The 57,671-nt window shown below is 49.6% G+C and carries 54 protein-coding genes, 6 tRNA genes and 1 pseudogene (1 of these 61 running past the window's edge); 49 read left to right on the top strand and 12 right to left on the bottom strand.

Features of this window, described 5'->3' with window-relative positions; translation table 11 throughout:
• The 6 genes from PGL02S_RS10110 to PGL02S_RS10085 form a co-directional block, all read left to right on the top strand.
• Window positions 1–352, top strand: partial view of an MFS transporter gene (locus tag PGL02S_RS10110; RefSeq protein ID WP_006212392.1) — the final stretch only. 977 nt of this gene lie to the left of the window's left edge; the window shows 352 of its 1,329 coding nt (coding positions 978–1,329); its start codon lies beyond the left edge, outside the window; its stop codon occupies window positions 350–352.
• 232 nt (window positions 353–584) lie between these two features.
• Window positions 585–1,697, top strand: a complete 1,113-nt coding sequence (locus tag PGL02S_RS10105) for a LolA family protein (RefSeq protein WP_036642606.1) — start codon at window positions 585–587, stop codon at window positions 1,695–1,697.
• 270 nt (window positions 1,698–1,967) lie between these two features.
• Window positions 1,968–3,155, top strand: coding sequence for an alanine racemase (alr, locus tag PGL02S_RS10100; protein WP_036642604.1), 1,188 nt, complete (start codon window positions 1,968–1,970; stop codon window positions 3,153–3,155).
• Window positions 3,156–3,381: 226 nt separating this feature from the next.
• Entirely contained in the window at window positions 3,382–3,663 is a 282-nt protein-coding gene (locus tag PGL02S_RS10095) for a CopG family ribbon-helix-helix protein (protein ID WP_028406492.1), read from the top strand.
• Between the two features lie 3 nt (window positions 3,664–3,666).
• Window positions 3,667–4,017 carry a type II toxin-antitoxin system PemK/MazF family toxin gene (locus PGL02S_RS10090; protein ID WP_006212388.1) on the top strand — a complete coding sequence of 117 codons (351 nt, stop codon included), beginning with the start codon at window positions 3,667–3,669 and terminating at the stop codon, window positions 4,015–4,017.
• A 481-nt stretch (window positions 4,018–4,498) separates the two neighbouring features.
• On the top strand, window positions 4,499–6,691 hold the full coding sequence (locus tag PGL02S_RS10085) for a Tex family protein (RefSeq protein WP_051449282.1): 2,193 nt from the start codon (window positions 4,499–4,501) through the stop codon (window positions 6,689–6,691).
• Window positions 6,692–6,880: 189 nt separating this feature from the next.
• Here PGL02S_RS10085 and PGL02S_RS10080 read toward each other — a convergent pair whose 3' ends face one another.
• Window positions 6,881–7,321 carry a GNAT family N-acetyltransferase gene (locus PGL02S_RS10080; protein WP_036642598.1) on the bottom strand — a complete coding sequence of 147 codons (441 nt, stop codon included), beginning with the start codon at window positions 7,319–7,321 and terminating at the stop codon, window positions 6,881–6,883.
• A gap of 46 nt (window positions 7,322–7,367) precedes the next feature.
• A complete protein-coding gene (locus PGL02S_RS10075; RefSeq protein WP_036642596.1) occupies window positions 7,368–7,928 on the bottom strand; it encodes a CGNR zinc finger domain-containing protein in 561 nt (186 codons plus the stop codon).
• A gap of 146 nt (window positions 7,929–8,074) precedes the next feature.
• Between PGL02S_RS10075 and PGL02S_RS10070 the strand changes: the two genes are divergently transcribed.
• On the top strand, window positions 8,075–8,545 hold the full coding sequence (locus PGL02S_RS10070; RefSeq protein WP_036642594.1) for a DinB family protein: 471 nt from the start codon (window positions 8,075–8,077) through the stop codon (window positions 8,543–8,545).
• A gap of 107 nt (window positions 8,546–8,652) precedes the next feature.
• Here the strand turns inward: PGL02S_RS10070 and cmpA are convergent, their stop codons facing one another.
• Both cmpA and PGL02S_RS10060 read right to left on the bottom strand, forming a co-directional pair.
• A complete protein-coding gene (gene cmpA, locus PGL02S_RS10065) occupies window positions 8,653–8,784 on the bottom strand; it encodes a cortex morphogenetic protein CmpA (RefSeq protein ID WP_006212382.1) in 132 nt (43 codons plus the stop codon).
• 83 nt (window positions 8,785–8,867) lie between these two features.
• Complete coding sequence (locus PGL02S_RS10060) at window positions 8,868–9,215, bottom strand: hypothetical protein (RefSeq protein WP_006212381.1); 348 nt, start codon at window positions 9,213–9,215, stop codon at window positions 8,868–8,870.
• A 115-nt stretch (window positions 9,216–9,330) separates the two neighbouring features.
• Between PGL02S_RS10060 and PGL02S_RS10055 the strand changes: the two genes are divergently transcribed.
• The 13 genes from PGL02S_RS10055 to PGL02S_RS09995 all read left to right on the top strand — a co-directional run bounded on the left by PGL02S_RS10055 (window position 9,331) and on the right by PGL02S_RS09995 (window position 19,013).
• Window positions 9,331–9,816: a SprT family protein gene (locus PGL02S_RS10055; protein ID WP_173937159.1), complete on the top strand. Its 486-nt coding sequence runs from the start codon at window positions 9,331–9,333 to the stop codon at window positions 9,814–9,816.
• A 26-nt stretch (window positions 9,817–9,842) separates the two neighbouring features.
• Window positions 9,843–9,918, top strand: a tRNA-Asn gene (locus PGL02S_RS10050).
• Between the two features lie 3 nt (window positions 9,919–9,921).
• Window positions 9,922–10,010, top strand: a tRNA-Ser gene (locus PGL02S_RS10045).
• A 365-nt stretch (window positions 10,011–10,375) separates the two neighbouring features.
• On the top strand, window positions 10,376–11,071 hold the full coding sequence (locus tag PGL02S_RS10040) for a Type 1 glutamine amidotransferase-like domain-containing protein (RefSeq protein ID WP_036642590.1): 696 nt from the start codon (window positions 10,376–10,378) through the stop codon (window positions 11,069–11,071).
• Window positions 11,072–11,186: 115 nt separating this feature from the next.
• A tRNA-Glu gene (locus PGL02S_RS10035) sits at window positions 11,187–11,261 on the top strand.
• 149 nt (window positions 11,262–11,410) lie between these two features.
• Window positions 11,411–11,486: transfer RNA gene (locus PGL02S_RS10030), tRNA-Lys, on the top strand.
• Between the two features lie 39 nt (window positions 11,487–11,525).
• Window positions 11,526–11,608 (top strand) — tRNA-Leu (locus tag PGL02S_RS10025).
• 190 nt (window positions 11,609–11,798) lie between these two features.
• A complete protein-coding gene (locus tag PGL02S_RS10020; protein WP_006212378.1) occupies window positions 11,799–12,269 on the top strand; it encodes a KGG domain-containing protein in 471 nt (156 codons plus the stop codon).
• 284 nt (window positions 12,270–12,553) lie between these two features.
• On the top strand, window positions 12,554–14,209 hold the full coding sequence (locus tag PGL02S_RS10015; protein WP_244892303.1) for an AraC family transcriptional regulator: 1,656 nt from the start codon (window positions 12,554–12,556) through the stop codon (window positions 14,207–14,209).
• A 117-nt stretch (window positions 14,210–14,326) separates the two neighbouring features.
• Complete coding sequence (locus tag PGL02S_RS10010; protein WP_036642586.1) at window positions 14,327–15,346, top strand: ABC transporter substrate-binding protein; 1,020 nt, start codon at window positions 14,327–14,329, stop codon at window positions 15,344–15,346.
• 38 nt (window positions 15,347–15,384) lie between these two features.
• Window positions 15,385–16,392, top strand: coding sequence for a FecCD family ABC transporter permease (locus tag PGL02S_RS10005; RefSeq protein ID WP_036642584.1), 1,008 nt, complete (start codon window positions 15,385–15,387; stop codon window positions 16,390–16,392).
• Window positions 16,385–17,404 carry a FecCD family ABC transporter permease gene (locus PGL02S_RS10000; protein WP_006212374.1) on the top strand — a complete coding sequence of 340 codons (1,020 nt, stop codon included), beginning with the start codon at window positions 16,385–16,387 and terminating at the stop codon, window positions 17,402–17,404. The genes PGL02S_RS10005 and PGL02S_RS10000 overlap by 8 nt, the downstream gene beginning before the upstream one ends.
• Window positions 17,405–17,426: 22 nt before the next feature.
• Complete coding sequence (locus PGL02S_RS09995) at window positions 17,427–19,013, top strand: alpha/beta hydrolase (protein WP_036642582.1); 1,587 nt, start codon at window positions 17,427–17,429, stop codon at window positions 19,011–19,013.
• Between the two features lie 94 nt (window positions 19,014–19,107).
• On the opposite strand, the gene PGL02S_RS09990 is transcribed toward PGL02S_RS09995, so the two are convergent.
• Window positions 19,108–19,752, bottom strand: coding sequence for a hypothetical protein (locus tag PGL02S_RS09990; protein ID WP_006212372.1), 645 nt, complete (start codon window positions 19,750–19,752; stop codon window positions 19,108–19,110).
• A gap of 177 nt (window positions 19,753–19,929) precedes the next feature.
• Between PGL02S_RS09990 and PGL02S_RS09985 the strand changes: the two genes are divergently transcribed.
• From PGL02S_RS09985 to PGL02S_RS09960, 6 genes are all read left to right on the top strand, one after another.
• On the top strand, window positions 19,930–20,292 hold the full coding sequence (locus tag PGL02S_RS09985; RefSeq protein ID WP_006212371.1) for a helix-turn-helix domain-containing protein: 363 nt from the start codon (window positions 19,930–19,932) through the stop codon (window positions 20,290–20,292).
• A 102-nt stretch (window positions 20,293–20,394) separates the two neighbouring features.
• A tRNA-Leu gene (locus tag PGL02S_RS09980) sits at window positions 20,395–20,477 on the top strand.
• A 184-nt stretch (window positions 20,478–20,661) separates the two neighbouring features.
• Window positions 20,662–21,081 carry an organic hydroperoxide resistance protein gene (locus tag PGL02S_RS09975; RefSeq protein WP_006212370.1) on the top strand — a complete coding sequence of 140 codons (420 nt, stop codon included), beginning with the start codon at window positions 20,662–20,664 and terminating at the stop codon, window positions 21,079–21,081.
• 145 nt (window positions 21,082–21,226) lie between these two features.
• The gene (locus PGL02S_RS09970; protein ID WP_006212369.1) at window positions 21,227–21,469 is read left to right on the top strand and encodes a zinc ribbon domain-containing protein; all 243 of its coding nucleotides are present in this window, start codon (window positions 21,227–21,229) and stop codon (window positions 21,467–21,469) included.
• Window positions 21,470–21,557: 88 nt separating this feature from the next.
• Window positions 21,558–21,833: a hypothetical protein gene (locus PGL02S_RS09965; protein ID WP_006212368.1), complete on the top strand. Its 276-nt coding sequence runs from the start codon at window positions 21,558–21,560 to the stop codon at window positions 21,831–21,833.
• A 199-nt stretch (window positions 21,834–22,032) separates the two neighbouring features.
• The gene (locus PGL02S_RS09960; RefSeq protein ID WP_006212367.1) at window positions 22,033–22,458 is read left to right on the top strand and encodes a thiol-disulfide oxidoreductase DCC family protein; all 426 of its coding nucleotides are present in this window, start codon (window positions 22,033–22,035) and stop codon (window positions 22,456–22,458) included.
• Window positions 22,459–22,472: 14 nt separating this feature from the next.
• Here PGL02S_RS09960 and PGL02S_RS09955 read toward each other — a convergent pair whose 3' ends face one another.
• The 3 genes from PGL02S_RS09955 to PGL02S_RS09945 all read right to left on the bottom strand — a co-directional run bounded on the left by PGL02S_RS09955 (window position 22,473) and on the right by PGL02S_RS09945 (window position 25,329).
• Window positions 22,473–22,949: a FixH family protein gene (locus tag PGL02S_RS09955; protein WP_036642580.1), complete on the bottom strand. Its 477-nt coding sequence runs from the start codon at window positions 22,947–22,949 to the stop codon at window positions 22,473–22,475.
• A gap of 37 nt (window positions 22,950–22,986) precedes the next feature.
• Window positions 22,987–24,405 (bottom strand): PepSY-associated TM helix domain-containing protein, encoded by a 1,419-nt coding sequence (locus tag PGL02S_RS09950; RefSeq protein ID WP_036642576.1) that lies wholly within the window; start codon window positions 24,403–24,405, stop codon window positions 22,987–22,989.
• A gap of 81 nt (window positions 24,406–24,486) precedes the next feature.
• Entirely contained in the window at window positions 24,487–25,329 is an 843-nt protein-coding gene (locus PGL02S_RS09945) for a thermonuclease family protein (protein WP_152826704.1), read from the bottom strand.
• 320 nt (window positions 25,330–25,649) lie between these two features.
• On the opposite strand from PGL02S_RS09945, the gene PGL02S_RS09940 reads away from it, so the two are divergent.
• The 10 genes from PGL02S_RS09940 (at window position 25,650) to PGL02S_RS09895 (ending at window position 36,521) form a co-directional block, all read left to right on the top strand.
• A complete protein-coding gene (locus PGL02S_RS09940; protein ID WP_036642573.1) occupies window positions 25,650–26,801 on the top strand; it encodes a P-loop NTPase family protein in 1,152 nt (383 codons plus the stop codon).
• Between the two features lie 5 nt (window positions 26,802–26,806).
• Entirely contained in the window at window positions 26,807–28,057 is a 1,251-nt protein-coding gene (locus tag PGL02S_RS09935) for a CpaF family protein (RefSeq protein WP_036642571.1), read from the top strand.
• 53 nt (window positions 28,058–28,110) lie between these two features.
• Window positions 28,111–28,911, top strand: a complete 801-nt coding sequence (locus PGL02S_RS09930; RefSeq protein WP_172964031.1) for a type II secretion system F family protein — start codon at window positions 28,111–28,113, stop codon at window positions 28,909–28,911.
• A gap of 15 nt (window positions 28,912–28,926) precedes the next feature.
• Window positions 28,927–29,799, top strand: a complete 873-nt coding sequence (locus tag PGL02S_RS09925; protein ID WP_036642568.1) for a type II secretion system F family protein — start codon at window positions 28,927–28,929, stop codon at window positions 29,797–29,799.
• Between the two features lie 19 nt (window positions 29,800–29,818).
• On the top strand, window positions 29,819–30,010 hold the full coding sequence (locus tag PGL02S_RS09920; RefSeq protein ID WP_036642627.1) for a Flp1 family type IVb pilin: 192 nt from the start codon (window positions 29,819–29,821) through the stop codon (window positions 30,008–30,010).
• 1 nt (window position 30,011) lies between these two features.
• On the top strand, window positions 30,012–30,677 hold the full coding sequence (locus PGL02S_RS09915) for a TadE family protein (RefSeq protein ID WP_173937135.1): 666 nt from the start codon (window positions 30,012–30,014) through the stop codon (window positions 30,675–30,677).
• Between the two features lie 2 nt (window positions 30,678–30,679).
• Complete coding sequence (locus PGL02S_RS09910) at window positions 30,680–32,911, top strand: TadE/TadG family type IV pilus assembly protein (RefSeq protein ID WP_036642565.1); 2,232 nt, start codon at window positions 30,680–30,682, stop codon at window positions 32,909–32,911.
• Between the two features lie 82 nt (window positions 32,912–32,993).
• Window positions 32,994–33,920 (top strand): TadE/TadG family type IV pilus assembly protein, encoded by a 927-nt coding sequence (locus PGL02S_RS09905; RefSeq protein ID WP_081742823.1) that lies wholly within the window; start codon window positions 32,994–32,996, stop codon window positions 33,918–33,920.
• 210 nt (window positions 33,921–34,130) lie between these two features.
• Entirely contained in the window at window positions 34,131–34,643 is a 513-nt protein-coding gene (locus PGL02S_RS09900) for an A24 family peptidase (RefSeq protein ID WP_036642560.1), read from the top strand.
• A 12-nt stretch (window positions 34,644–34,655) separates the two neighbouring features.
• Window positions 34,656–36,521: a DUF6382 domain-containing protein gene (locus PGL02S_RS09895; RefSeq protein WP_127502859.1), complete on the top strand. Its 1,866-nt coding sequence runs from the start codon at window positions 34,656–34,658 to the stop codon at window positions 36,519–36,521.
• 391 nt (window positions 36,522–36,912) lie between these two features.
• On the opposite strand, the pseudogene PGL02S_RS09890 reads toward PGL02S_RS09895, so the two are convergent.
• Both PGL02S_RS09890 and PGL02S_RS09885 read right to left on the bottom strand, forming a co-directional pair.
• Window positions 36,913–37,129, bottom strand: a pseudogene (locus PGL02S_RS09890) (DUF3006 domain-containing protein).
• The gene (locus PGL02S_RS09885; RefSeq protein WP_036643165.1) at window positions 37,126–38,007 is read right to left on the bottom strand and encodes a ComEC/Rec2 family competence protein; all 882 of its coding nucleotides are present in this window, start codon (window positions 38,005–38,007) and stop codon (window positions 37,126–37,128) included. Before PGL02S_RS09885 ends, PGL02S_RS09890 begins: the two are co-directional and overlap by 4 nt.
• 633 nt (window positions 38,008–38,640) lie before the next feature.
• Between PGL02S_RS09885 and PGL02S_RS09880 the strand changes: the two genes are divergently transcribed.
• Together PGL02S_RS09880 and PGL02S_RS28730 are read left to right on the top strand one after the other, a co-directional pair.
• Window positions 38,641–39,093, top strand: a complete 453-nt coding sequence (locus PGL02S_RS09880) for a hypothetical protein (RefSeq protein WP_063455956.1) — start codon at window positions 38,641–38,643, stop codon at window positions 39,091–39,093.
• On the top strand, window positions 39,036–39,239 hold the full coding sequence (locus PGL02S_RS28730; RefSeq protein WP_235187454.1) for an FHA domain-containing protein: 204 nt from the start codon (window positions 39,036–39,038) through the stop codon (window positions 39,237–39,239). Before PGL02S_RS09880 ends, PGL02S_RS28730 begins: the two co-directional genes overlap by 58 nt.
• A 102-nt stretch (window positions 39,240–39,341) precedes the next feature.
• On the opposite strand, the gene PGL02S_RS09875 is transcribed toward PGL02S_RS28730, so the two are convergent.
• Window positions 39,342–40,262 carry a copper amine oxidase N-terminal domain-containing protein gene (locus PGL02S_RS09875; protein ID WP_036643121.1) on the bottom strand — a complete coding sequence of 307 codons (921 nt, stop codon included), beginning with the start codon at window positions 40,260–40,262 and terminating at the stop codon, window positions 39,342–39,344.
• A 349-nt stretch (window positions 40,263–40,611) separates the two neighbouring features.
• Here PGL02S_RS09875 and PGL02S_RS09870 point away from each other — a divergent pair, with 349 nt between their 5' ends.
• Complete coding sequence (locus PGL02S_RS09870) at window positions 40,612–41,655, top strand: copper amine oxidase N-terminal domain-containing protein (protein WP_307719596.1); 1,044 nt, start codon at window positions 40,612–40,614, stop codon at window positions 41,653–41,655.
• Between the two features lie 97 nt (window positions 41,656–41,752).
• On the opposite strand, the gene PGL02S_RS09865 is transcribed toward PGL02S_RS09870, so the two are convergent.
• A complete protein-coding gene (locus PGL02S_RS09865) occupies window positions 41,753–42,226 on the bottom strand; it encodes a DUF2621 domain-containing protein (RefSeq protein WP_006212347.1) in 474 nt (157 codons plus the stop codon).
• A gap of 125 nt (window positions 42,227–42,351) precedes the next feature.
• Here PGL02S_RS09865 and PGL02S_RS09860 point away from each other — a divergent pair, with 125 nt between their 5' ends.
• The 10 genes from PGL02S_RS09860 to PGL02S_RS09815 all read left to right on the top strand — a co-directional run.
• Window positions 42,352–43,473, top strand: coding sequence for a deoxyribonuclease IV (locus PGL02S_RS09860; RefSeq protein WP_036642965.1), 1,122 nt, complete (start codon window positions 42,352–42,354; stop codon window positions 43,471–43,473).
• Window positions 43,474–43,610: 137 nt separating this feature from the next.
• Window positions 43,611–44,510, top strand: coding sequence for a formyltetrahydrofolate deformylase (gene purU, locus PGL02S_RS09855; protein WP_036642961.1), 900 nt, complete (start codon window positions 43,611–43,613; stop codon window positions 44,508–44,510).
• A 359-nt stretch (window positions 44,511–44,869) separates the two neighbouring features.
• The gene (locus PGL02S_RS09850) at window positions 44,870–47,269 is read left to right on the top strand and encodes a DUF7408 domain-containing protein (protein WP_051449299.1); all 2,400 of its coding nucleotides are present in this window, start codon (window positions 44,870–44,872) and stop codon (window positions 47,267–47,269) included.
• Window positions 47,266–48,195, top strand: a complete 930-nt coding sequence (locus tag PGL02S_RS09845; RefSeq protein WP_036642956.1) for an ABC transporter ATP-binding protein — start codon at window positions 47,266–47,268, stop codon at window positions 48,193–48,195. Before PGL02S_RS09850 ends, PGL02S_RS09845 begins: the two co-directional genes overlap by 4 nt.
• The gene (locus PGL02S_RS09840; protein ID WP_036642954.1) at window positions 48,192–49,139 is read left to right on the top strand and encodes an ABC transporter permease; all 948 of its coding nucleotides are present in this window, start codon (window positions 48,192–48,194) and stop codon (window positions 49,137–49,139) included. The genes PGL02S_RS09845 and PGL02S_RS09840 overlap by 4 nt, the downstream gene beginning before the upstream one ends.
• A gap of 35 nt (window positions 49,140–49,174) precedes the next feature.
• Window positions 49,175–50,842 carry a phage tail length tape measure protein gene (locus PGL02S_RS09835; RefSeq protein WP_036642951.1) on the top strand — a complete coding sequence of 556 codons (1,668 nt, stop codon included), beginning with the start codon at window positions 49,175–49,177 and terminating at the stop codon, window positions 50,840–50,842.
• Window positions 50,843–50,914: 72 nt separating this feature from the next.
• On the top strand, window positions 50,915–51,904 hold the full coding sequence (locus tag PGL02S_RS09830; RefSeq protein ID WP_006212335.1) for an AAA family ATPase: 990 nt from the start codon (window positions 50,915–50,917) through the stop codon (window positions 51,902–51,904).
• Window positions 51,901–52,851: a DUF58 domain-containing protein gene (locus tag PGL02S_RS09825; RefSeq protein WP_036642948.1), complete on the top strand. Its 951-nt coding sequence runs from the start codon at window positions 51,901–51,903 to the stop codon at window positions 52,849–52,851. Before PGL02S_RS09830 ends, PGL02S_RS09825 begins: the two co-directional genes overlap by 4 nt.
• Before the next feature lie 255 nt (window positions 52,852–53,106).
• On the top strand, window positions 53,107–55,104 hold the full coding sequence (locus tag PGL02S_RS09820; RefSeq protein ID WP_036642945.1) for a vWA domain-containing protein: 1,998 nt from the start codon (window positions 53,107–53,109) through the stop codon (window positions 55,102–55,104).
• A partial coding sequence (locus PGL02S_RS09815) for a VWA domain-containing protein (protein WP_127502857.1) occupies window positions 55,088–57,671 on the top strand: 2,584 nt, incomplete at its 3' end. The genes PGL02S_RS09820 and PGL02S_RS09815, both read left to right, overlap by 17 nt.

Raw genomic sequence — 57,671 nt, 5'->3', positions numbered from 1 at the left:
GGTGTACGGCTTGGCCTGGTTTCCTGGAGGCGTTACGAACGTCATCATTATTTCGGTCATCCAGAAGGCAATTCCCGAGAAGAGACTGGGAACCGTATTGGCGGCAGCCAGCGGAATCAGCGGGATTGCGATGCCGCTGGGAAGTTTGATCGGAGGAACCCTGGGTGTTGTGTTTGCTGGTTCATCTGTGATCGCCGGGTGTGGGGCTGCTGTCCTCGCTGTAGGTATATTCTGGATTTTTGATCCGATGACACGAGGCCTTCCATCTCCAGACCATGTGGATGAGGAATGGTTCGCGCCCTATACGAATGCTGTCCCTGATGAGTCTGTTGCTCTTCACTCAGCTCCTTAAGAGGGGATGCTCTGGATGACTTATGAGAGCAATCAAGATGTTTTAAGAAAATATGCCCTTATGGAATCAACGATCCGCTGAATCCGCCAGGGCTTTTTTTCTTGTCCCAGACAATGAGCCCCTTGCGAGGCCTGCCGTAACGGTGCTTGTCAGGCTAGTCTGCATAATGTGACCAAGTCCCTCATAGACATGTATCAATCAAGTCAAAACAAGTGTTGAAGGGGATGATGACATGCGCCGGATTTCATGGGTGCTGCTCGCGGTAGTATTATGCTTAACAACAATACTGGCGGGATGCGGGAAGAAAAATGCGGACAGCGTTGTGAAGGATCTGGGCAAGGTGGCTGATAAGCTGGAAAGTGCCAAGGGTGCTTACCAGGGAGCGGGCGTTATGACCATACATACCGGTTCGGCGCCGCAGGAGTACCAGGTGGAGGTATGGTATCAGTCACCATCTTACTACCGGATCAGTTTAACGAATGGGCAAAAGGATATTACGCAAATCGTGCTTCGTAATGATGACGGTGTGTTCGTCCTGACGCCAAGCCTGAACAAGAGCTTCCGCTTCAAGAGCGACTGGCCGGATAATCAGGGACAGGTATATCTGTATCAGACGCTGCTGGGCAGCATTCTGAGCGACAATACCCGTCAGTTTGCCGAGGATAAGGATAGCTACGTGTTCGATGTGGCGGCGAACTACCACAGCCATTCCCTGATTCGTCAGAAGATATGGCTCGCCAAGGACAATTACACTCCGAAACAGGTACAAGTATCGGATTCGGAAGCTAATGTCGTGGTTGAGGTTAAATTCAATACCTTTACATTTGACACCAATCTGACGAAGGAATCGTTTGATACCAACAAGAATCTGAGCGCAATGAGTGATGCGAAGGGAACGCTTGCGGAAGTGGACGAGAATGGAGTGCCGGTGGCTTCCGGAGCAGATGGCAATGGGGCCCAGGGAACAGATGGTTTGACGCCAACGGCCTCCGGCGGCGACATGGGATCGTTCGGCATTATTTATCCGGAGTATCTTCCTGCCGGGGTTACCAATAAGGACACCATGGAGGTTGCAGAGAGCAAGGATCATGCGGTCATCCTGAAGTATGACGGCGTGTACCAATACACGATTATGGAATCCAGACCGGTGGATCGTGCGGTTTCCCTCGTACCGGGCGAAGCGATTTACATCGACTTCACAACGGTAGGGCTGCTCACTGGCGATCAGCAAAGAACGCTGACCTGGAATACAGAAGGAGTCGAATACCGAATCACCAGCGCAAATCTTCCTGTGAGTGAAATGGTGAAAGTCGCTGCTTCCATGCAGGGAGAATCGGGTAAATAATACAAAGTAGGCGGATACCAAGCATTGAAGGAGGGCAAAATTCCGACAATGGGGCCATTCGCCTATTTTCCAAATAAAGGAAATCCGTCAGGGGTTCTGCCTGCATTTCTTGCAGATATTCCGATGTTTCACCAAGTTTCGTCACTACAAGGGTACCGCGAGCTTCAGAAATAAGCAGTTTGGCTCAATTGACAGTTGCTCGCGGGAACATTACCATTAATCTAATGTAAACCTAATGCTTTTTTCAAAATGGTAAGAAGGTGACTGGAATTGCAAGCGATATATCGACCTACCCTGGCGGAAATCAACCTGGACCATCTGCGCGCTAACTATAACGTTTTTCGTGAGGCGCTGCCCAAGCACATGGAGTTGCTTGCATGTGTGAAGGCTAACGCGTATGGTCACGGAGCTGTAGAAGTGGCACGCGAACTTCAGCAACTGGGAGCGGCTTACTTAAGCGTAGCTTTCCTTGATGAGGCGCTCGAGCTTCGGCAAGGAGGCATCTCTATTCCGATCCTGGTGCTCGGTTATACACCACCGGAGGCGGTAGAGACCGCTTATGAGTATGATGTAACCATAACCCTGTTCAGTTCGGAAGTGCTCAAAGCGATAAAGGCACTGCCGGTCAAGCCGGAGAAGCCACTTAAGGTACACATCAAGATTGACAGCGGAATGGGTCGTTTGGGCCTGCTTCCTGGTGAAGATGCTCTTACTTTTATAGAAGAAGCATGTTCACTGCCGCAGGTTGTTGTCGAAGGAATGTTTACCCATTTTGCAAGAGCGGATGAACACAACAAAGACTATACATTGGAACAGTACCGCCGTTTTCAGGGCGTAGCGGACGCTCTTCGGGATAAGGGCTACCATATCCCGATCATACATACGGGTAACAGCGCTGCTGCCATCGATACACCCGAATTATCTTATAATATGGTTCGTATTGGCATTAGCCTGTATGGATTGTATCCTTCGGATGAGGTGAATCGGAAGGCAGTGAGCCTCCGCCCTGTCATGACGTTAAAGACCAAGCTTGTCTACGTCAAAAATCTGCCTCCGCATTCCGGTATCAGTTACGGGTCGAAATATGTAACAGAGCAGGAAGAGAGAATTGGAACCCTTCCTATCGGTTACGCCGACGGTTTCTCACGTATGCTGAGCGGTAAAGCGGAAGTGCTGATACGCGGCCGCCGCGCCCCTGTAATCGGAAATATCTGTATGGACCAATGTATGGTATCGCTCAAACCTTTCGCCGAGGAGGCGGAACAAATTAAAGCTGGTGAAGAGGTTGTACTCATCGGCCAGCAATCTGGCGAATGCATCACGGCAGATGAGCTGGCAGCCAAGCTGGGAACGATCCACTACGAGGTCGTCTGCATGATTGCCCACCGGGTACCACGTCAGTATATACGCGACGATATACCCGTTAAGACGTTAAATGCACTCTGGAATCACCTTTAAAGGCCTTTTGTGCCCCAAGTAATTTATTCAGGAAAGAAGGAATACGTACAGACACCCTCGAAATAGGAATATGTCGCTAAAGTCTGTACGAAAGTGTCGATTGTAGTTTATAATGATATGCAGCATACTTGATATACCTTCGGCATATATATTCTTTTGTATAAATTTCCTTGAATAATGTAATACTGGTGCACAGGGCGAGAAGGTTGTGGGGGTGTGATAGAAGGTGGCCAATATGCAGAACACCAAACGAATCATGATCAGTTTGCCGGATCATCTTTTGCAGGAAGTGGACGGGATCGCTCAGCTGGAAAATTCCAACCGCAGTGAGCTTATTAGGCAGGCCATGAAGTTGTACCTGAATGAACGGAAGAAACGTTACATTCGTGAATCCATGCAGCGAGGTTATATGGAAATGGCCAAAATTAACCTGACCATGGCTTCTGAGGCGTTTCACGCGGAGGAAGATGCAGACAACACTCTAGACCGCTTAGTAAGCGGGGTGTAGACAGTGATCGTTAAACGGGGCGACGTATTTTTTGCGGATTTATCACCCGTTGTCGGTTCGGAGCAGGGCGGCGTAAGGCCGGTTCTTGTGATCCAGAACGATATCGGCAACCGGTTTAGTCCGACTGTGATTGTTGCAGCCATTACGGCACAGATTCAAAAAGCCAAGCTGCCGACTCACGTCGAAATCGACGCGGCGTCGCATGGATTTGATCGGGATTCCGTCATTTTGCTAGAGCAGATCCGGACGATTGATAAGCAGCGGCTAACTGACAAAATCACCCATCTTGATGATGAAATGATGAGCAAGGTGGATGATTCCCTGCAAATAAGTCTGGGCTTGATTGATTTTTAATTCAATCCAAGCGTTGCATGTTCCACATAGAACGATGGCCATAAAAACCCTCAAGGACGAACTCCTTGAGGGTTTTTACGTAGATGGCCGCACTGCCATCTGCCTGCGATGCGCATGAGAAGCTGGGAGCACGCTTCTTATTGAAGATTCGTATTTAGGTGTTAGTTGGGATGAGAATGTAGGCCGTGGTGACCGCGACTGCAATAAACAGGAGGCAGGCAACGGACCAGGCAATGGCTTGTTTGTCATTCATCTAAGGTGACCCCCTGATCATCATGAAGGTGTGGATATCCGGCAGCAGCATTTTCTTACTATTAAGAATATAAAGCGAATCTTAAAATGAGATGAAATCGACATTAAAAACAGCTTAAACCCTTATGATGTAAGCTATGAGGTGGAAATGAGCGCTTAAGTTTGGGATAATAGGTAATATAGTTTCATTGAAGAAAGAGGGATATCATTGTCTGAATTAGAAGCTGTTATGGAAGTAAATGAAGAACAGATTCGCAAGGAAGAATTAAAACGGATCGTCAAGCAAATGGCGAAAGAGCTTCAATTGTCCGAGAAACAGGTGCGTACGACCGTTGAGCTTCTGGATGAGGGCAATACCATACCGTTTATTGCACGTTATCGTAAGGAAATGACAGGCGAGCTGGATGAGAATCAATTACGTGACATTGAAGAGCGGACAAACTATTTGCGCAATTTGGAAGTCCGTAAGCGGGAAGTCATTCGCATCATAGAGGAGCAGGGCAAGCTGACGGAAGAGCTGAGGAAGTCGATCACGGCTGCTGTCAAGCTTCAGGAAGTAGAAGATTTATATCGTCCGTATAAGCAGAAGCGCAAGACACGGGCAAGCGTCGCGAAGGAAAAGGGGCTCGAGCCGCTGTCCGAGTGGATTTGGTCGCAGCCGAAGCAAGCCGATGTGATGCTTGAGGCCGTCAAGTATGTTGATGAAGAGAAGGGTGTGGCTTCGGCCGAAGAGGCAGTGCAAGGCGCGATGGATATTTTGGCTGAAAATATAGCCGACGATGCAACCGTTCGTTCCTGGGTGCGCAGATTCAGTATGGACCATGGCATATTGACTTCAGAGGCGAAGGATACCGAGGCGGAATCCGTGTATGAGAACTATTACAACTACCGGGAACTGGCGAAGAAAATGCCGCCACACCGGATTTTGGCCATTAACCGCGGGGAGCGCGAGAACATTCTGAAGGTGGGGCTTGAGGTTCCTTCCGAATCCATTCATGGGTACATCGGCAAACAGGTGCTTAAGGGCCCGTCATCCGTATCGGATATTCTTACCGCGGTGATCGAGGATTCGTACAAGCGACTCATCGCACCATCCATTGAACGGGAGGTTCGGGGCGAGCTTACGGAAAAAGGGGAGAATCAGGCGATCTCTATTTTTGCAGGGAACCTGCGCAGCTTGCTGCTGCAGCCACCGGTGAAGGGACGCTGTGTATTGGGTGTCGATCCGGCCTATCGCACCGGCTGCAAGCTTGCTGTGGTTGATGACACGGGCAAGCTGCTTGAAGTAGCGGTAACGTACCCGACGCCGCCAGCGAACAAGAGGCAGGAGGCTGCTGCGAAATTCAAACAGCTGATTGCGAAATACGGGATCAAGCTCATTGTCATTGGCAACGGGACGGCGTCCCGTGAGACGGAGCAATTTGTAGCAGAAGAGGTTATTGCGGAAATCGCTGACCCTGAGCTTGCTTACCTCATCGTTAATGAAGCCGGAGCAAGTGTGTACTCTGCCTCCAAGCTGGCACAGGAAGAATTCCCGGATCTGGATGTAGCCGAGCGCAGCGCGGCTTCAATTGCGCGCAGGGTACAAGATCCGCTTGCCGAGCTGGTGAAGATCGATCCGAAATCGATCGGCGTGGGTCAATATCAGCATGATGTAACCCAGAAGCATCTGGAGGAAAGCCTGAAAGCTGTCGTGGAGTCTGCGGTTAACCATGTCGGAGTTGACGTGAATACCGCATCGCCATCCCTGCTTTCGTACGTGGCAGGGATCAACGCAACCATTGCCAAGAATATCGTGAAATACCGGGAAGAGAACGGGAAGTTTGTAAGCCGCAAGCAGCTGCAAAAGGTTCCGCGGCTAGGCGCCAAGACGTTTGAGCAGTGCGTGGGCTTTATGCGGATTTCGGAAGGGGAGAACGTTCTGGACCGTACGCCGATTCACCCGGAATCATATGCGGTCGTTGACCGTTTGTTCCAGGAGCTTCAGGTAGGGCTGGACAAGCTCGGAAGCAAGGAGCTGGCTGAGCTGCTGGATGCGCAGCAGCCGGAGAACCTCGCGGTGAAGCTGGAGGTTGGCGTGCCAACGCTGCGTGATATTCTGGACAGCTTGCAGCGTCCGGGACGCGATCCGCGTGAGGAACTGCCGCTGCCAATCTTCCGTCAGGACGTGCTGAAGATCGAAGATCTTCTGCCGGGAATGGAGCTTCAGGGAACGGTGCGCAATGTTATCGACTTTGGTGCTTTTGTTGATATCGGCATCAAGAGCGACGGTCTGGTGCATATTTCCCAGCTGAGTGATGGATTTGTGAAACATCCGATGGATGTTGTCTCCGTCGGAGATAACGTTACGGTATGGGTGCTGAACGTGGATTTGAAGAAAGGCCGTGTCGGTTTGACGATGCGTAAGCCAAAGGACCAGTAACAGGATCCCATATTAGTTCAACACCTGGCCGACAGCAATCCAAGCAATCCCCGGATCGAACGAACCTTACGCAATGGCGTATAGAATGATGAAAGAGCCGTATCTCCCATCGGGAGTTACGGCTCTTATTCGTTCTACTGCTTGTGAAGCTCAGACAGCGGCATACCGCTGCTTTTTATTACCCAGAGCTTACCCATGGGTCAGCTTTAGAAGCAGGACGTTTTTATCGTATGTTTTGAGGCACCAGTGATATTTTTCTAGAATCCGGGGATTGGCATTGGAGGCAGAGGCATCGAATGCATGAAAGCCGAACTTTTCATAGAAATGCTGCAGCTCTTCGAACGGAATGCAATACACCGTCTTCAGATTCTGTCTTTTCGATTCTTCTACCAGGAACGATACGAGCTCGTGTGCAAGGGATTGTCCTCGAAATGCATCCAGTATATAAATGCCGCCCATCTCAGCCTCATGCGCATTCAACATAACCAGTCTGCCAACACCGGCATAGTGGCCTTGAGACATAACGATAGCAATGATTTCATTCTTGAGTTTGCTTGGCATAAATCTGATTTGTTCATACTGCCGGTTAACCCAAGCTAATTCTGCTTCAGTAACCCTCTTTATACTCATGATTTTTACCTCCAACCCATTAAAATATAAGCGCCCTAACCCTAGCCTAGTTCTCGATATCGGCTTGCTGCTTTTTCTTCGCCCGAAACCGTCTCACTTTCATGAGGTTGCCACAGGCCTTGTCATCACAGTATCGCTTGGAGCGGTTGCGCGTATCGTCGTAATACACCCACAGACAATCCGGGTTGGTGCAGATGCGGAATCGAGCCAGCTCGCCTTGTTCCAAGGTTTGCGCAAAAGAACCCGCTATCTCCGCGGATAACGACTGCAAATCCGGATTTACAGGGGTGTAGGTCAGCACGAATTTCTGGTCCCCCTGCATCCCAAGCTGGCGCACGACTGGCCCTGCGGCCATCCAGCGGTTCAATTCCTCCAATTGCTGGCGGGAAGGGGGTTCTCCCTCAACGATGTGCTGCACGCATTTTCGGAGGAAGGAGCGAAGCTGTTTTAACAGATCCAGTTCATCCGTTTTTAATGGCAGGGTCATTTGAAGATGATATTCGTCTATAAAATCGGTGAGCCAATCCTCACGATAAAGCCTGTCCTCTGACCGGCCGCTGCCTCTCCAGTCATGCCATTCACTGTTCAGAAAATCATCCCACAACATGAAACTCATCCTTTCTCATTCCATTATTGTAACAAGTAAAAATTTATGTTGCTAGTTACTTGTAATGGAGGCCGAAGTATGTTAGTTTTTGTGTAACGATCTATTTTATTTAAGGTAGTTACATATTAAAATGGAGGCGATCGAATATGAACATGCGAGAACTGTTGTTACTTTACTGGGATAACGCTATGGAGCAGGAGGACTGGTATCCGCCGATTCTTCCTGCGCTGAAGGATGTGACGGCTGAGCAGGCTCTTTGGAAACCAGAGGGGGAGGGCGCGAATTCCATTTGGGAGAACGTGCAGCATTTGCTGTATTATAAGCAGCGGCTGCTCGCAAGATTGGAAGGGACACCCCTTAGTAACGAAGGAATCGGCAATGACGAGACCTTTCTCATACACGATTCAAGCCAGCAGGCGTGGGAAACAGCTCAGGAGCAGCTGAAGGAAGTTCATACTGCGCTAAGACAGAAAATAGAGCAGATGCCGGAAGAAGAGATCACCGAATCTCCACAGCGGATAGCCAGCTTAATTACGCATGATGCATACCATACGGGACAAATTATTTTTCTGCGGAAGCTGCAAGGCTCCTGGCCGGCTAAGCGCAGCTTTCTGTAAGTTGCAGTAGATCGTGCTCCCCTTCAGCTATCATGATAAAATACACACAAAAATAAGCCGGACAGCAGTCCGGCTTATTGTCATACTTATGGATCGGTTGCAGCGCCCTATCGGGCATTCGAATTCTCTTCGCCCGGTGAATTCCGGTAAAAGTACCAGCACTCGTTCAGCAGCTTGATCTGACGTCTGTCCTTTTTACGGAAAGCACGTATCAATTGATTGCAGAGCCATTGCGGCAAGGGTATCTCCTCCTCTTGCTAATTCCATCTGTATGGATAGCATATGGGGAAAAAGCCCAAAGCGTGCAGGTCTACCTCGATTATTACGCCTCTTCCTCGTACCACTGCTCAAGCTGGGCTTGAAGAGCCCGAATCTCGGTTAGCAGCGAGATGAGTGGATACTCTGTTTCGTTAAGGGAAGCAAAAGCCTGCTCAAGCTCATTTATGTAGTCCAGACCACCTTGAATGCTCAGCGATTCCTGCAGCAGATCAAGATTGTCGCATTCAGCTACAGCAAGAGGCAGCTGAGGTTTGCCTGGAGCGGTGAGTTTATCGATTTCCTTGTTAAGGCGTAAATTCAGAGCACTGAGCTGGTAAGCGTGGTCACCAGGCATTTCGACGAACTGCAGCCCCTCGTGTCCCTTTAATATAACGTAACGCATGTTCGGCATGATTGCAGGTTCTCCCTCCATACTTTCTACTTGACAGTGTAGCCCAGAGAGAAGTTAAAATTCAAGTAGCATTTATAAGGTAAAGGAAGGATCAGATATTGTTATGATGAACGAGATGAGCAATGAAGAACTGCAGGCTTGGGTTGAGAAAATTTCGCTGGAGAGCTTCCGGGTTCCGTTCAGGCATCAGGCGACCTTTAACCCGCGTTTGTCCTCAACGGGCGGCCGGTATTTTATGAAGAGCCATCATATCGAGATCAATCCGCATCAGCTTGCTACGCACGGCAGGGAAGAGGTCGAGAAGATTATTAAGCATGAGCTGTGCCATTACCATTTGCATATTGCAGGGAGGGGGTATCAGCATCGGGATGCCGATTTCAAAAAATTGCTGCAAGCCGTTGGAGGAAGCCGATTCTGCAAATCTTTGCCGAAGGGCAGGGCAACGGGCCGCCAGCCGGAACCTTACCGCTATATGCTGCGCTGCAGCGCCTGCGGGACCGAGTATTTGCGGAAACGGAAGATGAACCCGGCCCGGTACAGGTGCGGAAAGTGCAGCGGACGTCTTATGCTTCTATCGCTTGACTCCCCTAAGAAGTCATGATAAATTATTAGTATTCTATTTAATGTTCCCTGATAGCTCAGTTGGTAGAGCACTCGACTGTTAATCGAGTTGTCACAGGTTCGAGTCCTGTTCGGGGAGCCATATGGAGAGATACCCAAGTGGCTATAAGGGGACCCTCTGCTAAGGGGTTAGACTGCGTAAGTGGTGCGAGGGTTCGAATCCCTCTCTCTCCGTTTAGCGTTATATCGAAGAAAGCTCCCATCACAAAGTGATTGGGGGCTTTTTTTTGCAAAGGGATGAGAACCCTGGATAGGGTTCGTCGGAGCATAAGCAGCGTTAGGCATACGTCGCAGTCTCGACCGAAGGGAGAGTATTCCTCTCTCTCCGTTTAGCGTTACATCGAAGAAAGCTCCTGACTCGCGAAGGCGGTCGGGAGCATTTTTTCTGTCCCAGGAATGAGACCCTAACAAGGGTTCGCCGGAGCATAGGGGGTGTCAGGAATACGTCGCAGTCTCGACCGGAGGGAGAGTATCCCTCCTCTCCGGAACGGAGTATATTTTCAATATGGAATGATGTAAATCGAAAATGGGGGGATCTAATGAGACAAATTATTGCCATGGGCGGGGGCGGCTTCTCCATGGAACCGGACAACCTGCTGCTTGACAGTTACGTACTGGCACAGGTAGCTAACGAGAGGCCAAAAGTATGTTTCGTTCCGACTGCTAGCAGGGATGCGGACAACTATGTTGAGCGTTTCTATCGTGCCTTTCGTACTCTGGCGTGCATCCCCAGCCATTTGTCGCTGTTCCAGCCAAACTTTGCCGATCTCAGGTCATTTGTGCTGGAGCAGGATATTATATATGTCGGCGGGGGCAATACACGCAACATGCTGGTCCTATGGAAGGAATGGGGTCTGGATCAGATTCTTCAGGAAGCTTATGAGCAGGGTGTTTTATTAACGGGGTTAAGCGCTGGCTCCATATGCTGGTTTGAAGAAGGGATTACAGATCCGCTGAATGCACCCTTGTACAAGCTTGAGGGGTTGGGTATCCTGAGGGGAAGCCATTGCCCTCACTATGACGGCGAGAGTAAGAGAAGGCCGTCGTACCATAATCTTGTACTTCATGGTGAGGCGCAATCCGGATATGCTGCCGATGATGGGGCTGCTTTGCATTTTATAGATGAACAGCTGCATAAGATCGTAAGCTCGAGAGTGGACGCTCATGCATACCATGTGCAGCGTGTGGGAAATACCGTCACAGAAACGCAGCTAGCGGCTGGTTTCTTGGGCTGATTATGGGCCGAAAAAACACTGAAAATAAATATTAAAATTTACGAAAAAAAAGCTTGCCAGCATTTTTAAATTTATGCTATACTCAATCTTGTCGTCACGGCGACGTGGTTAAAGTGGCCCGTTGGTCAAGGGGTTAAGACACCTCCCTTTCACGGAGGTAACAGGGGTTCGAATCCCCTACGGGTCACCACTTTCTTATATAACCTCAGGGATGAGAACTCCGTCGATTCGTCGGAGCAAGATCTTCATTAGGACAAGCATCGCAGTCTCGAACGAAGAGAGGTTATTCCCTACAGGTCACCATTTTTCTTATATGGCAGCTGCAAAGATTGTCATCGAGAGCCATTAGCTCAGTTGGTAGAGCACCTGACTTTTAATCAGGGTGTCGAAGGTTCGAGCCCTTCATGGCTCACCATTTTTATTTTAGTAACGAATGGATGTACCCTTATATTATGCGGTAGTGGTGGAATGGCAGACACGCTATCTTGAGGGGGTAGTGGGTGTATACCCGTGGAGGTTCGAGTCCTCTCTACCGCATACAGATGTTGATAAAAAGTCCCGCACTTTGTGCGGGGCTTTTTTTCGTGTATATCAATACTTTGTGCAGGATGACCTTGATGCAAACTTGCGCATTTATGCAAAATTTATGTTTCATCGCCGTTCACAAGGTTAATATGATACCGTGGACGAGCAACAACTTCCAATAACCTATAAGGAGTGATTCAGAATGGCTAAGAACAACAACAATGGAAAGATGAGCCGTGAAGAAGCAGGACGTTTAGGTGGAGAAGCTACTGCGAACAACCATAACAAAGAATTTTATCAAGAGATTGGACGAAAGGGCGGGGAGGCAACCTCTCGTGCTCATGATAGAGATTTCTACCAGGAAATCGGCAGGAAAGGTGGAGAATCTACGTCTAATTCGCATAATCAGGAGTTTTATCAGGAGATCGGCCAGAAGGGCGGAGAAGCTACTTCGGATACCCATGGCAAGGACTTCTATGAGGATATCGGACGCAAAGGCGGAGAGTCAACCTCAAGCTCACATGGACGCGAGTTCTATCAAGAAATCGGCCAGATGGGTGGAGAGTCGAGAAATCAGAACCATACCGAAGATGCCAAGATGAGCCGCGAAGAGGCAGGCCGTAAGGGCGGCGAGGCCCGGGCTCGCAACCGGCAGCGCCTTCGGCGGAATTAACCCTGAATATGCGGGCCTAGGAAGAGGCTCCTCATGGAGGGGAAGGAAAATATCGCATTCTAAAGACCCACCTGTATGTACCTTCATTAGATATATCCCATTTGAAGAAGCAGTCATGACTCCCTGTGGAGGCAAGGCTGCTTTTTTATGTTGGGTCTATACTTGTGACAATTCTGAAAAGAGGATGCTCCCACTGGACATTTGACACGGTGTGTGATAATTATATGATAATGATAACCATTCTCATTAATTAAGGTTGGGATCTAGTATATATGTTAAATCTGATGAGCAATAGCAGTGATAAGAATGATCCGAAAGAATACGGCGGGCTGATGGCCCGTTTATGGAATATCGATATCGTTCATGGACACAGCTTGTCCCTTGACCAACAGCTGACCGTACAGTCGGCCCTGATCGTCCCCCTTAGCGGGGAGGCCTCTTTGCAGCAGGCAGAACAAATCACCCGAATGAATAAGGGGTGTGTTTATTTTTGTGCGGCGGGATCCACGTTTGGTATTACGAGCGACGATCATCGAAGTGTGGAGGAACAAGAGTTGACGGCGGTTGCGATCCTTCATTTTGGTTTTTATGAAGGCGAGTTGGGCTGTGGTCGATTGCATGAGGTGGACGAGGCAGCTTTCACGCCCTATGACGGCATATTCGTTGTCAGCTCCCCTGACCGCTTGAATCTTGTCTGCCGCACGCTGCACAAGGAATTTCACAGCAAGGACCCCCTAAAACAGTGGAGGGTACAGATTGATTTTCAAGAGCTGTTATATACAATGGTCGCTGGATGCGGTCCATACGCCAAGAACGACAAGAGACAAGCGCTGGAGCGGGTGAAGGAGTATATTGAAGAACATTATAATGAAGATTTAACGATCGACGAACTAGCCGGTCTGTCCGAGCTGAGTCCTAAATATTTTGTAGAGGTGTATAAGAAGACGTATGGTCATAGCGCGATGGACTATTTGGCAAATGTACGCTTGAACAAGGCGAAGCAGCTGATGCTGGGTTCGGATTCTTTGCTGCGGGAAGTTGCGCATATGGTGGGATACAAGGATGAGTTTTATTTTAGCCGCAAGTTTAAGAAGGCATTTGGAATCTCTCCCTCGGTATATATGAAGACAAGGAAAAACAAAATGGCCCTGTATGGTTCAACTACCCTACTGGGCTATGTTATGCCGCTGGATTTCACGCCGTATGCAGCTCCGCTTCATCCCAAGTGGTCGCAACACTATTATAATGTTCTCGGTCCGGATATTCCGGTGCATCTCGATGCGTACCGTCAGAATCATAATAAATATGCGAATCTGGAGAAGCTTGCTTCGGCGCGTCCGGAGCTTATTGTTTGTGCACACGGAATAGAAGAATGGGAGAAGGACCAGCTTCGGCTGATCGCCCCTCTCTACGAGATGCCGGGAGAGCATGAGGGATGGCAGAGCAATCTGCTTGGGTTGGCGGAAGTGCTGGACAAGCTGCAGGAGGCGGAGCAGTGGATTGAAGGGTTTCATCGGAAAATATCGTCCTACCGCGAGAAGCTCCCCCCTGGCAGGATGGGACAGCGGACCCTTTTGACCGCACGCCTGCATCAGGATGAGCTGATGAGTTACAGTCATCCGGGCATGAAGGAATTATTATATGATGATTTTAATTTCCAGCCGGCGCTGTCTTTGGATTTCGAGAACGGCAGGGGGCTGACGATGGAGCAGATCAAAGAGAGCTGCGCAGGGCGTATTCTGCTTCTGATTCGTCAGGATTCCGAGACACTGGCCCATTGGAGAAGATTGCAGGCTACGCCGGAATGGATGACGCTCCCAGCAGTGAGAGAGGGATCATTCCATCAATTATCCTCTTATCCTTGGCGCGAGTACTCGCCCATCGCGATGGAGCATATGGCTGAGGAGGCCTTCCGGTTGTTTTCCGGAAAATGTCCATGATGAATCCGGTTATTTGTCCATGGTGAAAAAAGGGCAAATCCTATACCATAATCAATAATGATAATCATTATCAATTATTAAGTGATCATTGATCATGGAAGGGGTAAATGGAGAGAGATGAAGAGAATGAAATGGGTCTTAGGGCTGTTGATGGTATTCACTTTGGTGTTATCCGCTTGTGGAGGGGGCAACGAAGTTAAGGATACGGACGCAGCAAGCACGAACGGTGCGGCAGAAACGAGCAAACCCGCGGAGGAGAGCACTTCGAATGAAGAAGCGAAAACCGCTGAGTCAGATACAAAGGTTGTGAAATACCTCGATCAGGAATACACACTTCCGGCAAAAACGGATCGTATTGTCATCACCGGTGCGGTTGAAGCGATGGAGGACGCCATTGTACTGGATGTAAATCCGGTTGGAGCCATCACCTTCTCAGGCAAATTCCCGCCGATGTTTGAGTCGATTACGAAGGAAGCCACGTCGGTCGGTGAGAAAATGGAGCCGAATTTTGAATCGATTCTGTCTCTGAAGCCTGATGTCATTTTGGGATCGTCCAAAGCCAAACCTGAAGTCATTGAACAATTGAACAAAATTGCGCCTACGATTCCATACTCCCATGTGTCAACCAACTGGGAAAGCAACTTGAAACTGCTTGGCGAGTTAAGCGGTAAGCAGGAGCAGGCTGAGCAGGAAATAGCCAAATATAAAGAAGATTTGGAAGAAGTCAAAACTACCCTTGGAGATAGCCTGAAGGACAAGAAGGTTCTGGCGATTCGTATTCGTGCAGGCGAGATGTACATATACCCTGCCGGCGTATTCTTTAACCCGGTGTTGTATGAGGATTTGGGGATTGCAGTCCCAGCAGAAGTAGCGGCAGCCAAGGCACAGGAATTGATCTCAAAAGAGAAAATTGCGGAGATGAATCCGGATTATGTATTCGTACAGTTCTCACCAGATGAGAACAAGGATACGCCCAATGCACTGGAAGAGCTGCAGAATGATCCAATCATGAAGAACTTGAACGCATTCAAGAACGGCACCGCATTTGTCAATGTGGTCGATCCGCTTGCTCAAGGAGGAACAGCATACAGCAAAATTATGTTCCTGAAAGCTGCAGTCGAGAATCTGACTAAGTAAATAAAAGTTCCAGTATAAACGTATAAGGCGTGTTGTTCATGGGGTTCAAAAAATCACTGCCGGCTGTCATCCTTGTGATGGCCCCGGCAGTCTGTTTATTACTCATAGCGGCCTCCATCCTGTATGGGGCCAAGAATATTACGATGGATACCGTCTGGGATTCCATCTTTGCTTTTGACTCGGAGAGTGTTGATCATCAGATTATTATGAGCTCCCGAATGCCAAGGGTAGTAGGCGCGATGCTCATCGGTGCCTTCCTCGCGGTTTCAGGAGCTTTAATGCAGGGCATGACGCGGAACTATCTGGCTTCACCATCCATTATGGGGGTGTCTGACGGTTCTGTGTTTGCCGTCACGCTGTTTATGGTATTTATCCCGAATGCCAGCTCCAATATGTACATCGTCAGTTCATTGATTGGTTCGGCCATCGGGGCTGCCGTTGTGTTCGGATTGGCGTGGCTCATACCAAATGGGCTCAGTCCGGTTCGGCTGGCTATACTCGGTACCGTGATCGGTACGTTTCTTAGCGGGACTGCAGAGGCGATAGCCGCCTATTTTCAAATCTCGCAAAATATCAGCTTCTGGTACAATGCCCGGCTGCATGCAATGGACCCTGAGCTGATCAAGCTGAGCATTCCTTTTGCTATCGTTGGTCTATGCCTTGCCATCGTATTGTCCAAATCGATCACACTCCTGTCGCTTGGAGATGAGACGGCCAAGGGGCTTGGTGTGAATACATGGCTGATCAAAGCCCTCGCGATGCTGGCGGTTGTTATTCTGACAGGCGTGTCGGTGGCGCTGGCGGGCAAGGTTGCCTTTGTGGGCTTGATTATCCCTCATATAGCCCGGTTCCTGTCAGGTTCCGATTATCGATGGATTGTACCCGTCTCGGGAGTATTAGGCGGCATGTTTCTTGCGTTATGTGATATTCTTGCGCGCTTTGTGAATTTCCCGTTTGAAACGCCGGTCGGTGTCATTACATCATTAATCGGGGTTCCTTTCTTCCTGTATCTGATCAAGACGAGGGGAGGGGCGCAGCGTGCGTAACACATATTATCGATTCCCGCTTGTGGTTGCTGGAGGAATTGCTATTGTCTTGACGGCGATATACTTCAGTTTGACGAACGGAACCTTTGACATGTCGATTAAGGAAGTATTCCAGACGCTGCTCCGGTTGAATCCCAATTCGGACTTCGATCTCGTTGTGTTTGAATTCCGTCTTCCGCGCATTGTACTTGGTGCACTCGTAGGATTTGCGCTGGGCATGGCCGGGGCCGTTATTCAGGGCGTAACGCGTAATGGACTTGCAGACCCGGGCATTCTCGGCATCAATGCCGGCGCAGGCATGGCGGTTGTTCTGTTCATGTTCTTACTGCAGGGCCAGATCACGATGTCAGGCTGGCTTGGGGTTATGATGATGCCCATGTTTGGCGTTGCAGGCGGGTTAGCAGCGACAACGGCCATATTTATGTTTGCCAGAGAAGGCGGGAAGCTGGACCCGCAGCGGCTTATCCTGGTGGGTATTGCGATTGCTTCCGGTTTTGGGGCCATAACGATGTTCTTCTCTCTCAAAATGAACCCGTCGGATTACGAGATGGCCGTAGCTTGGCTTGCCGGCAGCCTTCACAGTGCCAATTGGAAGTTCGTGGTCACTATGCTGCCTTGGCTCATTATTTTGCCGCCTGTTATATGGTTCCGCTCACAGGTGCTCGACTTGTTCCAGCTTAGTGAAGAAAGCGTGAAGAGTGTAGGGGTATCTGTCGAACGTGAGAAAAATATTTTGCTGCTGTGCAGCATCGGCTTGATCAGCGCGAGTGTTGCCGTGTCCGGCAGCATTGGATTTGTCGGTCTGATCGCTCCGCATCTGGCCAGACAGCTGGTGGGACTGCGGCACAGGCATATTATACCTGTCAGCGGCATAGCCGGGATGGCGATTGTTGTCATCGGCGATTTCATCGGCCGAACGATATTTGCTCCGGCCGAACTGGCTGCAGGGATTGTGGTGTCCGTGATCGGAGTGCCTTATTTCATCTATCTATTGATTCGCATGAGAAAATAAAAGAAGCTTTCGGGAGGATTACATGAATCGTTATCAGCAGCTGGTGGTTGAGAACAGGGAACTCAAACTGTATTTGCCCCCTTCTTATCAGGATTCGGAACGCTTTTATCCTGTTGCCTATGTGCAGGATCATGGAGATTTGTTCATGGACTGCTTGAATTATGTGGAGCATTTGTTTTCAACCGGGCAATTGGATGAGGTTATCCTGGTCGGAATATCACCTGTAAACCGCAATGATGAGTATACGCCATGGCCGGCAGATTCTCTGCTGGAGGGGAACCCGCCCTTCGGGGGGCAGGGCAGAGCCTACGTAGACGAAGTGGCTGACGTCATTAAAGTCCACGTTGACGGACAATACCGGACACTCCCTGAGCCTGAACATACGGCGATTATCGGCGGCTCCTTTGGCGGGCTGATCTCGATGTTTGCGGGATATTGGCGTCCCGAGAGTTTTGGAAGAATCGGGATGCTGTCGGCTTCGCTGTGGTATGAAGGGGTTATGGATTTCATCAGGCAGCAGGGGAGCCTGCCAGCCAGCCTGAGGGTATTTATGTCTGTGGGACGTCAAGAGGGTGTATATAAGAAAAATGCACAGAAGAATATGTTCCCTAATAACCTTGAGGCCCATCGGTTTTGGGGTGAAAATGGGATGAGCAAGCAGCGACTGCAGCTGAAGGTAGATCCGGATGGAACCCATGACGCCATCTTTATGGCCAGAAGATTTCCCGATGCACTGCAATGGTTGTTCATGAAGGAGGCCCAAGGGGAGGAGCCGAAGGCGAAGCAAGCTCAGGGTGAGAGCCCAAGTACTCACCATAACAACAGTTTGTTTCACATACCCGGGACGGTGACCTGGTCTATGCAGTCCGACCTTACGGGCCGTGAATACCGTATCTTCATTGCCGAGCCGATGGGGCCTCCGCCCGAGGGCGGGTATCCTGTGTTGTATTCACTGGATGCCAATGCTACCTTCGGATCGCTTGCAGAGGCGATTCGCATTCAGTCTCGTACGCCCCGCGGCATCCCTGCGGCTCTTATTGTGGGCATCGGCTTTGACAGCGACAGTCCTATCGTGAGTAATGAGCGTTTCTATAACTTTACGGAATATGCCGATACCGATGAGCTGCCGGTCCGTCCCAATGGATTTCAATGGCCGGAGACAGGCGGTGTCGAGGCATTCCATGCGTTCATCGAGGATCAGCTGAAGCCAGCAGTAGAACGGCAGTATCCGGTAAACCTTGCGAAGCAGGCGTTATTTGGGCACTCGCTGGGGGGTTATTTTACCTTGCATACACTGTTTACCAGGCCGCAGGCCTTTCAGCGGTACATAGCGGCATGTCCCTCCGTATGGTGGAAGAACTACATGCTGTACAAGCAATGGGAAGAAGGGAAAGCGCGTATACTGCAAACTGGACAGCGCAAAGAGCTGCACATATATGTCGGAGCTCAGGAGAAACCGTCCATGGTTCAAGACGCCAGAGAGCTGTATGCGTTTCTCAAGGGGCAAGAAGACGTGCTGGAGACCGCTCTTACCGAAATTGAGGGGGAAGGGCATGTATCGGTGCTGCCGGCTCTCATAAGCCCTCTACTTCGTTTTGTGAACGCGTAATATACGAAAGATCGCCGAATGATGAATAAGCAGCTTCCCCTTCCGTATTATTCGGATGACGAAGCTGCTTATTTGTGCTGTATTATGTATTCATCTAATCAGGTATCTGGGGATCATCCAGGATGGAGGAATATTTGGGGTATAATCTGCGGATGCAATCGGGACAAATATCATGTGTGAATTCAATCGGGAGACGACTCTCCAAATAGCTCTCGACCGGCTCCCATTCTTCGGCATGGCGCACGTATTTGCATACAGCACAGATCGGAATGTGTCCCGGCAAGGGATAGCTGTGGGCCAGTGCTTGCTCCAGCAGCAGCTCCTTGTGCTTAAACTTCGTAATGTCAGTGAAGGAGAGCATGGCTCCATGGATAAGGTTGTCATCACTCATAAGCAGCGGCATGACCTCGCATAGCACCCAGATATCTTGACCGTTCCCATTCACTGCATATTCAAAGGAATATTCAGGCAGCTTTCCTGCTATAACATCCTTGATGGCAGGGAAGTCCACCACATCAAAAAAATGATCGAATGAGGCCTGTCCCAACTGCTGGGAAGTGATATCAAAAAAGGATGTCCCCTGCCACTTGAACTCAGGGGAAACACCGTATTGTTCGGCCATGGCAATGAGTGGATCGTTCATTTTGTCGATGATGCCGTCGGGGGTAATGATCATCAGTCCCTTGTTCAAGGAGTGAACCGCATTGTTCCAAGATGTGATTATGGTATCGTAGGGCAAAATTACTCGCTCCTCGTACTAAATAGACTCATGAGTAAAAGATACAACGATCTATGAGTACTATGGTATAATTTAGGCAATATATATTGATTATACACTTAATTAAGTCATTGTGCAAGAAAAAATTACGTACATAAGATATTTTCTTTTTAGAGAGAATAGGAAGGCGGTTGTTTAATGCAGTCTATTTACCAACGAATCGAACATCTCATAGAAAGCCGGGGTATGACCAAGAAGGCGTTTTGCGAAACCCTCGGGATCAGCACAGGAAATTTTGGTGACTGGAAGAGGGGGAAAACAACGCCGAGCACAAATAAATTGATTGAGATCGCTGCATTCTTCTCCGTGAGTCTGGATTGGTTGATTATTGGCAAGGGCAGTCCCAATACTCGGGTCAGGGAATCCCGGGGAGAATATGAAGTGGACCCGGAAGCGGCTGATCTTGCCATGTCGGGACTTGCAGAGAATGAGAAGGAGTTCATCCGCGAATATATCGAATTTTCTGCTTACCGCAAGGATAAGAGAAATGACAAGACATAGCTATGCAGGTGCCGAATTTGGAGCTCAATAATTAACTCTTTACTTTTGTATTGCAGAACAGTATAATAGGGAATGTTCGCTACAGAACTTCCCTTATACTATGCGGTAGTGGTGGAATGGCAGACACGCTATCTTGAGGGGGTAGTGGGTGTATACCCGTGGAGGTTCGAGTCCTCTCTACCGCATACTTTAGAAAAAGCTGTGATTGAAGTGGAATCATCCATTTGAATCACAGCTTTTTTGGTGTTTTTTTATGATTGGTAAATATGGTGTTTCCTGAGAACGGCCCTATTTGTCGTTTCAATCTGTGCCATAAGTTTAAAGAGTACATGTAGAGATCATAATAGGGCATGAAGGAGATGAACGAGTATGAAACCATTATACACAGCAGATGTAAAAGTCATTGGAGGACGTGAAGGCTCCGTTGAATCCACGGATGGAGTTCTTCATCACAAATTAAGCATGCCGAAGGAACTGGGTGGACCCGGCGGGGATGGAACCAACCCGGAGCAGCTGTTTGCGGCTGGATACGGGGCTTGTTACGAAAGCGCCTTGGCTAATATAGCCCGTAAAGAAGGCGTGCAGCTTAAGGATGTTGTGATCCACTCCCAGGTGATGATCGGAAAAGACGAAGGTGCCGACGGCTTCAAGCTTGCGGTGAAGCTGAAGATTGAAATGCCGGGTATCGAACGAAGCCAAGCCGAGGACCTCGCCAAAAAAGCGCATGCGTTCTGCCCCTATTCCAAGGCAACCCGAGGCAACATCGACGTGGAGTTAAGCGTAAGCTAACCATAAGAACAAGAACAAGAAATGGGGATGACTCTCTTATATGAGGGTCATCTTTTTTTGTCAGCTCAGCTTGCATATATGAAACTTTTTACATGAAACTCCGTATTTCTCCTTATGATTGAGTATTGAGAAAGGGGCACCTGGGATGCGTATTGAACAAATGATCGAGGAACGGTTTGTGTGCAGTAAATGCGGAGGCAATCACTGCCAGACGAAGGAGGTCTCCATGTCGGGAGCAGGACTAAGCAAGATGTTTGATATTCAGCACAACCATTTCCTGTTTGTTTCCTGCACAAACTGCGGATATGTGGAAGTGTTCAACCCGGATATATTGGAAGGGAAAAAGCGAGGCCAGCTTGGCTCGATCCTGGATGTGTTCTTCGGTTGACATCACCTCTAAAATTCTTTAATATGACTAAGTACCAGAAAGTACAAACCAGTCATAAGGAATTTAAATAAAATAAACGGGTGATGACATGCCATACAGACCGCATATTGCAAGTGTGACCACAGCTGGAAGCAATGACAAAGAAGGGCTATACGAATTCATTATCCACACGGCTGACGGAACGGATATTCGCGTATTCTACAACCGCTTCCCGGAATGGAAACTGACTGCGCTCAGCCGACTTGGGAAAGTACCTTGCCCGGTTTGTCGTAAAGATTTCATATGCAAATGCATGGAGAAATTCTCGAACGAATTCGACCAGCAGATGAAAGACGGCGAGTGGCTGAGTAAAGCTGCTGAGTAGTAAAACCAAAAATAGCGTACTTGATCAAGCGTAGGAGAGGGCTCCTGCGTTTTTTCTTTAAGGAAGAAAGTATAAACTATTCGATTAGCGGCTTGCTAATCTTAACTTGCAAGAATGAGTTTTGCTGTATGCAATCTGTTGTCTGAGAAAGTACGTCGAGAGACGTGTTTTTTTATATAATACGAGGGGGCTGCGAACTATGGAGGATCAACGCATCGTAAATAATGAGGACTATGCCGTTGTGCTGATCGATGGCGTGTGCCATTTGTGCCAAGGGTTGACCCAATTCATTATTCGGAGAGATCCTGCGGGGGCGTTCCGCTTTGCTTCGCTGCAATCGGAGATTGGACAGGAGCTGCTGCGCCAAGGGGGATTTGATGGAGAGTCAACCGAAACGATGATATTGATTGAAAATGGGAAGTATTATACAAGGTCGACAGGTGCTCTTCGCATTGCACGGCGTCTTCGCTTTCCATGGTCGCTGTCGTATGCGCTCATCCTGATTCCGCCTGTCTTACGGAACCTGGTGTACCGCTGGGTAGCAAAGAACCGTTACCGCTGGTTTGGACGCTCCAACGAATGCATGGTTCCGACGCCGGAGATTCGGCGCCGGTTTTTATCCTAGATGAAGTCTTATTTTTAATGCTGATGTTCAGCTGTGCCTTCTTGAAATGTCGGGGTTTCCGCTTGGAGATAGGCAAGCTCTGCCTCGGACAATGCTCCGACCGCGAACGGTTTTTGGGGAATGATGATGGAGCCGTTATTGCCGCAATGAAGTTTAAAGAAATAAAGCCCCTCTTTATCGAAGGTTTTGGTTACTGTATACACACCTTCTCCTACCTCTACCGCATCCGTCATAGGGTCACGCAGGGAGCCGTCATGGCTCCACAGCTCGTAATGGACAAAGTCCGCACCCGGCACTCTTTGGCCGCCCTGGGTAAGGATGATCTCGATGGTCTCCGGTTGACTCACGGATAGTGTGTCGGGGATATTAACCTCGGCGATCAGCGGAATTTCCTTTTCGAACCGATTGGCTGCGTCAGGATTGGCCGAACAAGCACTCAGCAATAGGACCGACAGCAGAATGGACATTATAAAACGGCTTTTTACGATCATGAAACCGCCACCCCTTGTTATGGTTTGAATATGTTGTTCAGGCATTCAGAAATGTCTTGACAGCCGATATTCTCCGAACGATAAACCGATCGATGAGCCAGACGATGATGAGCGATAATCCCACCAGCGGGAACAGAATCCCCAGAGCGATGAAGAGCAGAAGGAATACTCTCCTATGCTTGGCATCCACCTCGGGTGCCTTCGGTGCTCCCAGCCCATGTTCCGGTTTTCTCTTCCACCACAAGTACAGACCGCTTACCGCGATTAGAACGATTCCCACGCATATAAGCAAACTGAAGATCTGGTTTACGATGCCGAATTGGGTTCCTTTATGCAGCGTAATCCCAAGGGCGACGGCTTTGCCGACCGATCCGTAATGATCATAGCGATAATCTGCCAAAACCGCTCCGCTGTACTGGTCGATATGCATCGTGGCCTCATCCTGGGCTTTAGGCGGATAGGCGGACAGCGTATAGACACCATCCGCTTGCTGCGGGATGCTGATCGTATAGCTCGGATGGATGCCCTCGCTTCTCGCGACATACATTACATCTTCGATCGGAAGTGGCATAAAGTCGGAGATGCTGGAGTTCGGCACCTCCAGATTCTCTGCAGCCCAGGGTACTTCTGCCACGTCCTTGGTCTGCACCACATGGGAGGATGGCGCGCTGCCAGACCAGATGGACGGAGGGTAGCCGGCACCGGTATTGGTTGCCACGGTCTGAAAGTTGCTGCCCCACAGGCCTGACCATGGCAATCCGGTCATGATGAGAAATAACATGCCTGCTGCAACCCAGAAGGCGGGTACGGCATGCAGATCCCTGCGGAGAATTTGCTTGCCCTTGCCGAGCCTTGGATACAGGACGCCGGCAAGGCTTCTCTTCTTCTTGGTTTTGCTTTTGTTTTTATTTTTCGGAAGCCATAAATACAGGCCGGTCAGGATGAGCACAATCGCCCAGCAGGCGGCTAGTTCGACGATTCGGTCTCCGATCGTCCCGACCATCAGCTCACCGTGGAATTCCTCGATCTTGTCCATTATGCGGTCTTTGTCTTTCAGCTCGCCAATTTTCTCTCCCGTATAAGGATTCATGAAGACGGTCATGGATTCATTGCCAGAGGTCATGCTGATTTCCGTGGAGCGGGAGTCCGACTCGCCGGGGCGATACTTGGTAATGGTAGCATCAGGGTAGAGCTCTTTAACTTGTCCGACCAGCTTGCTTGGAGTTACCCTTTCAACCTGAGGGGTTACCGTGTAGTAGTCCCGATATAGCGCTTGTTCAATCTGGGGCTTAAATAAGTAAACGGAGCCGGTTATAGCCAGGATGATCAGAAAAGGAGCAAATAGGATGCCGGCATAGAAGTGCCATCTCCAGACGGTTTTGTACAGTGCGGCAGAGCTTGGATTAAGCGGCTGGCTTTCATTGGGCTGGGTTGCTGGTGTTTTCTTTTTCCCCATGACTCGTGGCTCCTTTTCACATACGGCTAAAATGTATATAAGATGAACATGAATGTTCATTTCATATCCTGAAATTCAATTCTAAATGCGAGGCGCCCGGAAGCCGGCCTGGACGGCTTCTTCCTCCGTGCAGAACCACTGCTCCTGCTTCGTGCGATCATAATAGGGAGATTGGGGAGTATGGTAGATTTTTTCGCCTTTGGAGTTGATATTCCCTTTAATGTCGCAGCCTTGCTTGGGCTTCTCGCGGTTCTCAATCGGAGTTTTGGTTGTTGGGGTGCTATTGTTATTATTGTTGTTGTTTTTATTCGCGTCCTGTTCTTCCGGATGGAATCCGTCTTCCTGGGCGTAGTTCTCTACGCTCCATATGCCGAGAGCCTGCTCCCGGCTGATTCGCTGCAAATCGTCGAATTTGTCAACGTACCGGGTGTTGGGCGGATAGATGTAGGCGACACGTGCGAGTCCTTCCTGAAGCAGCGCTTCCTGAACCATGGTTCCATCGGCATAAACGTAGGCGAGCAGCCTGGAGTATTTATCGCGGTTCGGACCGATGTCAAATTCCAGTTCCAGCCGATCGGCTTGTTCCACCAGTTCCTTTGTAAAGGCTTTGGCCTCGGGCCCGAATGGCTGTACGCCCAATTTCGGATGACTGGTTTCGGGCGTATCGATCAGCAGCAGCCGAACGTTTTCCTTTTTTCCTTCAAACATAACGCTGATAGTGTCTCCGTCTATGGCTTTGACCAGCTCTACGGCAACCCTCGGGAGATTGAGGTCATCGGTTGGGTAGGCCGCCGCATTGGAGCTGGCCGTGTCCGTGCCGGACTTGGCTTGGGTTGAAGTCTGCTCGCTGGATGTTGCTGGAGACATTATTGGCTGGCTGCAGCCTGATAATAGAAGCAAGGCAGCTAGTATAGCGGTTAACATTCGTTGTTTCACTTGTTGTCACTCTCCTGGCTTGTATGTATTCGTCCAGATAGTATAGGAGTTTATATAGGTTTTTCTATATAAGTAGTTACTATTTAGAGAACATTAGTTCTAATCCTATATAGTAGTGCATATATCCACGTTTTGACAATAGTGATTAAGGGCTATCTATGTAATAAAAATAAATCTTGCCGTTCTGCAGCAACTGTGATATTCTAATGTCAAATTATAGCAGACAACGGAAGCACCGTTCATTGACCGCGATTACGCGGCATGAACGGTGCTTTTTTGCGTTGTTGCAGAAGAGAGGGATTGGCTTTATGATACCGGCCCGAATTGTGCTGGCAGTGCAGGATTCCCGGTATGTCGAACCGCTGCTGAACTATGCGTATGGCAGTTCCTACGGATCAGCTCTGCAAGTGACGGCATTTACCCGCATGGATTCATTTCTTCATTATATGAGCTCGGGGGAAGTACCGAATCTGGTCGTGGGGGATGCTGAAATGTTGGAGAGCTGGCTCAGCCGAGGGGATGCCCCCGTGCCTTGGCTGCTTCTTAGCGAAGGTGATTCACCACTCTCACGGATGGAAGACGGCAGCAGTACGCCCAAGTATCAGCCCCTGCCTCAGCTGCTGGAGGTCATGATAGCCTGCTGTAAGAGAAACGGCGGCTCTTTAGAGAAACAGAATGCCGAAACGACACCGGTTATCGGCATTGTATCTCCCCTTGGAGGGAGCGGCAAGTCGACGATCGCAATGAATATGGCGAAGCAGCTGGGCGTGTTGGGGCTGAGAGTGTTCTATCTTAACTTGGAGACGGTGAACAGCAGCGCATTGTTTCCTTCTGGCTCGGTAGGCATGGAGGGAAGCTTCTCCAGATTGCTGTACGACATGAAGGCCTCGCAAGAGTTGGCTCCAAGGACAGAGGTGTCGATAACCCCTTACATTGTCAGGCATCATAGCCTGAAGTGTGATTCCTTTGAGCCGAGTTTCAATGTGAAGGAAATGACGGAGATGACCCTGGAGGATACGTCTTTGCTGTTGACCTCTCTAGTTTCTTGTCATCACTACGATGCCATAGTGGTGGATACGGAAGGGTACATGGGGGAACGAATGCAGGCCGTTCTCGAACAAGCCGAGCTGCTGATCTGGGTTCTATTGGATGATCTTATTAGTATGCATAAGTGCTGTGTATGGATGGATCAGCTGGAATTAAAGAACACTGCACTCTTCGGAAGTATGAAGAAGCGCAGTCGATTCATTGTCAATCGGTTTACTGGCCAACTGGTGAACAGTCTCCCCCGCAAGGATATTGGTATTGACGATGTACTGCCTTATATTCCTTCATGGAAGCAGCTCCATCAAGAGGAGCTGCTGTTGTCCTCACCCATATACCAGAGGGAAGTATTGAAGCTCTGTCAGCAGCTGTTGGATAACTCGGGTATTAGGCCAGCTCTTGCAGGCGGAGGGTAGCGAATATGATGGAAGATCAATTCAAGTCCGTCCGTGATCAGGTTCGGTCTGAGCTGGACATGAGCTCCAGCGTGAACAACTCGGAGTTGATGGCCCGCATCGAGGAGATGGTGTGGAGAAGGCGCGAGCTTTTGGAGCTGACGGCCGCAGAGAAGCGCAGGCTGGTGCGGAGAGTGTATGATTCCTTTCGCGGGTTGGATGTGCTTCAGCCCTTAGTAGATAACCCCAGAATAACGGAGATTATGATCAACAGCCATCAGGATATTTTCATTGAGCAGGATGGTGAGGTGAAGAAGCTGCCGCTCCAATTCGAGTCGCAGAGCCGCCTCGAAGATATCATTCAGAGCATTGTCGGTACGGTAAACCGTGTGGTAAACGAGTCAACACCTATTGTAGACGCGAGATTGAAGGATGGCTCGCGGGTTAACATTGTGCTTCCCCCCATAGCACTGAAAGGCCCGACCATGACGATTCGCAAATTTCCGGAATCGCCGATGACGATGCATGATCTGGTCGAAAGGGGGGCGTTATCGGAGGAAGCGGCAGAACTGCTCCGGGTATTGGTCAAGGGCAAGTACAACATTTTTATAGGCGGTGGAACGGGCTCGGGAAAGACAACCTTCCTGAATGCCCTATCGCAGTATATTCCGCCTGATGAAAGGGTCATAACGATTGAGGATTCGGCAGAATTGAAGATCGTAACCGTTCCAAACCTGGTGTCACTTGAGACACGGAATGCCAACACAGAAGGCCGGGGGGAAATCGCCATGCGCGATCTGATCCGTTCGTCGCTGCGGATGCGTCCCAATCGGATCGTGGTGGGTGAGGTTCGTGGAAGCGAGGCGCTGGATATGCTGCAGGCAATGAATACCGGGCATGACGGAAGTCTGTCGACAGGTCATGCCAACAGCACGCAGGATATGATCAGCCGCCTGGAGACGATGGTGCTGAGCGGTGCGGATCTCCCAATCAGTGTGGTCCGTCAGCAAATCAGCTCGGCTATTGATGTATTCGTTCATTTATCGCGGCTAAGAGATCGTTCGCGGCGCGTAACGGAGATTAGCGAAGTGATCGGGATGAACGGCGGGGAAGTGCTCTTGAACCCGCTGTATCGATTCCGTGAGAGGGGGGAAGCGTCCGGCCGGGTTATTGGGGGCCTTGAACCTTGCGGTAACCCACTTCGATGCTCGGACAAGCTTCAAATGGCCGGGATTACGGATTGGCCGCTGAGGAAGATCGTGGGGGTGGCGGAATGAACCGGCCTCACAGCTCAGTCCCGATTTCCGAGAAGGAACAAGGCGAGCAGGCGATGAAACGACGTAAGGCTGGCGGGAAGGCCGAGCGAATTACCGCTCAACGAACGAACACCCTTCCGGATTACAGTGTGTATCACCTCTCGATAAGACAAAGAGCGGCATGTGTCATCCTTGGCGGAGTTCTGTTTTCTTTCATCGGTTATCTGTTTTATCACCATTTGATTTTGTCATTGTTGCTTGGCGCCGGCGGTTTGATGATTCCTAAGTTTTGGCGCCGGTTTATGTTGGATCGCAGACGCAAGACGTTGAATCTCCACTTTAAGCAGGCTCTGTACTCTTTGTCCTCATCGCTGTCGGCTGGCCGTTCCGTAGAGAACGGGTTCAGGGATGCGGTACAGGATTTACTGCTGCTCGATCCCGGAGCTAGCAGTGATCTGATCTTTGAGCTTAAAGTCATTGTGTCCCGATTAGAATACGGTGAACCGATTGAAGTGGCGCTGCAGGATTTTGCCCGGAGAGCAGGGATGGAGGATATTACGAATTTCGCAGATGTTTTCTCAACGTGCAAACGAACAGGCGGCGATCTGGTTGAAGTCGTTCGCAGAACCTCTTCCGTCATCGGAGAAAAGCTGGACATACAGCAGGAGATATCCGTGATGATTGCCCAGAAGCGGTTTGAATCCAAGGCGCTGCTGGCTGCGCCGTTCCTGCTGCTGCTGTTCATGAATATGACGTCTCCCGATTACATGGAGCCTATGTACAGCGGAGCCGGGATTTTGATTTCAACCTTTGCATTGGCTGCTTTAGGAGGCTGTTTCCTGTGGATCAGCAAAATGATGAACATCAAGGTGTAAGGAGGTGAAGCGGGCATGTTGACATGGATATCCGGTGCGCTGATGGTTCTGCTTGTGGGTGGTTGGGTGGTGCTGAATCAAATGTGCGGCGAACGATACCATCGTCTTAGCAAGTTGTCCATGGCGGGACTGAGACTGCAAAGGCTGGCTCCGCCTCTGCTGTTCATGCTGGAGCGGGGGAAGGTTCCGATGCGCATTCCGATTGTCTTCTATCGGATGCAGGGCTCCGTCCAGAAAATATACGGCTTGCGCCACAGTGCAGAATTGACGCTGCTGTTTATGGCCGAGGCACTTGCGTATACATGGCTAATTTGGATCGGTGGATGTATATGGGCATTGTTATCGGGAGAGGTTATGGGGCTTATAGCGGGATTGGGGTTAGGCACATTGCTGCCCGTTGCTTTGGTTAAGGATCTGCATAAAAAAGTGATGCTGCGCGAGCAAGAAATCATTATGGAGCTGCCGGAGCTTCTAAACAAGATTGTGCTGCTTGTTGGGGCAGGAGAAACGGTGCAGCGGGCAGTGATTCACTGTGTAGAACGGAACAAGGATATGAATCATCCCCTGTATGCAGAGCTTAAGAGAATGGTGCTGGAATGGGAGGGAGGCCATCCGTTCCAGCACGCCTTCGAGCAGTTTAACAAACGATGCGGCGTTCAGGAAGTGTCGATATTTACAACTACGGTTCTGCTTAATTTTCGTCGAGGCGGAAATGACTTTGTACTGGCGCTTCGGGATCTGTCGCGTGTGCTGTGGGAGAAGCGCAAGGCCATCGGAAGAACAAGGGGGGAGCAGGCCTCCTCGAAGCTGGTGCTGCCGATGGTCGTAATTTTTATGATTGTAATTGTTTTGCTTGGAGCACCTGCATTTATGATGATGAACATGTAGAAGGGATCGGTGTATGAATATGATGCTAACCGTGATGAAGAATGGAATGAAGGCTTTTTGGAAGGATGAGAAAGGGATAGGAACGCTCGAGATGATCCTAATCCTCGTTGTTATTTTAATTATTGCGCTCATATTCAAGGATCAGATTACGTCGCTGGTTAATAATCTGTTTGATTCTGTGAATAACAAGAGCGAGGAGTTCCTTGAATAAGATGCTTGCGAGGAAATGGAAGGACGAGAGAGGAAGCTTCACGGTTGAAGCTTCCCTGGTTCTTCCCATTGTGTTGATGGTGACGGCTTTGCTTCTGTTTCTATGCTTATATATCTATCAACAGTCTATGCTGGTCCAAGCTTCAGCTGCAGCTTCCGAACGGACTGCGTATGCCTGGGACAACAGCCATAAGGTTTCAGCCTCGGGATCGGTGGAGCTGGGGCAGCATGATTCACTATATTGGCGGTTGACGGATGATCATGTGTTAGGAACTCTATTTGGTTTGGCCGGGGGAGACGAGACGAGGTCAATCTCATTTCCGCAAGGCGAGTCTGCTGGCGGAAAGCTGCCTGAGCTTAAGATGTACAAGGGAGGTATGGCTGTGCCGTCAAGTATGGCGGGAGAGATGCGGTATACCAATCAACTGCTCATTCGAAAAGTAACAACGTCATTAAACGAGCAAGTATCGCTTACGCCGCTCAGCCGGATGTTAGATGATGGCGGTCAGATCAAGGTAAGCGGACAATCAATTGTGGTTGATCCTGTCGAGTTTATTCGGACGGTAGATTTGATGCGCTATTACGGATCGAAGTTTCAAGGCGGAGGCAATGGAACGGATAAGGCTGCTGCAGGAGAAGTTCTACAAAAGTTCGGAGGTCCGCGATAGTCATGGGGAAGCAAGGGGAAACAAAGTCGAGCCGGAGAAGAAAACAGGGAGTCCGATCGTCTGATGGATCTGTATCTGTTTTTTTGATTATCGCATTGGCTGCTGTATTCATGTTTGTTGCCATATTTATTGATTATTCGCGTATAGCCGCCATGAAGGTGCAGAGCGAACGCCTGACAAGAGCGGCCGTACGTTCTGTGATGTCATCTTATGATCCGCAGCTGCAGAAGGAATATGGATTATATGCCTTTGGCGACAGCAGTGGGGATTTGATCATGGGCAATGTGTTGAATGATAGCCTCAATCCAGGAGATCGAAGCGATGCATTTCGGTTAATGGCAATGGAGCTCGACAGTTCAGGACTTGAACTGCAGCGTCCGCTGGGTACTTATGACATATTCAACCGGCAGATTATCGAGGATATGAAGTATAAAGCGCCGATTGATTTCACGCTGGAGCTTGTCAACAAGTTTAAACCGTTGTCGCAGTCCATGAAGGAAGCTTCTAATACGGTAGATGTGCTTAAGCAGCTTCGCAAATTGTATGACAGGCGGGAAGAGGCCCTCGATGAAATGCTGGTCAAGCAGCGCAGGGCAGGCGAATATGCAATCAAACTTTCGAAGCTGGTTATGGATCCGCCCGGACGATCCATCTACGATGCTTCGCTTGGAGGAAGTATTTCTACTGCTGCCGATGGGGCATCACAGTACACGGATTATAAGGCTAAACAGCAGGAGGATGCGGACAGGCCACCTAAGGAGAAGCTGTACACGCTGCAGCTTATGGCTTATCAGAACGGAATTTCTTCCATTGGTTCAGAAATTTCGAGTGAGGCCAGCAGATTTCAGAAGGAGAATGACAAACTTCTCGAATATGCATATAAGCTGTGGGAGGAAGCAAGGAATCTGAACGAAGAGATGAAGCAGGTTATCAAGGATTCGGAGAATCGTTCATCCAATAAAGGGTATGATCAGGTCACGAATGATGTAACACCGGGATCAACCGATTCATCCGGGTCAGAAGCGGAAATGATTCAATCTATCCGGAAACAGGCGGACAAATTAGTTCACAGCGATGAATTGATGAACAGTTTCCGGCAAGAGATTGAGGGGCAGGAGAGTCTATACCAGCAGGTTGGTCATGCGGTCTCTTCACTTCAATATTCACTGGGCGGGGAGGGAATGAAAGGGGCTGTGCTTGAAGCTAGCCATGCCCTGCAGAATTATATCTCCAATTACGGAACTTCAGGCGGCAGCAATATAATAGACCGGCAGCAGGCAGCATTGGAGCAATTCCGGACATCAGATAAGGAACGCAAGGCGATGGAGAGACAAGCTAATCGGAAGCTGAAGCAGGCCACGAAAGTCATTGAGGTGATCAACGGACTGAATGGGCAGCATCAGGCTATGTTGGATGAGTTCCGGGAACTGCAGCAGTACTATGACGAAAGTCTTCAATTTAATGCCGAAGCAGACAGTATGAGCAAGGGAAAACCACTTCATAACGATCCTTATGAAGCAGGCAAAGATGCAATGGATAATATGGATGGTATGTTCGGATTCATGGGGAATGTGCTTGGTGGTGTTAGGGACGAATTGTTTCAAAACGAGTACGCTGTTCATTATTATCAGCATTTTGATATAGGGAATTTATCTGGTATTGTGGATGGTTCTAATGCAAGCGGAGATATTGCTCAAGAATTTGCCATCGGGAATCAGGAAGTGGAGTATATTCTGTACGGATTCCATAACCCTGCCGGGAATATATCGGCTGCTTATGCAGAGATATTTGCCTCCAGGATTGCTGTTCGGACAATGGAAGGATTTATCGTCAATAGTAAATTAGGAAATCCATTGGCTATTTTGGCTGCTGCCATACTGTATGGCATTGAAAAGGCTATAGAGGATATGATCCAGTTGTGTCAGACGGGGAGTATTCAGTTGTCCAAGTATGTCCCCGTTGAGCTGACATACCGGGATCATTTACGGATATTTCTGTTTATTCACAGCGATAACGAGAGGAAGCTGTCGCGAATGCTGGCATTGATTCGCCTGAACACCGGAATCAATCCTGCGGAACGATCGACCTACGCATCAGGTGAGGTCAGGACGGCCATGCGGCTATGGTTTCTTCCCGGGGTGACGAAGTCGCTTGGCGTTGTATTTGGAAGCGGCGGTGATGAGGTTCAGGGAAATCTTTACATTGTAAATCGCAGGGCGGATTTTTCTTATTAGGATTAGGGGTATTTGAATGAAACGATTAGCGGTGTTACAGAAGCCTCCCCGTAAGGATCAAGCGTCATCGGATCAAGGAAGTATGGTTGTTGAAGCAGCGCTTGTGCTGCCAATGTTCATGTTTTTTATTATTTTCCTCATATATATCGTGCAAATGACGCTGATATCGACAGCGCTGCAGAGCACGGTTTCGGACACCGTCAAAACCGTAGCAGCTCATATGTACCCTGTTTCCCTAGCCGTCCAAGGCAACTCGGTTGGTGGTGGGGCAGGAGAAAGCGGATCCCCCAGTACATCCCATTGGGAAATCCCAAAGTTGTCGCTTGCTGATTGGGTTTCTAATTACAACGACTCCCTTCCGTCACCTGTTAATGAGTGGATTGTCCAAGCTGTAGCTTCAGGCGAGGAGCCGCTGCAGCAGCTCAAGAATCAGACCGTGGAAGCCGTACTGGATCCTGTGGTCAAACCGATGTTGAAGCCGTTTATGCCAGATCGTCTTTTGGACTATGACCGAATTCATGTATCCAATGTTCATATTCCGAATTTAAAGAGTGGAGAGAGTCCTTATTTCGGTATTGAGGTCAACTACGCCCTGCCCATTCGGGTCCCCTTCTTAAACAAACGTATTGTGCTGCAGGCGAAGGCTCAGGAGAGGCTGTGGATCGGGGATACCGGCGAAGGAGGGGCAGATTCGGGTAACGGCGACGGCTCGGAGACAAGCGGGGGGATCGAACTGCTTGAGAAGCCCAATCCGGCTGTGGCGAGCAAGCAGGCAAAAGTGAAAGTGAAAGTGGAGCCAGGAACCAGCGCGCAATTGTCCGTTTATTATAAGAGCGGTCAGAGTACGGCTAAATATTTGGGATGGGAGACCGCGGACGAGAATGGCTATATCGAATGGGAATGGAATGTGGGATTTAATACAACGCCGGGTACGTGGCTGTTTGTTGTTGAGACAGCAGACGGGCAGCGGATGGAGGTGCCGTTTACGGTGGTTGCAAGGTCGGGTTAGACAAGATTTCGATAGGTTGGGTTCCAAAGAATGAGTGCATGTAGAAATGGCTTAAAGAAGCGTACTAGAGATGTGGCCTTAGAAGTGAAGAGAGATGTGATCAGAGATGTGACCCAAAAGGATCATTCTGAAGAAGCGTTCGTGCAAACAGAAGTGAAATTCTACTAAGGCTATTCCAGCGAATAGTGACGACAGAGGAGGTTGATACGTATGGCCGTTGCCTATGGACTTTGTGCCGTTTATCTGATTGCGGCTTTCCTGACAGACCTTCGTTCCATGAAAATCCCCAATGCATTGACTGTTCCAGCTATGCTGCTGGGTCCTGTCTATCATGGCATTCTAGACGGATGGGAAGGAATGTTCTTTTCACTGAAGGGTCTCGGAGCAGGGTTCCTCATCTTGTTGATCATGTATTTTATAGGGGCCGTTGGAGCAGGCGACGTCAAGCTGTTTGGAGGCATAGGTGCCTGGACCGGTCTATGGTTTACGCTTCATGCAATTATGTATTCTGTCCTTTGTGCCGGTGTAGTTGGCCTGATCATACTTCTCTGGCGGAGGGAAACGATGAAACGAATTCGGAAAGTTGTTGGCAGTATTGCCGGAGTCTTTATTTTAAAGAGTGGGTTGCCGTGGCGTAATAATCAGGAGGAGCACTTACGGTTTCCTTTCATGATCGCGGTCCTTCCTGGTGTAATCAGCACGTATATTGTACTGCATATGTAGGAGGCGGTTCTTATGTTCGGATTAAAGAGGGATTTTGTGCAAAACGGCGGAACGAGCATGGTTCTGGACCGGGCCGAGGGAATCCAATCATCAGAACTTAATCATGTGCAGCTGGGCATGATTCGATCTTCAAGAATTCCGCATTTTCTGAAGCTGCATATGAAAGAAGTCGATTACAAGCTGACGCTGGAATATGATATTACCGGCAAAAAGATGCTCTCTCAATCATTAAAAAGTGAGCGAATGACACTCACCGAATATTATGGGTTGCTGCTTCAAATCGCGACCGCTCTGGATGATAGCAAGCTGTATATGCTTCAACCGGAGAACTACATTCTTCATGAGGAATATCTATTTATTGAGGGTTCCATTCATCTAGGCACGCTATATTTAACTTATGTTCCACTTGCAGCTAATGAGACCGGGAGCAAGCAACTCCCTGTATCGCTCAAGGAGCTAATGACAAGGCTGCTCGCATCCGTGTCAGAGCTGAAAGGGGGAGGAATACAGGCACTGATGTCCTACTGCGGTGAACAAAGCTTTAATTTGCCGGGACTTAAGAGGCTTATTGTTGAATTGCTTGCAGGGGAAGACGGTGAAGACCATCGACCAGCAGCGCAGATGAAAGGGGCAGTGCCTGCAAGAGTGGAGGGAGTATCCTCATACTATAACGATATCCAACCAAATGGTATCTCCAAGCCTGACTCCGCCTTTACGGAATCGACACGTTTCCGGACAGCAGCGCCACATACGGAGAGTGACGTCAAGACGGATAAACAGAGTTTAATTCGAAGTCTGACTGAGCGTACAAATTTGAAGTTTGGGAGAATGGGCAGAGGCGAAGAGAAGAACACCCCTCATTCGGATTATTTCGACTCGGGTTCCAACGCTGCTTGGGCATCTGATACGGATTATGGAACGGACCCTGGGGCTTCGGAGCAAGACAAGTCCTCCCCGGTTCGTACCTATATTCTGTTAGGATGTTTACTGGCTGCAGCGGGAGTTTGGAGATTGTTGTATATGAGTCAACCGGGTGTGCTGATGCTGGCGTTGTCAGTCGTGATTACGCTTCTCCTTGCTGTTGTTGCCTGGCTTGGCTGGAGTGGAAAACTCCAGCTGCTCTCCCGGAGATCAGATGATTGGTCCGAATCGTTACCGATGTTTGAATCAACTGAGCTTAGCCCCCCGGGCCATTCCAAGTGGAAGTCCGTTCCTCGTTTCGAGGCAGATCCCTTATCAGGTCTTCTGACGGGAAATTCCAGCTCCACAACAGGAACAGGAACAGCAGATATGGAGCTTAGGGAGAGCAGGGAGAACTGGAGATGGAAGGTTCCCAAATCTCCAACCCATCCAGAGGACCATCAGAAACAAGCAGGCTACCCTCCGCAGGGGCAGGGCTATCCCTATTCGCATTCACAAGAGGCTGAACCTGCAGTCTCTTATGGCGAGGAAGGTGATTATTATGCTCATTTGTCCCAGCGCACGGAGGTGCTTTCATCACATGGAGGCGGAGGGGCTACTGTACAGCTGGGTCCGGAAACGAAGCCTCCTGCTCATCCACATTCAGCAAGAACCTATCTGGAGCTGAACGAACCGAATGCAGCCGCTACGCAGAGGATTGAATTGACGCAACCCCATTTTATCATCGGCAGATCCCCTGATGTCGCGCAATTTGTTGCTCAGGGTGTGGGAACTTCGCGGGCACATGTCGAGCTCTCGCGTGAAGGTGGAGAATACGTATTGAAGGACCTGGGTTCAAGAAACGGTACGATTTTAAAGGGAGAGTCCATGGTGCCGTATAAAGAATATCCCCTGAAGGAGGGGGATGCCTTTGTTATTGCAGGCTGGTCGTTTACCTTGCGTAGCGGGTTATATTGATAGGGGATAAAATAGTAGACAGAGATTTAAATACTTCCGAAGCCCATATTTAATGATGCATGCTTATGTTAACTTCATTAGTTTTATGAGAAGTGTTTTTAATTTAAATCACTTACACATAAAAGGTCTCCAGATGGTGGAGACCTTTAAGTGAAATTTCATTGAGTATTTAAAGGAATCAGGGCTTAGAATCGATGATTGCTTATGTATTAGTAATATTCCGATATTTCTCGGAAAAGTCTTTCTCAACCAGCATCAAAAAAGCTACCCTTAAATTTTTTTTTGGGGCTACTCCTTCAGAATATGACGACATCGTCGCATCTGCCAACCGGAAAAATATTCCACTACCTGGGGGTCACTTCACTAAATATCAGGCTTGTTTTTGTTTTTACTAGTCTTCAAATAATTCATTCATTAGATCATCAAATCTCTTCTTTACGTTTCAAGGTTTCTGTTTTATCAACTGTAATTTTATTATCGCTAATGGTAAGCACATCACCCACACTGCAATCATTAGGAAGCAGTTCTTTTGGAATGTCCTCTGTACTACCTTCAATTTCTACAACAGCAAAGCTTCCTTCAAATCGATCTATTATTCCTTTTCTCATTTCGCACCCTTTGTTGTAGTAAAAGTTATTGTAGATCCGTTACTGATAGCCGTAATTGTTCCTTTTTGGTCAGTTCGCATTACAGCAGCGCCAGCATCTTTGAGGCGAGACAGGATACCTGCATTCGGATGACCGTAACTATTCTTTCCTACACTGATGATTGCATACTTCGGCTTTACTGCGTCTATAAATTTCTTACTTGAAGATGAGATAGATCCATGACTCCCCACTTTAAGAACGTCTGCTTTTAATATGGACTTGTTTATAAGCATGTCTGTTTCGGATTTGATATCGGCGTCGCCAGTAAAGAGGAAGGAGTTATTCTTATACCCTAATCTTAGGACAGCACTCCACTTATTTAAATCGCTGCCATATTCATTAACGGGAGCTAAGAAGGTAGCGGTAACACCCATGAGCGGGATTGTAACATCTTTTTTAGCCTGTTTTATGGTAAGTCCTTTGTTCTTTACAGCCAGCAAGAAATCTTTATAGGTGTCTGTTGTGTGTAAAACCTTTGGAGCATAAACAGATTTAACATTAATCGATTTAATAACATCATCTAAACCGCCGATATGATCAGCGTCTGGATGTGTAGCAACTACAGCATCTAGTGTATTCACACCAAGGTGATTCAGATACTTAACAACATTATTGCCTTGATTATTATTCCCAGCATCAATAAGTATGTACTGATTTTCAGGCGTTCTAATTAACGTTGAATCGCCTTGCCCTACATCTAAGTAATAGACCTGAAGTGTTCCACTAGCTTGATTCTTAGGTGAATCTATTCGTCCCGGATGAGCGAATGCTCCAGAGGAAGATAAAACTGTTATAATCAAGAAAAAAATTAAAGATAAATAAATAGATTTATTTTTCATAAGACTCCTTCGATTAACCTATTGTTTTGCTAACTCAATAATTTTATTGAGCCAATATTTCTGTTTCTCTAATAGGGCGTTTTCTTTTTCTAAGCTTGCTAACATCGCTTTGGAGCCTGGTTTTAACTTATCAATTTGTTTTTGATAGTACTTGAGCTTATCTGCTTTACTTTGACTTTTTTTGCAACTGCTGATGGTGTGGTTTTCTGTGCGTCAATTTGTTGGTGCTACTAGGACTGATGTGAGTCCTAACACAAAAGTGACTGCAACAATAAGTTTTTTATTATTTATGCCTCCTAATTATAGAATTTGCTCTCTTATAGTAACAAATAAACTGGAAAAAATATATATATTCAGGTGAATGGAAGTGCGACAATAGTCTCGATAGTTAATTGCAGAAAGCTTCCAAATTAAGACCATATTCATGGCTCGATTGGAACGAACTCAAAATGATTCTTGGGATTAAATCGGATGGAGTGCAACTTCGGATACAGGAATCACAAAAAGAAAAAGCGTTAATACCTTGGCAGAGGTAATAACGCAAAGTCCAATAATACACATATTATACCTTAACCTTTTTTGGAAGACCAACATTAGCTTTCATTTAGGAGTTCAGGAACAGGAACAGCAGATATGGAGCCTAGGGAGAGCAAGGAGAACTGGAGATGGAAGGTTCCCAAATCTCCAACCCATCCAGAGGACCATCAGAAACAAGCAGGCCACCCTTCGCAGGGGCAGGGCTATCCTTATTCGCATTCACAAGAGGCTGAACCTGCAGTCTCTTATGGCGAGGAAGGTGATTATTATGCTCAGTTGTCCCAGCGCACGGAGGTGCTTTCATCACATGGAGGCGGAGGGGCTACTGTACAGCTGTGTCCGGAAACGAAGCCTCCTGCTCATCCACATTCAGCAAGAACCTATCTGGAGCTGAACGAACCGAATGCAGCCGCTACGCAGCGGATTGAATTGACGAACCCCATTTTATCATCGGCAGATCCCCTGATGTCGCACAATTTGTTGCTCAGGGTGTGGGAACTTCGCGGGCACATGTCGAGCTCTCGCGTGAAGGTGGAGAATACGTATTAAAGGACCTGGGTTCAAGAAACGGTACGATTTTAAAAGGAGAGTCCATGGTGCCGTATAAAGAATATCCCTTTGAAGGAGGGGGATACCTTTGTTATTGCAGGTTTGGTCGTTTATCTTGTGTAGCGGGTTATATTGATAGGGGATAAAGTAGTAGAAGAAAGTAACCCCGGGTTTTGAAAGGCATTGATCCTGCCTTAACAAAGACCGGGGTCTCGGCATTTTTTGTTGAAATGTGTGCATGAGTTATTTTATAACTTGCTTGAATAAATCAGGTACTCCGTATCGCCGGTTGGGTCCAGGTACCAGTTAGCGACCCTTGTTGAGTAATTATAAGATCCTCCGTATAGGGGCCAGCGTGTAACGTACACATTGTATTCCGGAACGAAGATATTATATTGAGCATCATATCCGCTTGGATAAGACGAATTCATAAAAAAAGTAATAATAAAGATATTGATGTTTTTGTAGCCATATTTTTTATGCACATGGGTGGCAAGATTTTTGGTCAACAGATGCCCTGTTGAAGGTTTGGTGTCAAAGGTGTCGATAATGTTTTGCATCGTTTGTTCATCCGAAATTTCTACGGCAATGGTGATTGAATCCGAATCGTCGATTACGCCATAAGTTAAGTCGTTCAGGTGCAATTTTCCGGAAGAGAGATTTGAGTATTTGGATTCCAATTCCTCTTGGATTTTTTTAGCTTTCGTTTTTATGGGTGGAATCGGTGTGGGCTTAGGAACAAAAGGCTCTGTCCCTTTGTAACTGGTAATGTTAATGGTATTTCCGTTTACGGCCAGGGTTGCACCTGTAGCTTCGCTTATGAACCGAAGCGGGACGAAAACGTTTCCGTTCATGGATAAAGGTGGGGATTCTAACACCATGCGCGTGCCGTTTACATATGCGTTTTTGTTGCCAACGGTCAGCACAAGGCTGATGCCTTTTTTAGTCCCTGTAATCTGCTGTCTGGAAGAATCCCACTTTACAGAGAGGCCCAAACTTTTAAATATAGGGGCGAATTGTACCAGGGTCACTCCGTCTCGCAAAATGGGGGCCTGCCGCAGCTCTACTTTAACGCCATCTAAGTTGACGATTTTTGCTGGGGCTGCTCCTGCTGCTGGAATGATCCATGTAAATAGTAAAACTATGATTATTGCTAATTTTAATTTCACTTCATTCTTTCCTCCTAGGACTATTGGATTACATTCAAATAACAGTCTATTATACTTGATATGTGTTTTATTTCCATGATTTTCTTGGAATCGGCAAACTGCAACACCATATCTAGGTTATAGGTTGAACTTTTTGTTCCGTTCCGTAACTAATCTCCTTAGATGAGGGTTATAACAGAGGATTGAACTTATGAGATGAAGGAGATTGATTGAAGTGATAAAAAGAGGACTATTATGGTTACCCTTATTTTTTTTGCTAGGGTTACTGCTATCAAGCCCATCCCATGCTGCTGCCTCTTCTTTTGTAAAAGCAAATGTGGAATATGGGCAATTCAAATCGCTCTTCTCCATGAAAGACCCGGTGATGATAAAGGATGGGAGGGTATTGCTTCCTCTGCGAGAGATCGGCGATATTTTGGGTTTGAAGGTTCATTGGAATCAACCACAACAGAGGGCGAGTCTGTATGGAGTAAATCTTGAGTTGACGCTGCAGCTTGGAAGCGATGTTGTTTATTTGAATAAGAAACAGAAAAAACTCAAGACATCTGCGGAAGTCATCAACGGAAAACTCTACATCCCACTCCGATTTGTTGCAGAAGCCGTGAATGAGGATGTGAAGTGGAACTCCAATACGAAGACACTGTCTGTTGGCAGTAATTACGTTGTGGGAACAGATAAAGGTATTACATTTTGGCTTAATCGAAAGAACGGCGAGTTCTACCAAGCCATAGGTAACAAGGTGCCATCGTTTATTGGGACACTGGAGATCAGGGGAGGGGAGTTGAGGCATCTTCAAGTCCAACGACTGTCCGACAACAGTTCGTACGTCCGACTATACGAGGCCGAAGGGATGTCCGAATTAGGTAAGAGATCCGGTCAGATTTTTGTGAAGAACGGACAAATTATAAGGGAAGCACACTTTGAGTTCATAGGGCATTATCCGGATACTAATGCGTATAACCTGTACGATCTGCGAGATAAAGTATTGTTTTCGGATGGCAAGCATGCAGAGTTTCTGAATCATGAAGGGGAAGTAGTGGCTTACTATAATCTAGGGGAACTTACTGGAAAAGAAGATGAGATCTATATGATCGAATACATCACGGATTATTACATGATCTTACGGGAGTATGGAACGCAGCACCTGATACTTTATCATCGAATGCGTGAGATCACTGCTTATGTTCATGAGCTGCTCCCGCTTCCGCCTGCGGAGAAACAGTTCCTTGAAGAAGTTGCCTTGGACAGAAATAATGAACCGGACCGCGAGCTTATCATTCGCTTCAATAAACAGGAGGAGAATACGCTGTTGTTTCTGAATAAGAGTAAAAAAACAGGCCAAGTTCATTCATATCCCTTCAACTTAACGAAATTAAAAAACGAATCCCCCTGATCCTCTGGATAAGAACAAGGGGGAATTATCTTCTGGACTATACGGTGCTTGTCCCACAGTGAGGACAAGCACCGTTGTTCCATTTAAGGCTGTATCATTACTTATTAATCAAATGCTGATAAGGCTTGTAGTCAATTTCCTTCTTTTGGAGGAAATTCATCAAGAATTTGTAATCCCGCTTCGGCGTAGCCACGATGTAACCTTTGATGCAGTGGTCTTTTGTCACTGCTTTGGCATGGTCCTCAATAGCAATCTTGCCAATCTCCGCTGCAATGGAGTGTTTGGCAATATCCCGGAATGGTCCCGGAACGGGCTGCACCAGCTCGTCCAGAAAGGCTTTGGCTTCATCAGTCCACAGCGGGCGGCTTCGCTCGACCCAGTAGTTCTGCCAATCCAGCTTGGATTTGCCGTCTGCTTTGGGAAGCACTTTCAGAAACTTGCGGAACATGAAAAATCCGCCGATGCCCATCAGTCCAAGCATAACCCATCCCCAGAAGGCAATGGAGTTCATGAACCATGACGGTGGCGCACTGGAGGACAAATATCCCAAGACGGCTCCTGTGCTCTTCATCTGTATATCACCTCAATGATTATTATCACATGACACTTTCATGAGAATTATAACGCATTTCTAGATTTATTTCGATATACAAGCTAAAATAGGTGTAATTGTGTGTTAAAAAAGGGGGATGCAGCATGTTGAAAATTGGTTCCCACGTGTCGTTTTCGGACAAGGGATTGCTGACTGCGACGGCTGAGGCCACATCATATGGCTCAAGCTCGTTCATGATATATACCGGCGCACCGCAAAATACGCGCCGCAAGCCGATCGATTCCATGTTTATTGAAGAAGGCAAGGCCGCTATGCAAGCAAGCGGGATTGATGAGATTGTGGTCCATGCGCCATATATTATCAACCTCGGATCGTACAAGCCCAATACGTTTGAGCTTGCCGTGAGTTTCCTGCAGGAGGAGATTCGCCGGACACATGCGGTTGGCGTGAAGAATATCGTTCTCCATCCTGGTGCATATACAGATAAGGATGCCGAATACGGCATTGACCGTATTGCGGAAGGACTCAATGAAGTTCTTGGCGGTACGGAAGAGACCGAAGTGAAGATCGCTCTGGAGACGATGGCCGGCAAAGGCACCGAAATGGGACGCAGCTTTGAAGAAATTGCTTCCATTATTGATAAGGTGAAGTACAATGACCGATTGGCGATTTGCCTCGACACTTGCCATATTCATGATGCGGGTTATGACATCGTGAATGATCTGGACAACGTACTGGAGCAGTTCGATAAGCTGATCGGACTCGACCGGTTAACGGTCGTGCACGTAAACGACAGCAAGAACCCGCGTGGAGCGGGTAAAGACCGCCATACGCCGATCGGAACCGGTTGGATCGGGTATGAAGCCATTCAGAGCGTGGTTCATCACGAGAAACTTCAAGGCAGACCGTTCATTCTGGAGACGCCGTGGATCGGTAAAGATCCGAAGACGCAGCGTCCGATGTACGAAATTGAAATCGCGCTTTTGCGTGGAGATGTGGAGGGACGTTTCGGGCAATCCTTTGTTCAGCAAGTGGAAGAGCTGCGAGCCTTTTTTGCTAAGGAAGGAATCGACTCCCGTTCGTTCGTGCTGGATACGTGGACACTTCTGAAGAATGATGCCAAAGCCAAAAAAGCAGATCCACGCGAACCGATGGAGCGTCTGTATGATATGGTCATGGCAGCTGGATTATTGCCTGAGCTTGCGGAGGAGCAGATCAATCAGCGCATCATCGCCTGGTTATCCGGCACTTCCCTGAGTTCATAAAGCTTCATTAGAGGCGGCATTCATTAATGTGAAAAAATACTAAGGCATTCTCAAGAAAACTTCCGCTTGCTGCGGTTGGTTTTCTTGGGAAGCCAATTCACGCTAATTGTAGATGTAGAGGAGGATCACCGAGTCTCATGGAAATTCACATCAAGAAGGATCTGCCGTCTGTGGCAGGCCAGTACCCTAATCGTGCCCGCATGCTCATCTCCTGTCCGGATGGACCAGGAATCGTGGCAGCGGTCTCCCAGTTTCTGTATCAGCATGGTGCGAACATCGTTCAGTCTGACCAGTATACGATGGATCCTGCAGGCGGTATGTTTTTTATGCGGGTCGAATTTGATCTGGAGGATCTGAACACCAAGCTTCCTCAACTGGAGGAATCGTTCCTGAAAGTTGCGGACCAATTCCGTATGGAATGGAATATCTACCATGCAGCCCGTAAGAAACGGCTGGCGATTTTTGTATCCAAAGAGGATCACTGCCTTGTAGAGCTGTTGTGGCAATGGCAGGCAGGCGACCTGGATGCTGATATTGCGCTGGTGGTAAGCAATCACCTGGATATGAAAGAATACGTGGAATCATTCGGTATCCCGTATCACCATATTCCGGTTACGGCAGATACAAAGCCTGAAGCGGAGAAACGTCAACTGGATGTAATCGGCGATGATATCGACGTTATCATTCTGGCGCGGTACATGCAGATTATTTCGCCAACCTTTATCGAACATTACCGGAACCGGATTATCAATATTCACCATTCCTTCCTGCCGGCTTTTGTCGGTGGCAAGCCTTATGCACAGGCCTATAATCGCGGCGTGAAAATCATCGGAGCAACCGCCCACTATGTAACCGAGGAGCTTGATGGCGGACCGATTATTGAGCAGGACGTGCAGCGTGTAAGTCACCGGGATGATGTCAACGAGCTGAAGCGCATTGGCCGTACCATCGAACGCGTGGTGCTTGCAAGAGCCGTCAAATGGCATGTCGAGGATCGGATTCTGGTGCATAACAATAAAACGGTTGTATTCAATTAAAGTGTATCAACCAGGCGTGTAAGTATCGATAGGAGAATAAGAGAGTTTACACCCTAAATTGCATCAGCAGTAACTACTATCCCGACGATTCATCATAGAAAGTACAATGGAGCAGCCTGACACTTTAACGCTGCAATGGATTAGCTCTTGATCCCGCTCCTTCTTCTTGGAGCGGGATTTTTATTTGATTTTTATTTTGGAAAATAAGCCCAATCTCCAGCCGAAGCCCGCAAAAATCGGCCCTGAGTATCCTTTTATGGAGAGAAACGTCAAACTTTTTATAATTTCGACTCGTCAATATAGTTGAACTGCCAAGAGAACCATTACATAAGTCTTCTGATTTATAGGTGTAATTTATCATGAGAAAGCAATTTATATGTGGAGAGGGGAATCATCAGTTGTCGTTTTATACAAAAAAAACGTGGATTCTGCTGCCGATAGTGGCACTGCTGATTATGGCAACGTTATCCTTGTCAATTCCGGCAGGAAAGGTCTACGCCGACGGAGCGAAGATTGGAATTCAATCCGAAATGGGTTACCAAGGCAAGATCAAAAATCAAAAATGGAGTCCTGTCAAGCTGACCTTAACAAGTGACCGGGATATTTCCGGTGACGTGGTTGTGCAAATTCAGGACAATAATGGCAATAGGTATCAAACTTCCTATGTGCAGCAGGTGGATCTGCCAAAGGATACGCCGAAGGAAGTAGTCATTGGCATTCCGGGGACGATGCTTAATAAAGATAATAATCAGATCCTGTTCTATGAAGGATCTTATTCCAAGGGAAAGCCGACGACATTTGCAACAGGGAAAAGTTATCTCCAGGCCTCCCCGTATCAAGGTGCACTCATTGCTGTATTATCCGATGATCCGGATACAATGAATTTCATGAACGTTCTTAATGGTAAGGGCAACAGCTTGAACGTATTTCCGCTTAAGGCGGCCAGCATACCAACGGATCCGATGCTGCTTAGCGGGCTGGACGTGATCGTTATTAACAATTTTGCATCCGATACGTTATCAGAACCTCAGCGCAAAGCGATAACGGGTTGGGTTAACGGCGGCGGCACGCTGGTTCTGGCAGGAGGAGCGGGTTACGCCAAAACAGCAGCACCGTTTGCCGATATCGCACCGGTTGTTGCGAATGGAACGGCCTCTGTTCAGTCACTATCCGAACTCGAGAAGCTTGGAGGGAAGCCGCTGAAGCTGGATGGGGACTTTACCATCTCCACAGCGAAGGTGGTGGAAGGCGCCAAAATCGGGATTGAAGCAGACGGCCAGCCTTTGTTTGCCTCGCATGCCTACGGCCAAGGAAGTGTTCAATACGCTGCCTATGATCTGGCTATGGAGCCGGTAAGTTCTTGGGCAGGCCATCCGGATGCCTGGACATCGGTATTGCGGAGCAATCTTCCGATGACAGCTTCGCAAAATGGTATGATCTACAACTCGCTTATGGATAATCTGAATTATGTGCTGGAATATTTCCCTTCCCTGAAGATGCCGTCCTTCACGCTGTTGTTGTGGATGCTCATTATTTATGCGGTTGTGGTGGCACCGATTCTCTACTTTATTTTGAAGAAGGCGGATAAACGGGAATGGGCGTGGTTCCTGATTCCGATCATCGCCGTCATTGCAAGCGTTTCGGTTTATGTCGCTGGCTCATCCGACAAGACGAGGGAACTCGCACATACCATAAACCTGATTGAGCTGAACGGTCAGGGAGATGCGGTTAAATCCACAGCCTCGGCTTTTTTCACACCTCGAAGCGGGAATTATGCGTTGGAGTTTCCAGCGAATACGTATTTGAAGACGGGAGGGGCCCGGAATACATTCGGGGGAATGGGCGAGAGCAAGAGCTTTGTCCGGGTGGAACAGGAATCCACCACGCTTGAGCTTCGCGATATGTCTCAGTGGTCGCTAGCCAAGGTATGGGCCGACCGCCAGGGAACGGAGGAGATGGGGCGTCTGGCCATGGATCTAAAGCTCGATGCCAAAGGAGTATTAAACGGGAAGGTCACCAATGAAACCATCAACGATTTGACCGAGGTGGTGCTTGTTGTTGGAGGCAATGCCTATAAGCTTGGAGATATCAAGAAGGGTGAGGCGGTGGCAATTCCGCAGGACCCACAACAAATCATCAAGTTTGTGAGTGGAGATTTATCTGGCATGCTGTTCCCTTATTCTCCGAATGATCCGAAACAGCGGGAGCGCGATATTTTATCCAACTACGGGTATTCGATGGGAATGGTCAACAAGGATGCTTACATTCTGGGATGGAGCAAGGACCATCTGACGAATTATACGCTGAAAGGCGCAGAGGTGGACAGTGATCAGCTTAATTTCTGGATTCAGCCCGTGACTATGGAATGGGGCCTGAGCGGAGAGATTAACATTCCTTACGGTTTCCTGTCTCCTGAAGTATCCCAGGTGAACACGCCGATGTTCGGGACGTTCCCTCATGGCGTTGAGATGGGACAAGGCACGGTAATCGCTGAATTCCCGTTAATATCGGAAGGCAACATCCAATATTCGGAGCTGTCCATCAAAGGCACCAAATTAAACAACAACGTAACGATGGAGATCTGGAACGCGAAGAAGAATGAATGGGAGCCCGTAAGCGATACGAACAATGTGCATACCATTACGGGAAATCCGGAGGACTACATCGTGGCTAACCGGATCAGGTTCATGTTAACCGCTAAGGATCAGACCAACTTTATGATGCCGGAGCTGTCTGTGAAGGGGGAAGCCATTCAATGATCGAGATTACAAACCTGAGCAAAAAATACGGGACATTCCATGCTTTAAAAGACATCAGCCTCCATATCGAGAAGGGGACTGTGTTCGGGTTCGTCGGTCCTAACGGAGCAGGAAAATCAACAACGATGTCGATATTAGCCACTCTGATGCTGCCGACCTCGGGCGTTGCCAAAGTCGGTGGATACGACGTTACGCAGCACCCGAAAGAGGTTCGCAAGCGGATCGGTTATATGCCGGATTTCTTTGGCGTATATGACCAGTTGAAGTCAACCGAATACCTTCATTTTTACGGGGCAAGTTACGGCATCCCGCGTGTTGAGCGGGAGCAGCTGATTCCGCAGCTGCTGGAGCTTGTGAATTTAAGCGACAAGGCGGATACGTACGTAGACAGTCTCTCGCGCGGCATGAAGCAGCGGTTATGCCTTGCCCGGTGTCTGGTGCATGATCCCGATGTATTGATTCTGGATGAACCGGCTTCGGGGCTTGATCCGCGGGCTCGGATCGAGATGCGTGAAATATTGAAGGAACTGAAACTCATGGGCAAGACCATTATCATTTCATCGCATATTTTGCCCGAGCTTGCCGAGATGGTAGACGAGATCGGTGTTATCGAGCACGGGGAGATGGTGGCCCAAGGCAAGGTTGCCGATATTCAGAGCCGGCTTCGCGTGAAAAAAGTCATCCATATCCGCACCCTTGAGCGTGAAGAGGAGCTTGCCGAGAAGCTGAGGGATGAGCCGTTTGTCACGTCTGTATTAACAGACAACACCGGGGTTCATGTTCATTATAGCGGGGATGATGCACAGCAAAGCACGCTGCTTCGGCAGGTGGTCTCCTGGGAAATTCCGATTGTCTCGTTTCAGGAAGCGCAGAGCAACCTGGAGGATGTATTCCTCGAAATTACCAAAGGAGGACCCCGCGAATGAATTGGAGCAGAAAATTAATTAACCCGGTCATTGATAAGGAATTTCGGCTGCGGATGCGTTCCACGCGTTCCATGCTGTCGGTGTTGTTGTACGTTTTGGCGCTTGGGGCTATTGCAATGGGTTTCATTTATCTCTTTTTATACTTGGGCCAGCGGGGACCGCAGCGGTTCGATCCGCAAACGAGCCAGATGATGTTCTATGTGCTGAGTTTTGCCCAGCTTGTCCTCATTGCGTTCATGGCGCCGGCACTAACCGCCGGAGTTATCAGCAGCGAACGTGAAAAGCAAACGCTGAGCATGCTGCTAACGACGCAGCAAAGCTCGGCGACGATTGTCCTGAGCAAGCTGGTGTCGGCACTTAGTTTCATGACACTGATTGTGCTTGCAACACTGCCGGTATATAGCATCGTGTTCCTGTATGGGGGAATTTCACCGAAACAGCTCATTTCGGTATTTGTATTCTACTTATTCGTGATGCTGCTGCTCGGTTCGCTTGGCGTGATGTTCTCCACCTTATTCAAGAGAACTATCGTAGCGATTATTGTCACCTATGGCACAGGACTTATTATATTTCTCGTGACGGGCCTGTTGTATCTGTTCTTTATGGGAATTGAACAGCGGAATATGTATGTTAACGGACAGTCGCCAGCTCCGGGATCGTATTCCTGGGTAGGATATCTGCTTGGATTGAATCCGGGGGGAGCGATGATGAGTTTGTTTAATCCATCGTTCTCAAAAGACGTGTTCCTGCTGTACGGCGGAAGCCTGAATAGTAAGGCTCCTATTGAATTATGGCTGGAGTTTCTGCTTGTGTACTCGGTCGTGATCGTGTTTGCCCTGTGGATTGCGATACGGAATATACGCCCCATCGCAAGACGCAAGCGAAAGGATAAAGCCAAAGACGCACTTCCGCCTGAACAAGAGCCGACCGTAAGCGGAGCCTAAGTACCAAGGATTGTACAGAGTAAGGAGGAATAACCATGGACAACATCATGCGTTTTGTTGAAGCAGCGAGACGGCGGCTTCAGCGCTTTCGTGTAGTCGCATATGCATTATACGGGCTCATTGCGGGTTTCGCCGCTCTGCTGCTGCTGCTCGTGATTGGGAGATTCGTGCCTATAGCCTGGCTTCCCGTCGCATCCGTTGTCATTCCGATTGCGGCGGGTCTTGGTGGCCTGCTGTGGGGGTGGCTGCACCGGGTTCCGATCGAGGAGGCCGCATCGGTAATGGATCAGGTTCCAGACGGAGCGGAGCGAAGCGACATGATGGTGACAGCCCTGTCATTTAAGGAAGAGGAGTCGCAGGCCGCGAAGTGGCAGCGTGAGCAGGCGGAGCGTTACGGCGCGCGGTTTGCGGAGCAGTTGCCGGAGCGTCTGCCTTCCCCAAGTCGAAAAAGACAGCTTTGGATATGTAGCGCGTCGCTTGCTGCTGTGATCGTCCTTGTGTTTGTTCCGAATCCGATGGACAAGAAAGTGGAGGCAGCCAAAGAGCAGCAGAGCTGGATGAAAGAGCAGGTAGCAAAAACCGAAAAGCTTGCAGAGCAGCTCCAGAAGGAAACGCTTGACCCTGCTGACAGGAAGAAGCTGCAGGAGAAGCTGGATGCCTTGAAGAAAGCGCTGGACCATGAGAAGCAGCCCGAGCAAGCGCTGGATAAGCTGGAGGAAGCGATGAAGGAGCTGGAGAAGCTGGCGAAGCAGCAGGAGGAAAAAGCGAAGGCGTTGTCTGAACTGGCGAAGAAAATGCAGCAGGAGAAGGCATTGTCTCAAGTAGGTAAACGGCTTGCTGAGGGTATGGCCGAAGAGCTGAAGCAGGAAATGAAAAAACTCACCGAGCAGGTGAAGAAGATGTCCCAGGAAGAGAAGAACGAGCTGTCCGACGCATTAAAAAAACTGGCGGAGGAAGCTTCCAAGCAGATGGAAAACGGTGACCTTGAGAAAGAGCTCAAGAAGGCAGCGGATGCTCTGAAGGACGGCAAGCTGCCGAAGGAGCTGGAAGAAGCGCTGCAGCAATTGGCTGAGGAGTTGGCGAAAGCGGCGCAAGCGAAAGCCGCATCGGACAGTCAGTCGCAGTCGGCCGCCTCTCTTGCGGCTTCACTTGCTTCACAAGGATTGAGTTTAGCCGATCAGATGGCGGCTGCAGGGATGTCAGTATCCGACGCCTGGAGTAATGGAGGCAGCGCGGAGGCATTGGCACAGGCAGGTCTTGGGGAAGGTTCGGGAGAGCAAGGCGAAGCCTCGGAGGGATCCTCCGGTGAAGGGGGGGCCGGTTCGGGTCAAGGCGCTGGCAGCGGGCAAGGAAGCGGATCTGGTTCTGGTTCTGGATCTGGTTCTGGTTCAGGTGGCAGCGGAGGAGCAGGAACTGGCAGCGGAGCGGGGCTTGGCACTGGCGGCCGCGAGCTTGTGACGATCCCTAGGGATTACAAGGGCAGCGGTAATGTACAGAGTGACTCCGGTTCGATCAAGGGCGGCGGAGGGGACATTCAGAAGGGCGGCGTTTCGCCGACCGTTCCGGGGATGTCGAGACCGTATGAGGAAGTGTACCGTGATTATGAGACCGAAGCTCGCAAGACATTAGACCGCAATCAGCTGCCTGACCAGATGCAGGGGTTGGTCGAGGAATATTTCATACAAATCAATCCGAACCCGTAAGGCACAAGGTAGCCCATAACGGACAGCAATAATGAGAACTTGAACTTTACCAAGAAGATGGAGGTTTCGTCCATGTCGGATATTGCAGTGAGACCACAGGAATGGATGGAGAAAATATCAGGCCTGCGGGAACATATCGGCAAGGTTATTGTCGGACAGCAGGAAGTTGTGGAGCAGATGCTCTGGTGTATCTTTGCAGGAGGCCACGCCCTCCTGGAGGGGATTCCGGGACTCGGCAAAACGATGCTGGTCCGCACGGTGTCGGAAGCGTTGGAATTGTCATTTTCCCGTATTCAGTTCACACCGGATTTGATGCCAAGCGATATAACAGGCACCAATATCTTGTCGTTCGGACAGCATGGCGACACAGGGATGACGTTTCAGAGGGGGCCGCTGTTCAGCAGTATCGTGCTTGCCGACGAGATCAATCGGGCCACGCCCAAAACCCAGAGTGCGCTGCTGGAGGCCATGCAGGAGAAAACCGTTACGGTCGGAGGGGTTACCCATCAGCTGCCAAGGCCTTTCTTTGTACTGGCTACACAGAATCCGCTGGAAAACGAGGGGACCTATCCGCTGCCGGAAGCGCAGCTTGACCGCTTTCTGCTGAAGATTGAGGTGTCGTATCCCAGCGCGGATGAATTGAAGGAAATCGTGAAACGAACGACGTCCTCGCACGAGTTTCAGGTGGAAAGGCAAATGACCGGGGAAGAGCTGCTGGAAATCCAGCGCGGGGCCAAGGAGGTCCTTGTTGCCGAGGAGATTCTGGATTATGCGGTTCGTCTGCTGATGATGACACATCCGGAAGAAGCTTCAGCGCCGGAGGCAGTCCGTAAATATGTCCAGTTTGGTTCCGGACCAAGGGGGATCCAGTCCATCATTTCGGTCAGCAAAGTCCGTGCTTTATGCAGCGGGCGGATGCATGTTTCGACGGGTGATATCCGCGCCGTGGCCTTAGCGGCGCTGCGTCACCGCTTGTTTCTGAATTTCGAGGGTCAGGCGCTGGGCGTTACAACCGACCGTGTGATTCAGGAGGTTCTGCAGGCGCTGGAGGCATCCGCGTGACCGGGGACGGGCACCTGCTGCCTCCGGAATGGCTCCCGCGTCTGGAGCGTCTGAGCCTGGATGCCAAGAGACGGGTTGCCGGAACGCTGCAGGGAAAGAGACGATCCCGCCGGCTCGGCTCATCGCTCGAGTTTGCCGATTACCGTGTATACTCACCGGGAGATGATGTCCGCAGATTCGACTGGGGCGTATATTCTCGTACAGGAAAAGCGTTCGTGCGTCAATTCATGGACGAGCAGGAGCTGACAGTCAGCATATTTGTGGATTGCTCCGCATCGATGGGAACCGTTATGTCATCGGCAGCAGATTCACCAGTCACGACAGTCCCGTCGGGGATGAAGGGAAGCCCGAAATGGACGCTTGCGCGTCAGTTGGCTGCAAGCATCGGTTACATGGCGTTGTCCTCCTACGACAGGCTGCAGATTGCTTGTTACAGCCGTACGATCAACAACCGTCTTCCGATCATGAGAGGAAAAGGCTCGGCTCATCGGCTGTTTTCATTCCTGCAAGGGGCAGAAACAGGAGGCGAGGGCAGCTTGAGCGCGGCACTTGCGGTGCCGGGTGCGCTGCCCAGACAGCCTGGAATGACCTGGGTCTTCTCGGACTTCTGGCTGGAGGGCGGCGAAGAGGAGCTGTTCAGGGCACTGTCCCTGTTGTCCGGTACCGGGCAGGAAGTGGTGCTGGTGCACGTCTTGTCGAGGGAAGAGCTGGAGCCCAAGCTGGCTGGTGACTTGCGATTGGTCGACAGCGAAACGATGAGTGGAAAAGAAGTGGCGCTTACGGGTAAAGTGCTTGATGCCTACAAGGAAGAGCTGGAGCGATATCGAATGATGCTGTCCAGTGTGTGCGCGGAGAGGGGAATGTCATACGTGCTGATTCCCGCGGATATGCCGCTTACGGAAGCGATGTTCGGGGTGCTTGCGGGGGCAGGCTTGGTCACTGGATAGGGGATAGGGCCAGCAGGTTATTGCGTGGTTCAATATCCATATTCAGGAGGGACATGTGGCTCAGGGAGCCTGGAAAGTCTGGGAAGCTCGTCTAATGTTGACCACTGAACAATAGTACTTATGAATACGGGTCTCTAAGAAAGGCTCCTATTAGCCAACAGATGATGCAGGAAGAGATAAGAAGGTCAGGCACATATTCGAATGTGAGAGCGGCAAGTTGCAAGTCAGGGTCCACGGGAGTAAGGAGGGGACACTTTGGGGGTTCAATCATGGCTGAGTTTATGGTTCGGTTTAACACTGCCGGCCATCGTGCTCATGTATATGTTCAAGCGAAAATATGTAGACACAACCGTTCCCAGCCACTTGCTGTGGGATCGGGTACTGCGGAACCTGGAGGCCAACAGGCCATGGCAGAAGCTGCAAAACCGGCTCCTGCTGTGGCTCCAGCTGCTTGCAGCGGCATTGATGGTCTTCGCACTGATGCAGCCCTTTATGCAGGTGTCCGGAGGAGGCAGCGCCCATGTCGTCATTGTTGCCGATACCTCGGGCAGCATGAGCGCGCAGATTTCTTCAGCTGAAGGCGAAGCAACAAGGCTGGCATTGATGCAGGAGCGGATTAAGGAATATGTGAAGGGGCAAGGGAGACGGAGCGAGATTACACTTTTATCCGTGGGAGCGAGTCCCGTGACGCTGGCCGCCCATGAAAGTGACCGGGCTGCAATCGACAAGGCCGTTGACGGCTTGCGTACCTATTATGGACCGGCTGCCTATCGGGAAACCTTGTCGCTCGCTTCAGCCCTGACACGGGAGGAGACGGATGCAGAGGTTGTTATCTTTACGGATAGCTACTGGAAGCCGGATACGGCTCCCATTGCTTTTCAGGTTCCGGTATCGGTGGAGAAGGTGCAGGGGGAGCTCCCGCATAACGTATCTATTGACCAATTCGGCATCTCACCGAAGGGTGATGCAGATTCATCCTATGCGGCGGTCGCTGTCATCAGCACGAATGCCAAGAAATCTGTCTCGGCTGAAGTGAACCTATACGGGGATGAGCAGTTATTGACCAGCAAAGTGCTGGAGCTGGAGCCAGGAAAGAAATTAACGGAGTCCTTTGCGAATCTGCCGTTTGCGGAAGTGTACCGGCTCGAGTTATCCCAGGAGGACGGATATGCGGCAGACAACGCATCCTTTGCTTTTGGCCTGGGCCACGGGTCTTCCCGCGTGCTGCTGCTGACTTCAGGCAATCTGTTCCTCGAGAAGGCGCTGCAGCTGAGCGGAGCCGAAGTGACCCGGGTTGCTATGGACGGATCGGATGGCAAGAAGGATGAGGATACGAGCAAGGACAAGGATGTAGACAAAGATAGCGTCAATTCGGATGTGCCGCCCGTACCTGAGGGTGAATTTGATCTGCTCGTTATCGACGGAAGTATACCGGATGGCTTCAGGCAAGGAAAATGGGCTGATCTGACGGCCAAAACCCCGTTGTGGACGATTGGCGGAGAAGGAACCAAGGTAGGCAGTCAGGGAGGGCGCCCCGTCCTTGCCAAGCATCCGGTGACCGCTTATGTCACTTTGTCGGGTGTCTATTTCGGTACATTGGTGGATCAAGCACCTGCGTGGGGTGAACCCGTAATTAAGCTGGGTGATCAGCCTATTGTATATGCCGGAACCGAAAGCGGCAGACCGCGGTTGTCGTTTAATTTCCTGCTTCAGGACAGCGACCTTCCGTTATCGCCGGAATTCCCGGTTATGGTCAGCAATGCGCTTGAGTGGATGACCTCGGGCAAGGGAAGCGGTCTTGGCCGGTATATGGCCGGTGCGCAAGCAGATATTCCGATTGCGGCAGATACGGTAAAGGCGGCATGGATTCCCAAGAGTGGTCTCGCTCTTGCTGATAGCTTCCCTGCTATGGATGCCCTGCGCAATGAGCAGGGGATATCCCCGGTGCAGATTGTGCCGGAATATCCGGGTCTGTACGCTTTTGAACAGCAGAATGAAGCGGGTGAGAAGCTGAAGTTTTGGCTGGCCGTGACAGCCGATCCGTACGAAGCGGACTGGAGTAACGATCAGGGGCCGACGGTGAGTCAATCGACACCGACTTCGGATGAGAGCAAGGCTGGTGATCGTGATCAGGCATCGGAGCGCAGCGGAGCGGGAAACCGCGCCAGTTCGTTAATGCCATGGCTCGCAGCCTTGGCACTGGCTGTTATCGCAGCGGAATGGGGGGTGTACCAGCGTGGGCGTTCAATTTAGCCAACCGTGGTTTTTGCTGCTGCTGATTCCGGCGGGAGCGTTTCTCTATTACGCATATAAATCGGATTTTCGACTAAGTGGTTTTCGCAAGAAGCTGGCCTTATTTTTTCGAACCTGCGTCATTCTATTATTAATTCTGATAATATCGGGTCTTCATGGCTTTACCGTACTGCACGATAAACAGGTTGTGTATTTGGCTGACCGTTCGGACAGTATGGGGGACTCTGCACGGATTACGGGCTGGATTAATGAATCCCTTGCAGCAAAAGGAGAGAAGGATGGCAGCGCTGTTGTATCTACAGGCCTTGAGGGGGCTGTGGAACGGCGATTATCCTCTGCGGATAACGCGGGCGCCTCTTTAAATGCGCTGCTGGAGCAGCGATTTACCGGACTGGAGTCAGGGCTTCAGCTCGCGGGGAGCCTGTTCGAGGGCAGCAGCGATTCACGAATCGTGCTGATCTCGGACGGGGAAGAGAACGTAGGCAGTATGGCCGCAGCGGGCAGGCTGCTGAAAGATCGGGGAATCGCGGTTGATGTGCTTCCGACCCCGAAGCAGGTTATCCAGGATGTGGCTGTCGAGGAGCTGAAGGTTCCGGATAAGCTGTATCAGGCAGAGTCGTTCTATGTGGAGGTTATGATTCGCAGCACCTTCAAGACATCCGGCGAACTGCGCATATATGAGGATAATCGCGAGATCGGCCGGGAGCGTGTGGATGTAACGCCTGGTGAGAACCGGTATGCCGTGAAGGGTTTGGCCAAGAGCCCGGGTCTGCACCGATATCGTGCTGAAATCTTCATGGACGGAGACGAAGCAGCCGCCAATAATGCGGCTTTCGATTTTACCCGGGTAGAAGGTCCCCCGAAAGTGCTGATCGTTGAAGGGACGCCGGGAACGTCAGGGAATATAACGGCTGCACTGGAATCGGGAATGATTGGCACCGAAGTGATTCCGCCGGAGCTGCTTCCGCTGGAAGCGGCAAAGTACGCCGTGTATGACAGCATTATTTTTAATAATGTCTCCGGCAGCGATGTAGGCGGCAAGCAGATGGAATTGATCGAGCAGGCGGTCCGGAGCTTTGGCATCGGGTTCATGATGGCGGGCGGCGAGGACAGCTTTGGGATGGGCGGATATTTTAAAACCCCGATTGAAAAAGCGCTGCCGGTCTCCATGGAGCTGGAAGGCAAACGGGAAATTCCCTCGCTTGGCCTTATTCTTGTCATTGACCGTTCGGGCAGCATGGACGGTAGCAAGATCGAATTGGCCAAAGAATCGGCCATGCGTACGGTTGAATTGCTGAGATCCAAGGATACGGTTGGCGTTGTTGCTTTTGACGATCAGCCTTGGTGGGTGGTACCGCCGCAGAAACTGGGCAATAAGGAAGAGGTGCTCAGCAGCATCCAGTCGATTCCGAGTGCTGGCGGGACCAATATTTATCCGGCCGTTTCCTCGGCGCTGGAAGAAATGCTGAAGATCAAATCACAGCGCAGACATATCATTCTGATGACCGATGGACAGTCCGCCATGAATTCCGGTTATCAGGATCTGACTGACACGATGGTGGAGAACAAAATCACGATGTCCTCCGTTGCGGTAGGTACGGATGCCGATACCCATCTGCTTCAATCCTTGGCGGAGGCAGCCAAAGGCCGTTATTACTTCGTTGAGGATGAAACTACGCTTCCGGCGGTATTTAGCCGGGAGGCGGTGATGCTGGCCAAATCCTATATCGTGGATAAACCCTTTGTTCCTGCCGTTCAGAACGCGGGCGATTGGGGAAGTCTATTCCAGCAGGGCGTACCGGGACTGTATGGTTATGTAGCAACAACACCGAAGTCCTCGGCCCAGACGGTTCTGTCCAGTCCGGAACCGGACCCGATCCTGGCGCGCTGGCAGTACGGATCCGGCCGCACGGTGGCATGGACGAGTGATTTAAGCGGGAAGTGGTCGAAGGAGTGGGTATCGTGGCCCGGCTTCGCCAGCACGCTGACCGAAATCGTGAAGTGGACGTTTCCGCAGTTTACGTCTTCGCCGTATGAAGTCACGACCGAGACTGCAGGAAACCAGGTGAAGCTGCAGGTGATCGCCGAGGGTGAGAACCCGCCGGAGAAGCTGAATGCGGTCATCGGGGATGATGAGGCCGGTGAACAGACGGTGGAGCTCATTCAGGAGGCGCCCGGCCGTTATACCGGACTTGTCCATGTGTCCAAACCGGGAGCGTATCTCATGTCCCTTGAGGATGCCAGCGGGGAAGAGGCGCTGCAGGCAGCGCCCGGCACGGGTTTTGTTGTACCGTATTCTCCGGAATACCGGTTGTCTTCCGGCAGCGGCGAGGAAGCCATGAAGCGCCTGGCCGAGGTTACCGGCGGCCGCGTGTTATCCTGGGACGATCCGGCCGAAGTGTTCGACCGGCAGGCGACCTCGCGGATGAACCTCCATGATTGGAGTTATCCGCTGCTGGTGGCGGCCCTGCTGCTGTGGGTCGCCGACATCGCCGTGCGGCGCCTGGCTCTGCCATGGGGCGCCATCGGCGCACGGCTGGCCGCCCTGCTGCGCAGGCGGCCGGCTC

Source organism: Paenibacillus glucanolyticus NBRC 15330 (assembly GCF_004000885.1).
GTDB lineage: Bacteria > Bacillota > Bacilli > Paenibacillales > Paenibacillaceae > Paenibacillus_AQ > Paenibacillus_AQ glucanolyticus.
The sequence above is the reverse complement of the archived record's forward strand: the minus strand, read 5'-3'. Positions and strand labels throughout refer to the sequence as shown.

Coding starts and splice junctions, on each gene's coding strand:
- PGL02S_RS10055 (WP_173937159.1), top strand. CDS start 9,331: ATGAGCAATGAAGAACTGCAGGCTTGGGTTGAGAAAATTTCGCTGGAG.
- PGL02S_RS09975 (WP_006212370.1), top strand. CDS start 20,662: ATGAAACCATTATACACAGCAGATGTAAAAGTCATTGGAGGACGTGAA.
- PGL02S_RS09970 (WP_006212369.1), top strand. CDS start 21,227: ATGCGTATTGAACAAATGATCGAGGAACGGTTTGTGTGCAGTAAATGC.
- PGL02S_RS09960 (WP_006212367.1), top strand. CDS start 22,033: ATGGAGGATCAACGCATCGTAAATAATGAGGACTATGCCGTTGTGCTG.
- PGL02S_RS10010 (WP_036642586.1), top strand. CDS start 14,327: ATGAAGAGAATGAAATGGGTCTTAGGGCTGTTGATGGTATTCACTTTG.
- PGL02S_RS09835 (WP_036642951.1), top strand. CDS start 49,175: ATGGACAACATCATGCGTTTTGTTGAAGCAGCGAGACGGCGGCTTCAG.
- PGL02S_RS09895 (WP_127502859.1), top strand. CDS start 34,656: ATGTTCGGATTAAAGAGGGATTTTGTGCAAAACGGCGGAACGAGCATG.
- PGL02S_RS10080 (WP_036642598.1), bottom strand. CDS start 7,321: ATGAGTATAAAGAGGGTTACTGAAGCAGAATTAGCTTGGGTTAACCGG.
- PGL02S_RS09945 (WP_152826704.1), bottom strand. CDS start 25,329: ATGTTAACCGCTATACTAGCTGCCTTGCTTCTATTATCAGGCTGCAGC.
- PGL02S_RS09965 (WP_006212368.1), top strand. CDS start 21,558: ATGCCATACAGACCGCATATTGCAAGTGTGACCACAGCTGGAAGCAAT.
- PGL02S_RS09840 (WP_036642954.1), top strand. CDS start 48,192: ATGAATTGGAGCAGAAAATTAATTAACCCGGTCATTGATAAGGAATTT.
- PGL02S_RS09860 (WP_036642965.1), top strand. CDS start 42,352: ATGTTGAAAATTGGTTCCCACGTGTCGTTTTCGGACAAGGGATTGCTG.
- PGL02S_RS10105 (WP_036642606.1), top strand. CDS start 585: ATGCGCCGGATTTCATGGGTGCTGCTCGCGGTAGTATTATGCTTAACA.
- PGL02S_RS10085 (WP_051449282.1), top strand. CDS start 4,499: ATGGAAGTAAATGAAGAACAGATTCGCAAGGAAGAATTAAAACGGATC.
- PGL02S_RS10015 (WP_244892303.1), top strand. CDS start 12,554: ATGAGCAATAGCAGTGATAAGAATGATCCGAAAGAATACGGCGGGCTG.
- PGL02S_RS10070 (WP_036642594.1), top strand. CDS start 8,075: ATGAACATGCGAGAACTGTTGTTACTTTACTGGGATAACGCTATGGAG.
- PGL02S_RS09845 (WP_036642956.1), top strand. CDS start 47,266: ATGATCGAGATTACAAACCTGAGCAAAAAATACGGGACATTCCATGCT.
- PGL02S_RS09940 (WP_036642573.1), top strand. CDS start 25,650: ATGATACCGGCCCGAATTGTGCTGGCAGTGCAGGATTCCCGGTATGTC.
- PGL02S_RS10060 (WP_006212381.1), bottom strand. CDS start 9,215: ATGCCGAACATGCGTTACGTTATATTAAAGGGACACGAGGGGCTGCAG.
- PGL02S_RS09950 (WP_036642576.1), bottom strand. CDS start 24,405: ATGGGGAAAAAGAAAACACCAGCAACCCAGCCCAATGAAAGCCAGCCG.
- PGL02S_RS09865 (WP_006212347.1), bottom strand. CDS start 42,226: ATGAAGAGCACAGGAGCCGTCTTGGGATATTTGTCCTCCAGTGCGCCA.
- PGL02S_RS09930 (WP_172964031.1), top strand. CDS start 28,111: ATGAAACGACGTAAGGCTGGCGGGAAGGCCGAGCGAATTACCGCTCAA.
- PGL02S_RS09905 (WP_081742823.1), top strand. CDS start 32,994: ATGGTTGTTGAAGCAGCGCTTGTGCTGCCAATGTTCATGTTTTTTATT.
- PGL02S_RS09935 (WP_036642571.1), top strand. CDS start 26,807: ATGATGGAAGATCAATTCAAGTCCGTCCGTGATCAGGTTCGGTCTGAG.
- purU (WP_036642961.1), top strand. CDS start 43,611: ATGGAAATTCACATCAAGAAGGATCTGCCGTCTGTGGCAGGCCAGTAC.
- PGL02S_RS10075 (WP_036642596.1), bottom strand. CDS start 7,928: ATGTTGTGGGATGATTTTCTGAACAGTGAATGGCATGACTGGAGAGGC.
- PGL02S_RS09900 (WP_036642560.1), top strand. CDS start 34,131: ATGGCCGTTGCCTATGGACTTTGTGCCGTTTATCTGATTGCGGCTTTC.
- PGL02S_RS09910 (WP_036642565.1), top strand. CDS start 30,680: ATGGGGAAGCAAGGGGAAACAAAGTCGAGCCGGAGAAGAAAACAGGGA.
- PGL02S_RS09830 (WP_006212335.1), top strand. CDS start 50,915: ATGTCGGATATTGCAGTGAGACCACAGGAATGGATGGAGAAAATATCA.
- PGL02S_RS09920 (WP_036642627.1), top strand. CDS start 29,819: ATGATGCTAACCGTGATGAAGAATGGAATGAAGGCTTTTTGGAAGGAT.
- PGL02S_RS09955 (WP_036642580.1), bottom strand. CDS start 22,949: ATGATCGTAAAAAGCCGTTTTATAATGTCCATTCTGCTGTCGGTCCTA.
- PGL02S_RS09985 (WP_006212371.1), top strand. CDS start 19,930: ATGCAGTCTATTTACCAACGAATCGAACATCTCATAGAAAGCCGGGGT.
- PGL02S_RS09850 (WP_051449299.1), top strand. CDS start 44,870: ATGAGAAAGCAATTTATATGTGGAGAGGGGAATCATCAGTTGTCGTTT.
- PGL02S_RS09880 (WP_063455956.1), top strand. CDS start 38,641: ATGGAGCCTAGGGAGAGCAAGGAGAACTGGAGATGGAAGGTTCCCAAA.
- PGL02S_RS09885 (WP_036643165.1), bottom strand. CDS start 38,007: ATGAAAAATAAATCTATTTATTTATCTTTAATTTTTTTCTTGATTATA.
- PGL02S_RS09925 (WP_036642568.1), top strand. CDS start 28,927: ATGTTGACATGGATATCCGGTGCGCTGATGGTTCTGCTTGTGGGTGGT.
- PGL02S_RS10020 (WP_006212378.1), top strand. CDS start 11,799: ATGGCTAAGAACAACAACAATGGAAAGATGAGCCGTGAAGAAGCAGGA.
- PGL02S_RS09915 (WP_173937135.1), top strand. CDS start 30,012: ATGCTTGCGAGGAAATGGAAGGACGAGAGAGGAAGCTTCACGGTTGAA.
- PGL02S_RS09870 (WP_307719596.1), top strand. CDS start 40,612: ATGAAAGACCCGGTGATGATAAAGGATGGGAGGGTATTGCTTCCTCTG.
- PGL02S_RS10040 (WP_036642590.1), top strand. CDS start 10,376: ATGAGACAAATTATTGCCATGGGCGGGGGCGGCTTCTCCATGGAACCG.
- PGL02S_RS09995 (WP_036642582.1), top strand. CDS start 17,427: ATGAATCGTTATCAGCAGCTGGTGGTTGAGAACAGGGAACTCAAACTG.
- PGL02S_RS10005 (WP_036642584.1), top strand. CDS start 15,385: ATGGGGTTCAAAAAATCACTGCCGGCTGTCATCCTTGTGATGGCCCCG.